The sequence below is a fragment of the Rahnella sp. BIGb0236 genome, assembly GCF_004364755.1.
In the GTDB taxonomy this organism is placed as follows: domain Bacteria; phylum Pseudomonadota; class Gammaproteobacteria; order Enterobacterales; family Enterobacteriaceae; genus Rahnella; species Rahnella victoriana.
In genome coordinates this window covers 1-55884 of sequence record NZ_SOAO01000006.1, presented here as the reverse complement: position 1 = coordinate 55884, position 55884 = coordinate 1, and the positions used below count along the sequence as shown (strand labels likewise).

Genomic DNA, 55884 nt, shown 5'->3' with positions numbered 1-55884 from the left:
GGCAAACTAACACTGCTATTACTGATTTTACTTGGCTGGCTACAGTATTCGCTGTGGCTGGGTAAGAATGGTATTCACGATTATGTACGTGTAAATGATGACGTTCAGGTGCAACAAGTTAATAACGGCAAACTGAAATCACGTAATGATCAACTTTTCGCAGAAATCGACGATTTAAATGGTGGTCAGGAAGCGATCGAAGAACGCGCGCGCAACGAACTGAGCATGATTAAACCCGGCGAGACTTTCTATCGTCTGGTGCCTGACAACAAACGTGCGCCGGGCAGCACCGTTTCGCAAAACAACCTGAATCAATAGCCATGAGTCATACCGCAGTTTCCCTTCCAGAGGTCATTGCCGTGTTACCGGCTGCCGGTATTGGCAGCCGTATGCAGGCAGAATGCCCCAAGCAGTACCTTTCTGTCGGCGGTAAAACGCTGATAGAACATTCCATTCTCGCTTTGCTGCAAAGCGGCAAAGTCAGTCAGGTTATCGTGGCATTAAGCCCGCATGACACGCACTTCCATCAGCTTCCCATTGCCGGTGATCCGCGTATCCGCGTGGTGACAGGCGGTGCGGAACGCGCTGAGTCGGTGATGGCCGGACTGGACGTCGCCGGAGACCACGGCTGGGTGCTGGTGCATGACGCCGCGCGGCCATGCCTGCACCCTGATGATCTCAATAATCTGCTGGCGATTGCGGCCACCAGTAAAGTGGGCGGCATCCTCGCCGCGCCGGTGCGTGACACCATGAAGCGGGGCGAACCGGGCATTGCAGCGATTGCCCATACGGTTGACCGTCAGGATCTCTGGCATGCGCTGACACCGCAATTTTTCCCGCTCGAATTACTGAAAACCTGCCTGCGCCGTGCACTCAATGAAGGTGCGGTGATCACAGATGAAGCCTCGGCAATGGAATATTGCGGTTTTCATCCTATGCTGATCCCGGCACGGGCCGATAATATTAAAGTCACCCGACCAGAAGATCTGGCGCTGGCTGAATTCTATTTAACCCGCTTATCCCAGGAGGAGAACGCATAATGCGTATCGGTCACGGTTTTGATGTACATAAATTTGGCGGCGAAGGCCCGCTGGTGATCGGTGGTGTGCGTATCCCTTATCCGCAGGGTTTACTGGCGCATTCTGACGGTGACGTGGCGCTGCACGCGGCCACGGATGCACTGCTCGGCGCGGCTGCGCTGGGGGATATCGGCAAGCTTTTCCCGGATACCGATCCGGCCTTCAAAGGCGCTGACAGCCGTGAACTGCTGCGCGAAGCTTATCGCCGTATCCGTGCGAAGGGCTACAAGCTGGGCAATCTGGACATCACGATCATTGCCCAGGCACCGAAAATGGCGCCGCACATCCCGCAGATGCGTGTGTTTCTGGCCGAAGATTTGCAATGCCATATGGATGACGTCAACGTAAAAGCCACCACCACCGAACAGCTGGGTTTTACCGGCCGTGGCGAAGGTATCGCCTGCGAAGCCGTTGCCCTGCTGATTAAGGAATAATGTTGTGGAAGATTACCGCATGATAGATATGTCCCGACTCACCTGGTTACTGGGTGAGCCTGTTGCCACCGGCCAGCTGAAAGCCAATCCCGAAGACTTTATTGTCGAAGAGGATCTGGGTTTTGAGCCGGACGGCGAAGGTGAACATCTGTTGGTGCGGATCCGCAAGAATGGCTGTAACACGCAGTTTGTCGCAGAGCAGCTGGCGCGGTTTGCCAAAGTGCATCCGCGTGACGTCAGTTACGCCGGTCTCAAAGACCGCCATGCGGTCACCGAACAATGGTTTTGCCTGCATCTGCCGGGCAAGGCTGATCCGGATTTAAGTCAGTTTGACCTTGAAGGCTGCGAAGTGGTGCGTGCCTCACGCCATCGCAAAAAAATGCGTATCGGTACCCTGAAAGGTAATGCGTTTACGCTGGTGCTGCGTCAGGTCAGCGATATTGCGGATGTCGTAGCGCGTCTGGAAAAAATTACCCAACAGGGCGTACCGAACTATTTCGGCACACAGCGCTTTGGTCGTGGTGGCAACAATCTGGTGCAGGCGAAACGCTGGGCGACCAACGAAGCCCGTCCGAAAGAACGCGCCAAACGCAGTTTCTATCTTTCCGCCAGCCGCAGCGCGATGTTCAATATCGTCGCCAGTCAGCGTCTGGCCGACGGCACCGTGCGTCAGCCAATGCTGGGTGATGCCCTGCAACTGAGCGGGCGCGGCAGCTGGTTTGTGGCGAAAGCCGAAGAGTTTGCATCGCTGCAACCGCGCGTTGAAAGCGGTGAACTGCTGGTGACGGCACCTTTACCCGGTGACGGTCCGCTGGGCACGCTGGAAGACGCCGAAGCGTTCGAGCAAACCTGTCTCAGCGACCAGACGGATTTGCTGTCACTGCTGAAACGCGAGCGCGTCGAACCGGCACGTCGTGCCATCATGCTGCAACCTTTGCAGATGCAATGGCAGCGCTGGGATGACGTCACTCTGGAACTCAAATTCTGGTTACCGGCCGGCAGTTATGCCACCAGCGTGGTGCGTGAACTGATGAATCTGGATGAAGCTGATGCGGATATTACTGAGTAACGACGACGGCGTTCTGGCTCCCGGCATACAGGCGCTGGCGTCCGCGCTGCGTGAGTTTGCCGACGTGAAGCTGGTGGCCCCTGACCGTAACCGCAGCGGCGCATCGAATGCGCTGACGCTGGACGGTCCGTTGCGTATTCAGTCCTATCCCAACGGTGATACCGCCGTGATTAACGGCACACCGACTGATTGTGTCTATCTCGGCGTGAACACGCTGATGCGCCCGAAGCCGGATATCGTGGTGTCTGGCATTAATGCCGGACCGAACCTGGGCGACGATGTGATTTACTCCGGTACGGTCGCCGCCGCGATGGAAGGCCGTCATCTGGGCTTTCCGGCGCTGGCGGTTTCGCTGGACGGTCATCAGCATTACGACACGGCGGCGATCATCACTTGTCGTATTCTCAGGGCGCTGGCGCGTGAGCCTTTGCGTACTGGCAAAATTCTGAATATTAACGTCCCGGATCTGCCGCTTTCGCAGATTAAAGGGATCAAAGTGACGCGTTGTGGTAGCCGTCATCCGGCCGAGCAGGTATTTTGTCAGCAGGATCCGCGCGGTCAGGACTTGTACTGGATTGGCCCGCCGGGCGATAAGTTTGATGTCGCACCTGATACCGATTTTGCTGCCGTGGCGCAAGGTTACGTGTCAGTGACGCCACTGCAGGTGGATTTGACCGCTTATGCGGCTCAGGATGTCGTGGTCTCATGGTTGGAAAAGGCCGGGGTGAGCGCGAATGGTGAATAAGCCGATGTACAACCTGCTGGAACAACTGCGCCAGCAGGGCATTCATGATGAAAAACTGTTGCATGCCATTGAATCTGTGCCGCGTGAGCGTTTCGTGGACGAGGCATTTCAGCACAAAGCTTACGAAAACACCGCGTTGCCTATTGGCTCCGGCCAGACGATTTCCCAGCCTTATACGGTGGCGAGAATGACCGAACTGCTGCGCCTTGAGCCTTCTTCCCGCGTGCTGGAAATTGGCACCGGTTCAGGCTATCAGACCGCCATTCTGGCGCATCTGGTCGGGCATGTTTTCTCGGTTGAACGCATCAAAGGCTTGCAGTGGCAGGCGAAAAGACGTCTCAAGCAGCTTGATTTGCATAACGTTTCTACCCGTCATGGCGACGGCTGGCAGGGCTGGCCTTCACGCGGTCCGTTTGATGCCATTATTGTCACCGCCGCACCCCCTGAAATACCTCAAGATTTACTGCAACAACTCGATGATGGCGGGGTTTTGATCCTGCCCGTGGGTGAAGAAAACCAGACATTGCAACGGGTCACCCGGCGTGGTGATGAGTTTGTCGCAGAGACTATCGAAGCCGTTCGTTTTGTCCCGCTGGTCAAAGGCGAACTGGCCTGAACGGCAGCCCGCAGGACTAACCCCTTAAAATTTAAATACAACTGTTATATGGTGCTGTACTGGCGATGTTGATAGCATCCACTACAGTTTTTTATGGCACAGCGGCATTCGGGCGAAGACCTGAGTGAGCGTGTTGCCTGCCCGCACCGTGTCCGATGACACGTAAAGCGCCAGCTGGCGCGGTGTGCGAGGTTAAAGAGATATTCTGAGATTGCCGTAACGGGGGAAATATGAGCACGGGAAGCCCAATAAAAACACTAAGCCGCATTGCAGTGTGTACTTTTATCAGTGCCTGGATGGCGGGATGTACGAACAATTCAACCACGTCCGCACCTATCAGCAGCGTCAATGGCGGTGGTAGCAGCGGCAATAGTAGTCAGAATACTCCGAATTCCGCTCCGCAAATGGCACCTGCCGTGGGGCCTGGTGGACACATTGTCTACAACCGCAGCTACAACTCTATTCCTAAGGGAAGTTACAGCGGCAGCACCTATCAGGTGAAGCGTGGCGACACCCTGTTCTATATTGCCTGGATCACCGGCAATGACTTCCGTGACCTGGCCGCGCGCAATAATATCCCTGCGCCATACAGCCTGGAAGTGGGGCAAACCGTCCAGATAAATAACGTCTCTTCGGCGGCCAGTACGAGCAGCACGACGGCCGTCACAGATGCGACAAATGGCGGTGTTCCGAAAGTACCAACCGGGGGAATGCTCACAGGTTCTGTGGTTGCATCTCAACCAACTACCACGTATTCTGACTCTTCTGGTAAACAGAATGTAGGCAAGATGTTGCCTTCATCAGGTGCAGTTACCACCACAACACCTGTTGCTGTAGCCAGCACTCCCGTCGCCACTTCAACAAATAATGGCGGTCCGGTTTCCTCCTGGAAATGGCCGACTGACGGGAAAATTATCGATAATTTCTCAGCTTCTGAAGGGGGAAATAAGGGGATCGATATTGCTGGTTCGCGTGGACAATCTGTCGTAGCCACTGCCTCGGGGCGTGTGGTTTATGCAGGTAATGCTCTGCGCGGTTACGGTAATCTTATCATCATCAAACACAATGATGATTACCTGAGCGCCTATGCACATAACGATACAATGCTGGTCCGGGAACAACAAGAAGTGCAGGCGGGACAAAAAATAGCGACTATAGGTAGCACCGGAACCAGTTCAGTAAGATTGCATTTTGAAATTCGTTACAAGGGGAAATCCGTAAACCCGCTGCGTTATCTTCCGCAGCGATAAATCGGGGCAGAGCATTGATTCTGCCCTCGGGACCACGGGTAGGAGCAGCTTATGAGTCAGAATACGCTGAAAGTTAACGAGTTACATGATGATGTAGATTTCGACGAGAACAGCGCTGAAGCCTTTGACGAGAAAGCAATAGTCGAAGAGACTGCCGACAACGATGCTGAAGAAGAATTGTTGTCGCAGGCTGTAAGCCAACGAGTGCTGGATGCCACTCAACTGTATCTCGGTGAAATCGGTTATTCCCCTCTGCTTACCGCAGAAGAGGAAGTTTATTTCGCACGACGCGCGCTGCGGGGAGATGTGCCTTCCCGCCGCCGTATGATTGAAAGTAACCTGCGTTTGGTGGTTAAGATTGCCCGCCGCTACAGTAACCGCGGTCTGGCACTGCTGGATTTGATCGAGGAAGGTAACCTGGGTCTGATCCGTGCGGTTGAAAAATTCGACCCTGAGCGCGGTTTCCGTTTCTCTACCTATGCAACATGGTGGATCCGTCAGACAATCGAACGGGCGATCATGAATCAAACCCGTACTATTCGTCTGCCAATTCACATCGTTAAAGAACTGAACGTTTACCTGCGTACCGCACGTGAACTTGCACATAAACTGGACCATGAACCGAGCGCGGAAGAGATTGCAGAGCAACTCGACAAGCCGGTACATGACGTCAGCCGTATGTTGCGCCTGAATGAACGCATCACTTCTGTAGATACCCCGTTGGGTGGTGACTCAGAGAAAGCGTTGTTAGATATTCTGGCGGATGAAAAAGACAACGGCCCGGAAGACACCACACAAGACGACGATATGAAACAGAGTATCGTGAAGTGGTTATTCGAGTTGAATGCAAAACAGCGTGAAGTGCTGGCGCGTCGTTTCGGCCTGCTGGGCTATGAAGCGGCAACGCTGGAAGATGTGGGCCGCGAAATTGGCCTGACACGTGAACGTGTTCGTCAGATTCAGGTAGAAGGTTTGCGTCGCCTGCGTGAAATCCTGCAGGGACAAGGGCTGAGCATTGAAGCGCTGTTCCGCGAGTAACTGACGCGTAAAACAGTCGCTGCATCATGCATGATCAGTAAGAACGAAAATAAAAACGGTGAGTTAATACTCACCGTTTTTTATGCGCGCTAATCAGGCCAGCGCAGACTTACACCATGTCTTTCAGACGATAGATCCATTCCAGCGCCTGACGTGGCGACAGGGAATCGGCATCCAGTGCTTCCAGCGCTTCGACCGCCGGAGACACCTCTTCCGTCAGCAGGGCCAGCTGCGGACCATCCACTTTGCTGGCTGCCGCATTATTCGATAACGTTTCCAGCTCTTTCAGTTTCTGACGCGCACGCTTAATCACATCGCGCGGCACACCGGCCAGTGCGGCCACGGCCAGACCGTAACTTTTGCTGGCGGCGCCGTCCTGAACACTGTGCATAAAGGCGATGGTGTCACCGTGTTCGATAGCATCCAGATGCACGTTGACCGTGCCTTCCATTTTCTCCGGCAGCGTGGTCAGTTCGAAGTAATGGGTGGCAAACAGCGTCATGGCCTTGATACGGCTGGCGAGATTTTCCGCGCAGGCCCATGCCAGCGATAAACCATCGTAGGTGGAGGTTCCGCGCCCGATCTCATCCATCAGCACCAGACTGTTTTCAGTGGCGTTATGCAGGATATTGGCGGTCTCGGTCATTTCCACCATGAAGGTCGAACGTCCGGATGCCAGGTCGTCTGCCGCCCCGACGCGGGTGAAGATACGATCGACCGGGCCGATGACGGCGGCTTCTGCCGGTACATAGCTGCCGATATGCGCCATCAGAACAATCAGTGCCGCCTGACGCATATAGGTACTTTTACCGCCCATGTTCGGACCGGTGATGATCAGCATGCGTCGCGCCGGAGACATGTTCAGCGGGTTGGAGATAAACGGCTCACTCAGCACCTGTTCCACTACCGGATGGCGGCCGCCGGTGATGTTGATTCCCGGTTTTTCGCTCATGGTCGGACAGGCGTAATTCAGTGTGTATGCGCGTTCCGCCAGATTGCTCAGCACATCCAGTTCGGCCAGCGCGCTGGCGCTTTGCTGCAACGCAGACAGGTGCGGCATCAGCAGATCGAACAGCTCTTCATACAGCGCTTTTTCCAGAGACAGGGCTTTGCCTTTGGAGGTCAGCACTTTGTCTTCGTACTCTTTCAGCTCAGGAATAATGTAGCGTTCAGCATTTTTAAGCGTCTGGCGACGGACGTAATGAATCGGCACCAGATGGCTCTGACCCCGGCTGACCTGAATGTAATAACCGTGAACGCCGTTGAAACCGACTTTCAGCGTATCCAGCCCCAGCTTTTCACGTTCGCGGATCTCCAGACGATCAAGATAATCCGTCGCGCCGTCGGCCAGCGCGCGCCACTCATCCAGCTCGGCATTATAGCCCGGGGCGATCACGCCACCGTCACGCACCAGCACCGGTGGGCTTTCGATCACAGCGCGCTCAAGCAGTTCCACCAGTTCGGTAAAGTCACCGGTTTGCTCAACCAGCGTTTTGACATGTGCGGCTTCGGTTCCCTGCAAGATCTCACGGATTTCCGGCAGTTGCTGCATCGCATGGCGCATACGGGCCAGGTCACGCGGGCGGGCGCTGCGCAGGGCGAGACGTGCAAGAATACGTTCGAGATCGCCGATCTGGCGCAGCACCGGCTGTAAATCGGCGGTGATATCCTGCAATGCGCCGATGGCTTGCTGGCGGTGGGTCAGCAGTTTGATGTCGCGGCTGGGCATGTGGATCCAGCGTTTGAGCATACGGCTGCCCATCGGGGTGACGGCCTGATCCAGCACGGCGGCCAGTGTGTTCTCGACGCCACCGCCCAGATTTTGCGTCAGCTCCAGATTCCGGCGCGTGGCTGCATCCATAATAATGCCGTCCTGCTGGCGCTCCATGGTGACACCACGGATATGCGGCAGGGCGGTGCGTTGCGTATCTTTCACATATTGCAGCAGGCAACCGGCAGCGCGTAATGCCTGCGCAGCCTGTTCAACCCCAAAGCCGCTTAAATCGCGGGTACCAAATTGCAGGTTCAGCTGCTGTTTCGCGGTTTCCAGTTCGAATTCCCACATCGGGCGACGACGCAGGCCACGGCGGGAGGCAATCAGCGGCATGGCTTCAAAGCTTTCCGGATAGAGCAATTCCGCCGGATTGGTCCGTTGTAATTCCGCTGCCATGGTTTCAAGATCGTCAGGCTGTGCGACGCGGAAACGGCCGGAACTGATATCCAGCGTGGCGTAACCAAAACCACGGCCATCTTGCCAGATTGCGGCCAGCAAATTGTCATGACGCTCACTCAGCAGAGCTTCATCACTGACCGTCCCCGGCGTGACAATACGCACAACCTTACGCTCAACCGGCCCCTTGCTCAGCGCCGGATCACCAATCTGTTCCGCAATCGCGACAGATTCACCGAGTTGCACCAGTTTCGCCAGATAGCCTTCTACCGCATGATAAGGCACGCCCGCCATCGGGATCGGCTCACCGGCAGATGCGCCACGTTTGGTCAGGGAGATGTCCATCAGCTGCGATGCGCGTTTCGCATCGTCATAAAACAGTTCGTAGAAGTCGCCCATGCGATAGAACAGCAGAACCTCCGGGTTCTCTGCTTTGAGACGCAGATACTGCTGCATCATCGGCGTGTGGGCATCCAGGTTTACATTATTTGTCATAGACTTAATCTTTTTAATCCATTTTTCGACGCGATGGGTTTAAGGATTTTTTCTGTTGCGTATCTTAGCCCAGCGGGCAAGAAGCTGTCACAACTAAAACTGGAAAGCATCGCGCAAAGCTGACATGTAACATGCCCCTCATTTGCAGAGCGTAGCGTTTTGTGAATTTGAGCATGTCGATATGGCGTATTAATACCTTTTTTATTTTTTATGAGAATAATAATAACAGGCATGATAATCATAAAATTGTGCCGTTATATTAATGCGATTGTTGTCAGGTGATATTAATAATAACAACTGCATAAAATGAATTAAGTGTTTCGATGAATGTTTTACTCCTCTGCTAGGGTGATGGCTGTTCCCGGATGACCTTATTAATACGGGATTTTTCACACTGTTTACCCATCTTTGCGGAGAAGTATTATGCAATTGCAATTCAAATTAAACATGACCAACGATGCGTGGTATCCCACTCTCGATTTGAATGAAATTAAATCAACGTCAGGCAGCGCGGTTGATATTAAAGAAAAATTAGTGATCGTATTTTCAGCACCGGGAAAAATCACTGCCGGTGATATTAACGTCGAAACTAATCCGTGGAAACCACTCGGTATTAAGGTGGAATCAACAGACGTAGGCGGCGGAATTTTCGATGTCAAAGTGATCGTCGAACCGACTGACGGTCAGCCTGTCGGCGACGCTATTCAGAAAATCCATATGGGGCTGAACGTCTCTTCTGCCGATTCGCCTGCCTGGTCTGATTTCCGTGAAACCTTTGCGCTGGCCGCAGACGAAGAGCCGGGTGTGACCGGTGAGCTGTCAGTCAGTTGCCCGCCGCTGCCCGCCGGATTAAAAAATACCGCAGTCGAACTGCGTCTGGTACGCGGCGACAAGACTCTGCGTGTTTTGCCGGGGTTTGGTCACGTGTCTACTTTCTCCGTCAACGCCGGGAATTACACTGTCATTGCGACAGATTTAAGCACGGATGACGGCACGATCCGTGTTCCTGTTAATATTGGTCAGGCAGAAATCACCATTGATAAAGGCCGCACCACGTCGCTGGCCATCACCTTCGGCGCAGTGGACCGCAGTACGACCATTGATGTTGCCCTGAATTTCTCAGGTCTTGCCGGTTTACGCGATGAAGAACTGACGCTGATTTGCAGCGAGAATGGCACGGATAAACTGAGCCTGCCGGTGCGTTCCGGCCAGCAATATCGTCTGGAACATTTACCTGTTTCAGGCCGGTTTGAAATCCGCCTCGCCGATTTACGTCTGAACAATGTTCATTATCTGTTTGATGATTACGACGGTCAGTTCGACGGTCAGTATCACAGCATTAATTACACCCAGGCACAGGTCAGCCAGCGTGGCGATTCACAGTCCAATGCGGCGAAGCTGACGGTCAGTGTGAAGGCAGACGCTGCGGTCAGTAAATCCCTGACACTGCGACTGACGGACAATTCCGTTCCGCCACGTCAGTACCGCTTTGATGCGATTGCTGCGCAAAATGGCAGCATTGAGCAGGCGGTTCTGGTTGCGCCGGGTACATATACCGTGGTTTCCGGCACCTTTATTCTCGATGGCGTCGTGCATTACGTGGATGTCAGCCCTCAGCCTTTACTGGTCAGCGCGAATGCACCGGCACAGCTGAATGTGGCGGTAGTGAAAGGGGCGAATCTGCGCGTGAAAGGTTTCCCTGAGTACCTCACCTTTGGTGCCTGCGCCAATATGGTACCGACTAACGTGGATGATTTTGCCGCGGCGCGCGTCTCTTCAATTTTCAAATATTCCGGTGATGACGGCATGGGCGATGCGGGCGATTATCTGTCACCGTCTAAAGAACCGACGCTGCAAATTATTAAAATGGCGCGGGACGTTTCCGCCAAACTGAATGAACCCGTGCTGCCGCTGATGGTGTCTTATACCTGTAACTTATCACTGGGCGATGTCACGAATATTATTGCCGATCCGGTTCGCCATAAATTCAGCTTCGCCAACTTTATTCAGTCGCTGCAAATGTCGCAGTCCCAGAAGGATGCCGAACATCCGGTGCCAGCCGGGTATATTGTCAATCCGGATTATCTCGGCGAATGCCAGAAATACGGTTTCCTGCCGACGTATGAAATTCCGGTGCGTCAGCCTCTGACCGAAGCACTGGCCCATCACAACGTCAATGTGCAGGTTCCTGCGGGCATTACCAATACCCTTAAAGGTTATATCCGTGCGGTGAACTGGCTGACGCGCGTGGTTGCGCCGGATGTGGTGCTCGGCTGGCAGGTCAACCTGTGGGGCGTCGCCGGTTCGCAGTGGGTTTACAAAGATTTCGTCTATGACGATGTGTTTGATGCCGCTGACCTGCAACATAAAAAAATGACGGTTGATCCGTTCACTGCGGGCAGACTGACGGCGCAATATGCCTTGCTGGTCGGCGTGTTTGATGACATCGAGTATATCCGTGCAGACGGTTCGCCTGATGTGGCGAAGGGCGCTGATTTTATGGCGGCAGACCGTTACGAAGCCGATGACTTCACCATCCGTTCGTATGCCAATGGTTATTGTTATTCTCCATACGAATGGGAACGCACTTTTGATTTCTGCGCTTCATTAAGTCGTCACCTGCGTCAACCGGTTCTGCCATGGCAGATCCCGGCCAGCCATCTGCCGACTTCTGCTGATGAGGTGAATGCTGATTTCAATACGCAGAACTGGGGCAGCGGCGGCAGCTACCTGATGGGGCATGCTGAAATCGGGACCTCGGTGGATGCGATCCATGAACGCCTGCTGGCGCTGAAATTCGATGCGGCTTATGCATCAATGATGGGTAACGACACCCGTGAACTGTTCTCACGTCATTCATGGGATCTGTCCACGCCGAAGTATCTGGATTTCCCGTCACGCGGTATTTTCCATGTCCACTTAGGTGGCGGTGCGACGACCGGTGTGATCAGCGGCGTGGGCGATGCCAGCAGCTGGATGCGCAACAAACTGAAAGCCTATCGTGATAATCCGGTGAAATTTGAGGAAAGCAGTGCGCTGAAATCAGGCAGCCAGTGGCGTGCTAAGTCGCCAGTGACGAAGTAATCTGACGGCGTTTTTACCGCAGGCGGGTCCGGTACAGCGGGCCCGCCCCCCGGAATCATTGTTCCTTGTAAAGACGGTGATTTTCAGTTTTTTCGGCTCTGATAATGCTCTACCATATCCGTACCTCTTTTATTGCATGGTTACGGATATCCGATGCGCCACCTGGCAGTCATTCTTCCCCTGGTTCTTACACTTTCTGCCTGTAGCAGTCACAAGCCCGCGCCACAGCCTGAAGGCCCGCGCAACCCTTTCTCCGATGGAAGAAATGCCAGCGCGAATACGGTTCCTGACGGCGGTTTTCTGCTGCAACCTGAGCATACCGGCGCGGTTCAGACCGGTGATTTCGCCTATGATCCGGCCATGAATCAGTTCGTCGACAAAATGGTGCGCGAGCACGGATTTGATCGTCAGCAACTGCATGATGTCCTTTCGCAGACCAAACGTCTGGCCTTTGTATTAAGGCTGATGGATCAGCAGGCCCCTTCCGGCCCGCCATCGACGGTGCCCAATGGCGCGTGGAACCGCTATCGCAGCAAGTTCATTACGCCGGATAACGTCCAGAACGGTGTGGTGTTCTGGAATCAGTATCAGGATGCGTTGCAGCGCGCCGAGCAGGTTTACGGCGTGCCGCCGGAAATCATTGTCGGCATTATCGGCGTGGAAACCCGCTGGGGACGCGTGATGGGCAAAACTCGTATTATCGATGCGCTGGCGACCCTGTCCTTTGCTTATCCGCGCCGGGCGGAGTACTTCTCCGGCGAGCTGGAAACCTTCCTGCTGATGTCACGGCGTGAAGGCGATGATCCGCTGAGCCTGCGCGGTTCCTTTGCGGGTGCAATGGGGTATGGTCAGTTTATGCCATCCTCTTATAAAGATTATGCCGTCGACTTCAACGGTGACGGTCATGCCAACCTGTGGGATCCGATTGATGCCATCGGCAGCGTCGCCAATTATTTCAAGGCGCACGGCTGGACGAAAGGCGCGCCAATCGCAGTACCGGCGGCAGGGCAGGCACCTCTGCTTGAGAATGGCTTCAAAACCAAATATCCGTTGTATACGCTGAAAGCGGCGGGACTGAGCCCGCTCGGTTCGCTGGGTAATTATCAGGAAGCCAGCCTGCTGCGCCTTGATATGGGCACTAATTACCAGTACTGGTACGGGCTGCCGAACTTCTACACCATCACCCGTTATAACCACAGCGTGCATTATGCGATGGCCGTGTGGCAGTTGGGCGAAGCAGTCAAAGCCGCACGCTAATCCCGGTTGCGTTGATGTCTGAAGGGCCGCAGCGAGTGGCCCTTCTTTTTTCATGCCAATTCTGAATACATCGCGCAAAACGCTTCGCCGGGACTCACAGACCGGAAGAGAAATGCTAACATCGGGTCTGGTTCAGATGACCCCTCAGGAGGGGATATGAGCGAAAAACGTTTACATGAACTGAGTGTGGAAATCGGCGTCGCGCTGAAAGCGAAAGGGGAGTGGATCACCTGTGCAGAATCCTGTACCGGCGGTCTGATTGCCAAAGCCATCACCGATATTGCGGGCAGTTCTGCGTGGTTTGATCGCGGATTTGTCACCTACAGCAATGCCGCCAAACATGAACTGCTGGGTGTTTCCGAAAGCACACTGGAGCAATATGGCGCGGTGAGCGAGCAGGTGGTGCATGAAATGGCGCAGGGCGTCCTGCATGCAGCGGGCGCGGATATTGCGGTGTCGGTCAGCGGTATCGCCGGCCCTGACGGCGGTTCAGCAGAAAAACCTGTCGGCACCGTCTGGTTCGGATTTGCCGGAAAAGACGGCCGGGTTCTGACGGCAAAACAGCAGTTTTCCGGCGATCGCGAAGCAGTGCGTTTGCAAGCTGCTGTTTTTTCGCTACAAACTGCATTGCATGAGTTTATTAAAAATTAGGCTTGATACTGTATGAGCATACAGTATAATTACTGCCAATTACCTGTACATAAATTATATTCAGTGATGCAGGCGGGATGTTCCCCTGTATCAGACGAGGAGTAAAAATGGCTATTGATGAGAACAAGCAAAAAGCGTTAGCTGCAGCACTGGGCCAGATTGAAAAGCAATTCGGTAAAGGCTCCATCATGCGTCTGGGTGAAGATCGCTCCATGGACGTTGAAACGATCTCTACCGGCTCTTTGTCTCTGGATATCGCGTTAGGTGCCGGCGGTTTGCCAATGGGCCGTATCGTTGAGATCTATGGCCCGGAATCTTCCGGTAAAACAACGCTGACCTTGCAAGTTATCGCGGCTGCACAGCGTGAAGGCAAAACCTGTGCGTTCATCGATGCAGAACACGCCCTGGACCCGATCTACGCTAAAAAACTGGGCGTGGATATCGATAACCTGCTGTGTTCTCAGCCAGATACCGGCGAACAGGCTCTGGAAATTTGTGACGCGCTGACCCGTTCAGGCGCTGTTGACGTGATCATCGTTGACTCCGTTGCCGCACTGACACCGAAAGCGGAAATCGAAGGCGAAATTGGTGACTCTCACATGGGCCTCGCGGCACGTATGATGAGCCAGGCGATGCGTAAGCTGGCCGGTAACCTGAAAAACGCCAACACCTTGCTGATCTTCATCAACCAGATCCGTATGAAAATTGGTGTGATGTTCGGTAACCCGGAAACCACCACCGGCGGTAACGCCCTGAAATTCTACGCTTCTGTGCGTCTGGATATCCGCCGTATCGGCGCGATCAAAGAAGGCGATGTGGTTGTCGGTAGCGAAACGCGTGTGAAAGTGGTGAAGAACAAAATCGCTGCGCCATTTAAACAAGCTGAATTCCAGATCATGTACGGCGAAGGCATCAATATCAACGGCGAGCTGATTGATCTCGGCGTGAAGCACAAGCTGATCGAAAAAGCCGGTGCATGGTATAGCTACAACGGTGAGAAGATTGGTCAGGGTAAAGCGAACTCCTGCAACTTCCTGAAAGAAAACCCGAAAGTGGCTGCCGAGCTGGATAAAAAACTGCGTGATATGCTGTTGAGCGGTACCGGTGAACTGAGTGCTGCGACCACGGCTGAAGATGCTGACGACAACATGGAAACCAGCGAAGAGTTTTAATTTCGCGGTTGTCTGACAAAGACATTTGAAGGGCAGGGGACTTTGTCCGTAACTTTCAAACGTCGCTAAAATGCCAGTCTGGTTCCCAGACTGGCATTTTGCATATAAGGGGAAAACCTTATGTCCGATGAAAACTTACCTGATAAAAAAATCATCGACCTGAAAAGGCTGCTGGAAGAAGTGGCGCAAAACAGCGAGTCCACACTGTTTGAGCCACAGAAAAAGGACGGCGCTGCCGCGAAAATCAACACGCTGATTAACCGCGCCATGCGTTTGCTGTCTCAGCGTGACCACGGCGAAGCCGAATTGCGCCGCAAATTACTCATTCCGCCAATGCCGTTCGTCAAACCTCAAAATAAGAAAAGCAGCTGGTCTTCGCGTAAAAAACCGGAACACAATGAGTTTGCCGACGAAGAGACGGTGCGCGCTAAACCGGCGCCGCGGCCGGTGCCGGAAGAGATCCCGGAAGAACATGTGCAGACCGTCATCGATTATTGTTATCAGCATCACTGGCTTGATGATGCCAAATTTGCCAGCCGCTATATTTCTGGCCGAAGCCATAAAGGTTACGGGGCGCAGCGCATCCGTTCGGAATTACTGCAAAAAGGTGTCGATAAAGAAACCATCCAGGTGGCGCTGGAAAATACGGAAGTCGACTGGTGTGTTCTGGCGAGGGATCTGGCGGTCAGAAAATTTGGTGAAAATTTGCCGACTGACTGGAAAGAAAAATCAAAAGTTCTGCGTTATTTGCTCTATCGGGGCTTCTTTCAGGAAGAAATACAGTCTATTTATCGCGATTTTGACGATTGACCGCATACGGTATTTTACTTCCCCGCGCAGAAATTTTATCTTATCCGCACTTTTTCGTTCGTGAGCTGTACAGATTGCTGCCATATGCAGCGTTATCCGGCTCAAGAGCCGTTCTTCCAGCATGATTCCGGGATATTTATGAGCAAGAGCACCGCTGAGATCCGTCAAGCGTTTCTCGATTTCTTCCATAGTAAGGGACACAACATTGTTTCAAGCAGTTCGCTTGTCCCGACAAACGATCCGACACTGTTGTTTACCAATGCCGGGATGAACCAATTTAAAGACGTTTTCCTCGGTCTGGATAAGCGCGATTACAACCGCGCTACCACGTCTCAGCGTTGTGTCCGCGCAGGCGGTAAACACAATGACCTCGAAAACGTCGGTTATACCGCACGTCACCACACCTTCTTCGAAATGCTGGGTAACTTCAGCTTTGGCGATTACTTCAAGCACGATGCCATCAACTACGCCTGGGAATTACTGACCGGCGAAAACTGGTTCAATCTGCCGAAAGAGAAGCTGTGGGTTACCGTCTACGAGACCGATGACGAAGCTTTTGAAATCTGGGAAAAAGAAGTCGGCGTTCCTAAAGAACGTATTATCCGCATCGGCGATAATAAAGGCGGCGCCTTCGCCTCTGACAACTTCTGGCAGATGGGTGATACCGGTCCTTGCGGCCCTTGTACCGAGATTTTCTACGATCATGGCGATCACATCTGGGGCGGCCCTCCGGGTTCTGCTGAAGAAGATGGCGACCGTTATATCGAGATCTGGAACCTGGTCTTCATGCAGTTCAACCGTCAGGCTGACGGTACCATGCTGCCGCTGCCAAAACCGTCCGTTGATACCGGGATGGGGCTTGAGCGCATCACCGCGGTGATGCAGCACGTGAACTCAAACTACGACATCGATCTGTTCCAGAAACTGATCGCGGCTGTCGCGGAAGTTACCGGTGCGACCGATCTGACCAGCAAATCCCTGCGCGTTATCGCTGACCATATCCGTTCCTGTGCGTTCCTGATTGCCGATGGCGTGATCCCATCCAATGAAAACCGTGGCTATGTGCTGCGTCGTATCATTCGTCGTGCGATCCGTCACGGCAACATGCTGGGTGCGCAAGACACGTTCTTCTACAAACTGGTTGCTCCGCTGATTGAGGTGATGGGCCCGGCGGCGACAGAACTGAAAGAACAGCAGGCGATGGTTGAGCAACTGCTGAAAACCGAAGAAGAGCAGTTTGCCCGTACTCTGGAACGCGGCCTGGCGTTGCTGGACGAAGAATTGTCCGCTCTGAAAGGCGATACGCTGGACGGCGAAATTGCTTTCCGTCTGTACGACACCTTCGGTTTCCCGCTGGATCTGACCGCGGATGTTTGCCGCGAGCGCAATCTGAAAGTTGACGAAGCCGGTTTCGAGAGAGCGATGGACGTTCAGCGTCGTCGTGCTCGTGAGTCCAGCGGCTTCAGCGCAGATTATAACAGCATGGTTCGCGTGGATGGCGTCACTCAGTTCTCCGGTTACGAACATCTGCAACGCCATTCCAAAGTGATCGCGCTGTTTGTTGATGGTCAGCCAGTGAATGAGATTGAGGCTGGCGTTAACGCGATTGTCGTGCTGGATGACACGCCGTTCTACGGTGAATCCGGTGGTCAGGTGGGCGATAAAGGCATCCTGAAAATGGCATCAGGCATTTTCTCCGTCTCGGATACGCAGAAATACGGCAAAGCGATTGGCCACCAGGGTTCCCTGAACGCCGGTAAACTGAGCATCGGCGACAGCGTCGAGGCGGAAGTTGACGCCGCGCGCCGTGACCGTATTCGTCTGAATCACTCTGCGACCCACTTGCTGCACGCCGCGTTGCGTCAGGTTCTGGGCAAACATGTGGCTCAGAAAGGTTCTCTGGTTAATGACAACTATCTGCGTTTCGACTTCTCGCATTTTGAAGCCATGAAACCTGAAGAGATCCGCCAGGTCGAAGATCTGGTGAATGCCCAGATCCGCCGCAATTTGCCTATTCAGACCACCATCATGGATCTGGAAGAAGCGAAAGAGAAAGGCGCCATGGCGCTGTTCGGTGAGAAATACGAAGACAGCGTTCGTGTGCTGAGCATGGGTGATTTCTCTACCGAACTCTGTGGTGGCACGCACGCCAGCCGTACCGGTGATATCGGTCTGTTCCGTATTCAGAGCGAATCCGGTACCGCAGCAGGTGTTCGCCGCATTGAAGGGATTACCGGTGAAAATGCCATCAATGCCCTGCATCAGCAAAGCGATTTGCTGCAGGATGTGGCACATCTGGTAAAAGGCGATGTGAACAGCATTACCGATAAAATCCGTACCCTGATTGAACGTTCACGTGTGCTGGAAAAAGAACTTCAGCAGGTGAAAGGTCAGCAAGCCGCGCAGGAAAGTGCATCACTGTCCAGCCAGGCGAAAGAAGTGAAAGGCGTTAAGCTGTTGGTTCGTCAGCTGGATAACGTAGAGCCTAAGATTCTGCGTACGATGGTTGATGATCTGAAAAATCAGTTAGGTTCAGTGATTATTGTTCTGGCGACCATTGCGGATGACAAAGTCAGCCTGATTGCCGGTGTCACGAAAGATCTGATCGATCGCGTTAAAGCAGGCGAGCTGATTGCCTCCGTTGCCCAGCAGGTGGGCGGCAAAGGCGGTGGTCGTCCTGATATGGCGCAGGCTGGTGGTAGTGATGTGCAGGCGTTACCTGCTGCTCTGGCAACGGTAGAAGCCTGGGTTGAATCTAAGCTGTCATAAGAAATAAATCGCTCACCCGGAAAACGCCATAATCTGTTGTGCTGTATGGCGTTTTCAGTCTTAATGGCAGGGTGGGCTTCGCGATTAAAGTCGCGACAATGATGATATCGGCTAAACTTAAAGTACTCATGGCTGAAGTTGCAGGCTGCTTACATTTTATGTAGGGGTCATGGCTTACGTTTTACCCGCTTATGATCGATAATGGCCGGGAAACTGAGAGACCCGACTCTTTTAATTATTCAAGGAGCAAAGAATGCTTATTCTAACTCGCCGAGTTGGTGAAACCCTCATGATTGGCGATGAGGTTACTGTTACCGTTTTAGGTGTTAAAGGTAATCAGGTGCGCATTGGTGTGAATGCGCCAAAAGAGGTCTCTGTTCACCGTGAAGAGATTTACCAGCGTATCCAGGCTGAAAAGTCTCAGCAGACGAGTTACTGATTTACGAGGCGTCTCGTCAATGGCGAGGCGCTGATCCTCTTTTGTGCGCGTTATTGATTTTCCTTTCCCTGTTTTCCTGCTTTTTTCGTTTTTTCATTTCCCTCCGTGATGTGTTCCTGATCTGCCATTCCTGAAAATGAAGACGTTTTTTCTGCGTTTACGCCCTGTTTTTGTCTTCAAACTGCGCAGGTTGCGCGTGAAATGTCCAAACGGGTGATTGTTAGGAAAAAAGGGTTTGACTTATAAGGGCCAGAAAGTAATATGTGCGCCACGCAGTGCCGATGAGCTTGAACAAAGTTAGTCAGCACACTCGCAAGAGGCGTATGGTGAGGTGGCCGAGAGGCTGAAGGCGCTCCCCTGCTAAGGGAGTATGCGGTCAAAAGCTGCATCCGGGGTTCGAATCCCCGCCTCACCGCCATTTAAAATGCACCCATAGCTCAGCTGGATAGAGTACTCGGCTACGAACCGAGCGGTCGGAAGTTCGAATCTTCCTGGGTGCACCATACTTTCCTGAACGTATGTTGATTTGCAATCAAATGAGCGTGACGGGCAAAAGCGAAAGCGGATGCAGTACGGAAAAATGGTCAGGTAAATCTGCAGTAAGAATCAAAATGCACCCATAGCTCAGCTGGATAGAGTACTCGGCTACGAACCGAGCGGTCGGAAGTTCGAATCTTCCTGGGTGCACCATTCTTTCTCTTAGTATTTCCCGAAAAACTCAGCACGACCCCAATGCACCCATAGCTCAGCTGGATAGAGTACTCGGCTACGAACCGAGCGGTCGGAAGTTCGAATCTTCCTGGGTGCACCATATTCTGAACATGTTTGAGCGACGACTTTCGTATAAGGTCCTCCGGCATGAAGGTAGCACGAATGAAGATAACGTTGCTTTAGCAACGGCCCGCAGGGCGAGGCCCCGCCGAGTCATCTTCCTGGGTGCATCCTATTCTGTGTATGTTGAAGATGTATTTGTCGTTCAGCATGAGAAAAACCCGCTTCGGCGGGTTTTTTGCTTTCTGCATTTTGCCTCCTGATTTTACCTCTTCCTTTTCATTTCCCTGATGTTTCCTACGTGTTCGGATGTGCTGTAGGTGTGGACAAAATGCGACTTTCGAAAGACTTTGCGCTAAAGTAGTTTTCCTGTTTTTTCGTGATCATGGAGCTTTCGATGTACGATCGATACGAAGGGCTAATATTTGATATGGATGGCACCATATTGGATACCGAACCTACGCACCGTAAGGCATGGCATCAGGTATTGACCAAATACAGCATGCAGTTTGATGTCGAATCCATGGTTGCTCTGAATGGTTCTCCGACCTGGCGCATCGCCAAGTTTGTTATCGACAGCAATAATGTCGATATGGATCCCCATCTGCTGGCCGCAGAGAAGACCGCTGCCGTGCAGGAAATGCTGCTCGATACCGTCCGGCCTCTGCCTTTGGTGGATGTCGTCAAAGCCTATCATGGCCGCCGGCCGATGGCAGTCGGGACGGGCAGTGAGCACTGGATGGCGGATGCCCTGTTACGGCATTTAGGGCTGCGTGATTGCTTTGACGCCATTGTGGGCGCGAATGACGTGCAGAACCACAAACCTGCGCCGGATACCTTTTTGCGTTGCGCTGAGCTCATCGGCGTGCCTCCTGAAAAATGCGTCGTCTTTGAAGATGCAGATTTCGGTATTGAGGCGGCGAAACGCGCCAATATGGATTTTGTGGACGTGCGTACGCTGTGAGTAGCGCCGTGGCGCTGGCTTCTTTATTTGGCAGCAGTTTTTTAAGCGCCACATTATTGCCCGGGAATTCAGAAGTCTTATTAGTGGCTTTATTGTCAGCTGGCAGCGCAATGCCAGCGGCACTGGTTTTGTCTGCATCTGTTGGCAATACCTTAGGTGGCATAACCAACGTCATCATCGGACGCTTTCTGCCGCAGCTTAAGCCTCAGCGTGGATTACACGTTGCACAGGGCTGGCTGAAGCGCTTTGGACCTGCCGCGTTATTGCTGAGCTGGTTACCGGTGATAGGCGATGTGTTGTGTGTGTTAGCAGGTTGGCTGCGAATGCCGTGGGGGCCTGTGGTCTTTTTCATGTTTATCGGAAAGGCCGTGCGTTACGTCCTTTTGACGGTTGTTACGCTGGAGGGGCTCTCATGGTTCAGTTAGATTGGCATCAGCTATCAATTATGGTCACATCTATGCAGACTCAGTATGCTTGCAAATTAATGGTTTCACCGAGCGGGAGGTCAATTTGATCCCGGATGTATCTCAGGCGCTTTCCTGGCTGGAAGCCCACCCTCAGGCATTAAAAGGTATTCGTCGCGGTATTGAGCGTGAAACACTGCGGGTTAATCCCGATGGTTCATTAGCGACAACCGGACACCCGGAATCTTTAGGTGCGGCACTGACGCATCGCTGGATCACCACCGATTTTGCTGAAGCCTTATTAGAATTCATTACGCCCGTCGATGACAATATTGAGCATCTGATGGCGTTTCTGCGTGACATTCACCGTCACGTAGCCCGTGAGCTTGGCGACGAGCGTATGTGGCCGTTCAGCATGCCGTGCTTTATCGAATCCGGACAGGATATCGAACTGGCACAATATGGTTCGTCGAACGCAGGACGTTTCAAAACGCTTTACCGCGAAGGTCTGAAGAACCGCTACGGCGCGCTGATGCAGGTCATTTCCGGCATCCACTATAATTTCTCTTTGCCACTGACTTTCTGGCAGGAGCGGTTAGGTGTGACCGATGTTGAAAGCGGCAAAGAGGCCATCTCTGCTGGCTATTTCAAACTCATCCGTAACTATTACCGTTTCGGCTGGGTGATCCCGTATCTGTTCGGGGCGTCGCCTGCGATTTGTTCTTCATTCCTGAAAGGGCGTGAAACAGATTTGCCATTCGAATATACCGAAGGCGGATTGTGTTATCTGCCTTATGCCACCTCGTTGCGTCTGAGTGATTTGGGGTATACCAATAAATCACAGAGCAATCTGGGCATCACCTTTAACGACCTTACGACGTATGTGAAGGGCGTGAAAAAGGCTATCCGCACGCCATCGGCGGAGTATGCGGAAATGGGCGTGAAAAAGGACGGGAAATATCTTCAGCTGAACACCAATGTGTTACAGATTGAGAACGAACTTTATGCGCCAATCCGTCCTAAACGTGTCACCAAATCGGGTGAAACGCCTTCTGATGCGCTGATGCGCAGCGGGATCGAATACATTGAAGTCCGCTCGCTGGATGTCAATCCGTTCTCTCCTGTGGGCATTGATGCAACCCAGGCACGTTTCCTGGATCTGTTTTTGGTATGGTGTGCATTAGCGGATGCGCCGGAAATGAGCAGTGATGAACTGCTTTGTACGCGCAAAAACTGGAACCGGGTGATCCTTGAAGGTCGTAAACCGGGACAGACGATTGGTATCGGCTGTCATGATGAACGTCAGCCATTAGCCAGCGTCGGTAATGCTTTGTTTGCCGATCTGAGCCGTGTTGCCCAGGTCATGGATAAACAAAACGGCGATAATCAGTATCAGGATGTTTGCAAAGAGCTGGTCGCGGCGTTTGATGATCCGGAACTGACGTATTCGGCCCGTATCCTCAGGGATCTGAAACAGCAAGGCGTGGGGAATCTCGGGCTGGAACTGGCGGAGAAATACCGTCAGATGCTGGTGAGTGAACCGCTGGAAGTGTTGGATGAGAGTGCTTTAATGGCTGAGCAGGACGGTTCCTGGCAGCGTCAGCGCGCACTGGAAGCCGGCGATAAGCTAAGCTTTGAAGAATACCTGGCTGCGAATGCAGGCAGTAGCGTTGAGTAGAAAAGAAAAAGGCCACAATTAATGTGGCCAAATAAACATCTCTGTTTACAGGGATGATGATAACAAATGCGCGTCTTTCACTAATTAAGACCCGCGTGCTGGGAAAAGGTTTCCTGAGTTCGTAAAAAAAATTAATTTATTTAGGAGAGGTGACGATATGCCACTGTTGGATAGCTTTACCGTAGACCATACCCGTATGGCAGCACCTGCTGTTCGCGTCGCAAAAACCATGCATACCCCGCACGGTGACACCATTACCGTGTTCGATCTGCGCTTCTGCCGCCCGAACATTGAAGTAATGCCTGAACGTGGTATTCATACCCTTGAGCACCTGTTTGCAGGGTTCATGCGTAACCACCTGAATGGCAGCGGTGTTGAGATCATCGATATTTCTCCGATGGGCTGCCGTACGGGTTTCTACATGAGCCTGATTGGTGTGCCGGAAGAGCAACGCGTGGCGGATGCCTGGAAAGCCGCGATGGCGGACGTTCTGAAAGTGAAAGAACAGCGTCAGATCCCCGAGCTGAATGAATATCAGTGCGGTACTTACGAAATGCATTCCCTGAAAGAAGCACAGGAAATCGCGCAACACATCATCGATCATGATGTTGTCGTAAACCGTAACGATGATCTGGCTCTGCCAAAAGAGAAACTGTCCGAACTGCACATCTAGTCGTTTTTGGTTGGTGCTGAAGACAAAAAAGACGCGAAATTCGCGTCTTTTTTATGTCTGAAATTCAGAGGCTCAGCGCTGGTTTACGCTGCTTTGCAACGGTTGTAAGGGGCGAACCTGCACCTGTTTGATCATGTTGTCCTGCACATCGAGAATTTCCACTTCATAATCTTCAATACGCAGGCTGGTGCCGATGGTCGGAATATCCTCCAGCACTTCCAGCAGCATACCGTTGATGGTTCTCGCTTCCTCTGCGGGCAGATGCCAGTTAAACGCTTTGTTCAGCTCACGGACGTTCGCACTGCCTTCAATCAGCACGGACCCGTCGCTTTGCGGCGTGACTTCTTCAGCAAGCGTCGGTGACATCGACGTCGTGAAATCGCCGACGATTTCTTCAAGGATATCCTCAACCGTTACCAGCCCCTGAATATCACCGTATTCATCCACCACGATGCCCACTTTCTTTTTATTCCGCTGGAATTTTACCAGCTGAATATTCAGCGGCGTACCTTCCGGAATGTAGTAAATCTCGTCGGCGGCGCGCAGCAGGTTTTCTTTGGTGAACTCTTTTTTCTCGGTCATCAGACGGTAAGCTTCACGCAGGCGCAGCATACCGATCGCATCATCGAGGGAGTCGCGGTAAAGCACAATGCGGCCATGCGGCGAGTGGGTGAGCTGGCGAATTATCGACTTCCAGTCGTCATTGATATCAATGCCGACGATTTCATTGCGCGGCACCATGATGTCATCAACTGACACTTTTTCCAGATCCAGCACGGAAAGCAGCATGTCCTGATTACGGCGTGAGATATTCGAGCGTGACTCGTTCACGATGGTACGCAGTTCTTCTTTGCTGACGGCATCGCTGAGGCTGGCAGTGGTCTTGATGCCGAACATTCTCATCAGCAGGCGCGAGAGACTGTTCAGGATCCACACCAATGGCATCATGATTTTTTGCAGCGGACGCAACAAAATGCTGCTCGGAAACGCGATGCGCTCAGGATTCAGTGCGGCAAAGGTTTTTGGCAGGACTTCTGCAAACAGCAGCACAACAAAGGTCAGCACACCGGTAGCAATCGCCACGCCGGCATCGCCATACAGACGGATGCCCACAATCGTTGCCAGAGCGGAAGCAAGAATGTTGACCAGGTTGTTGCCGATAAGCACCAGACTGATCAGTTGATCCGGGCGTTTTAACAGCTTTTCGACGCGACGCGCCGCGCGGTTACCCTGTTTGGCCAGGTGACGTAACCGGTAACGGTTGAGTGTCATCATACCGGTTTCGGAGGCTGAAAAATAAGCCGAAACCACCACCATGATGATCAATGTGATGATCAGGGTTGTTGTTGAGACGTGCTCCAACGGGTATTCCTTTTAATTAATGAACCATGATTTGCTGGATCAGGCGACTGCCAAAATAGGCAAGAGTCAGGAGGATGGCGCCCGCCATGCTGAACCATACCACGCGGCGGCCACGCCAGCCTTCGTGATAATGGCCCCATAACAGGACGATATAAACGAACCATGCCAGTATCGATAAGACGGCCTTGTCGATATTCTCCGGGCTGAACAGGTTGTTCAGATACAGTAATCCGGTGCACAGCGTCAGCGTCAGTAAAATGACACCAATCTGGGTGATGTGAAAAAGTTTGCGCTCGATGCTCATCAGCGGCGGCATGTCAGCCGTAAACGTCAGGCGCTTATTCTTCAGCTGATAATCGAGCCACGCCAGTTGCAGCGCGTAAAGTGCGGCGATCATCAGTGTGGCATACGAGAATAATGCCAGACCAATGTGAACCAGCAGGCCTTTGCTTTCTTCAAGATGAGTGATGAACTCGCCCGGAAGAAAGGTCACGAACGCCAGATTAATCAGCGAGAAACTGTAAACAATCGGCAGGACAAACCAGCCACGATTGCGCGAGGCGACGATGGTCATCACCGTGCCAATGATTAAACTGACGACCGATCCAATGTTCACCAGACTGAGGTTCTGGCCGGTGCTGACATCGAAAATACGTTGTTGCAATGCTACGGCGTGGCAGATCAGGGCCACCACCACGGAAATCAGTGCTAAACGCCGGTATGCGCTGTTCTTCCGGATGATGCTCGGAATTATCAGTGCAAGGCTGAGCAGATAGGCCAACATGGCGACGAGAGCAAAAACTGACATAGCGTTTCGGTAGCATCGAAAAGTGAATGAGAACCGCAGTATAACGTTACCCGCGTCACGCTCCAACCTATCTGAGATGCCAAAGCAGAGATCGTCCGCGCTTCGTGTTATAATCCCGCAATTACGTCGCAAAAGCGGCCTGTCATTACGTTGAGCAAGAGACGATGTTTGAGAATTTAAGCGATCGATTGTCGCGCACACTGCGCAATATCAGCGGCCGCGGGCGGCTGACCGAAGAAAATATCAAAGAGACATTACGTGAAGTGCGTATGGCGTTACTGGAAGCGGACGTTGCGCTGCCGGTCGTGCGTGACTTCATCAACCGGGTGAAAGAAAGCGCTGTTGGCGTTGAGGTCAATAAGAGCCTCACCCCGGGTCAGGAATTCGTCAAAATTGTCCAGAAAGAGCTGGAAACCGCGATGGGCGAGGCTAACACCGAGCTTAACTTAGCGGCGCAGCCTCCGGCTGTGGTTCTGATGGCAGGTTTACAAGGTGCCGGTAAAACGACCAGCGTCGGTAAACTGGCGAAATTCCTGAAAGAAAAGAAAAAGAAAAAAGTGCTGGTGGTGTCCGCCGACGTTTATCGCCCTGCGGCGATCAAACAGCTGGAAACCCTGGCGCAGCAAGTTGAAGTGGATTTCTTTGCGTCCGATGCGCAGGAAAAACCGGTGGATATCGTCAGCCGCGCACTTCAGCAAGCCAAACTGAAATTCTACGACGTTCTGATTGTCGATACCGCCGGCCGTTTACACGTCGACGAAGCGATGATGGACGAAATCAAACAGGTTCATGCCGCGATTAATCCGGTCGAAACCCTGTTTGTTGTCGATGCCATGACGGGTCAGGATGCCGCGAATACCGCGAAAGCGTTTAATGAAGCGCTGCCGCTGACCGGCGTGATCCTGACTAAAGTCGACGGTGATGCCCGTGGCGGTGCTGCGCTGTCGATTCGTCATATCACCGGCAAACCGATTAAATTCCTGGGTATGGGTGAAAAAACCGATGCGCTGGAGCCCTTCCATCCGGATCGTATTGCCTCCCGTATTCTGGGTATGGGCGACGTTCTCTCGCTTATCGAAGATATTGAGAGCAAAGTTGACCGCGCACAGGCTGAAAAGCTGGCGAGCAAACTCAAGAAAGGCGACGGCTTTGACCTGACCGACTTCCTCGAGCAGCTCAAGCAAATGCGTAATATGGGCGGCATGGCGAGTATGATGAGCAAACTGCCGGGTGTGGGTCAGCTGCCGGATAACGTCAAATCCCAGATGGATGATAAAGTGCTGGTGCGGATGGAAGCGATCATCAACTCGATGACGCTGAAAGAGCGCGCCAAACCGGAAATTATTAAAGGTTCCCGTAAGCGTCGTATCGCGATGGGTTCCGGCATGCAGGTGCAGGACGTCAACCGCTTACTTAAGCAGTTCGATGATATGCAGCGCATGATGAAGAAAATGAAGAGTGGCGGCATGGCGAAAATGATGCGTGGCATGAAAGGTATGATGCCACCGGGTTTCCCTGGCCGTTAATCGACGTCACTGCCTATATATCAGCCATATAGGCGGCTCATGCAAAATGGTGGCTAAGGTTTCTACGCTTTAGATTGCTTTTTGCGCCAAAATGAGTAAAATTTTCGGGCTTTTTATATTGCAACCAGACCCCGTTCCCCGATGGGGTCTGGTTGTTTTATTAACTAAAGAGGATGTTATGGTAACAATTCGTTTAGCACGTGGCGGCGCAAAAAAGCGTCCGTTTTATCAAGTAGTAGTGACCGACAGCCGCAACGCTCGTGACGGTCGTTTCATCGAACGCGTAGGTTTCTTCAACCCATTGGCTTCTGGCCAGGCTGAAGCACTGCGTATGGATCTGGACCGTGTTGCCCATTGGGTTGGTCTGGGTGCTACCGTTTCTGATCGCGTTTCTGCGCTGATCAAAGACGCTAAGAAAGCAGCTTAATCTGTCGCGGTGGTGGCAATGAGCAAGCAATCCAATCCAGTGGTACCCGCTGAGCCGTTAGTACTCGGCAAAATGGGTTCAACATACGGCATTCGTGGTTGGCTCAGAGTGTTTTCATCCACCGAAGACGCTGAAAGCATCTTCGATTACCAGCCCTGGTTTATCCAGCGTGCCGGTAAGTGGCAAGTTGTCGAGCTGGAAGGCTGGAAACGCCACACTCAGGATCTGATTATCAAAGTCAAAGGCGTTGATGATCGGGATGCTGCGAATCTTCTGACCAATTGCGAAATTGTCGTCGATTCAAAGCAGCTGCCTCCACTGGAAGACGGTGACTACTACTGGAAAGACCTTTTTGGTTGCCAGGTAGTGACAACTTCCGGTTACGAACTGGGCAAAATCATCGATATGATGGAAACCGGTTCTAACGATGTGATGGTAGTGAAAGCCAACCTGAAAGATGCCTTCGGACTCAAGGAGCGGTTGATTCCGTTCCTCGATGGGCAGGTTATCAAGAAAGTCGATCTCGCTACTCGCACTGTTGAAGTAGATTGGGATCCTGGTTTTTGACCTCCGTAGTGTTTATTCATGTAAAACATGTAAACAAGGTCTGGTTGAGCGGTCAAACATTTGGAAGGGGTAGGCTATGTGGATCGGTATAATTAGCCTGTTTCCTGAAATGTTCCGCGCAATCACGGATTACGGGGTAACTGGCCGGGCAGTTAAGAATGGCCTGTTGAGCGTAAATTGCTGGAGTCCTCGTGACTTCGCATACGATCGACATCGTACCGTGGACGAACGCCCTTACGGCGGGGGTCCCGGAATGCTGATGATGGTGCAACCTTTACGGGAAGCGATTCATGCAGCAAAAGCAGCGGCAGGCGAAGGTGTGAAAGTGATTTATCTTTCACCTCAGGGTCGCAAACTGGATCAAACCGGTGTTTGCGAGCTGGCGGCGCATCAGAAAATTATTCTGGTTTGTGGCCGTTATGAAGGGATCGATGAGCGCATAATCAAAACCGAAATTGATGAAGAATGGTCAATTGGCGATTATGTTCTTAGCGGTGGAGAGTTGCCGGCAATGACTCTGATTGATTCAGTCTCCCGCTTTATACCGGGCGTTTTGGGTCGTCAGGCTTCAGCAGAGGAAGATTCTTTTGCTGACGGATTGTTGGATTGTCCCCATTATACCCGCCCTGAAGTGTTGGAAGGCATGGAGGTACCGTCAGTTTTACTGTCGGGAAACCACGCTGATATACGTCGCTGGCGCCTGAAACAGTCGCTGGGTCGAACCTGGCTTAGAAGACCTGAACTTCTGGAAAACCTAGCTCTGACTGACGAGCAAGAGGTGTTGCTGAGAGAGTTCCAAAAGGAACATCGGCTCAGTCAACAAAACTATGAAGGGAACGCCGAAGCGTAACGCTTAGCCGTCCCGATATATCAGTTTACCTAGGGTAAGAGACATATTATGAGCAATATCATTAAACAAATCGAACAAGAGCAGATGAAGCAAGACGTACCTGCATTCCGTCCAGGTGATTCCCTGGAAATTAAGGTATGGGTCGTTGAAGGTTCTAAAAAGCGTCTGCAGGCATTCGAGGGCGTGGTTATCGCTATTCGTAACCGCGGTCTGCACTCTGCATTCACTGTTCGCAAAATTTCTAACGGCGAAGGTGTTGAGCGTGTATTCCAGACTCACTCCCCAGTAATCGACAGCATTACTGTTAAACGTCGTGGTGCCGTTCGTAAAGCTAAACTGTACTACCTGCGTGAGCGTACTGGTAAGTCTGCTCGTATCAAAGAGCGTCTGGGCTAAGGTATCGCTAACGCGACATCTACTAGTTAATATAGAACAAGGGGTTAGCCATCGGCTAACCCCTTTTTTTTGCATCAATGAACACATATTGACTACGCAGCGGCAGGCTGGCCACCCGGTTTTGAGATAACCCGGGCGACAGATTCGTGTGTTGCGAAGGTACAGCTGCACTCGATGTTCTGACACTGGTGATAGCGTTCTTTCGTGGATTCACTCAGGTAACGGCTTGAACGTGTATGGGCAACCTTTCCACAAAGCGGACAATGCATCATAAAAACCTCCGGCATGACAAGTAAGCGATAAGGTGATTATGAAACTCATAACTCGCAAAAGCAAGTTTAAATTATGTTATTGAGGATTCGTAAGTGATATCTGCAATGTAAATCTTCAGATTCAACGTGGTAGTAAAGCCTTTCTCATTAACATTATGCACTGCGGACTCAATCACCCAGCGTTGACTGTCGATCTCATCTTTAAAACCCTGGACGTTTACCGGCGATTGCGCACTGAGATCGGCGCGTCCCATGGCAAGTTTGATGCTGAAGGACGACGAATCAGTTTGTATCTGACTAAACACGGAGTCTGCAGCCCGTTTTGCCGTTTCCTCGTCAGGAAAGATTTTGGCGAGCTGCAGGATATTTTCTGCCGTTCCGGCGGTATAACTCTTATCAGCGGTGCGGTTAAGCGCAATATTACTGCTCGTCGCCGTTTTAACATCGTGCCATTGTGCCTTCACGCCGCTATAGGCCCGGGTATCTGTCAGCTTATAGGTATAATTATCTCCGTCACTGCGGATCAGGGTCTTCCAGGGAAGCGCCTGGCCCGACGCGGTGCGACCTGTTCCCCCTTTAAAAAATAAGATTGAGCCATTTTTCACCGTGACCTGAGCGCCGTAATTTTGCGCCAGACGGCTCAGGAAATAGGCATCTGTTTCAGTCGTCTGATCGATATGCGGTATCTTAATGCTGTCGAGTTCCTGCGGGATCACCGGCAACGATAAGGCATTCCGCCCAGAAATAATCCGCACAATTGCACCCAGTGTGTAATCGTCATAGGACTGGCTGCGCCTGGTAGCAAAAGAGCCACGAAAATCTGCGCTGCGGGCGGTCACGTCAATTTTATCGGGGGAGCCGGAGTAGACGACTGTATCGACCGTAAAATAGCCGCAATCGTATAAAGCTTGTTTTGACCACCCGAGATGCAGGTGCAAGATGGCCCCCCTGACAGGCATCTGCAACAGACCATCACTGTCGTCGAATGTCAGGCTTAGCATGTCCGCCTCAAAACCGCTTTTATCTGTTACCGACAATTTAATAATACGGTCGGAGATATTTTCCTCGAGGACCTTATTTTTAATCGCCAGTGTAAATACCGGCGCAATCCTTGCCCCGGCAGGTATTTGCAAATCGGTCAGCATAGTCAGACTCCCGCAACGAAGTTGCTGATTGCAGAACTGGCCTTGTTATATAAACCTTCGGCCTGGGTGAGTAAATCGCCGAACATCGCCGCCTGAGATTCATCGACACGTCTTAACACCAGGCCAAAACTGATACTGCGTGCCTGACCGATGGAGTTAAGTTCCGTGTTGGTATTGTTCATACTTTCAATAATATACATGCCGTAGATTGTTCCGTTGCCTTCAATCAGCGGCCATGCCCGTCCGGAATCCGCCATCCCCTGAAGTGTCTGAAGATAGCTGACTCCCCCGGTGACTTCGGGCAGCAACTGTCCTGACAATGTGATGGTTTCTTTTCCCAGCCCGAGAAATTGCGAAACAGGGCGTTGCCCGAAGCGGGGGTTATCTCCCCAGCTGTAATTCGTCTGTCTGGCAAGCGTCTGATAGGGAAGGGTATTTAATTTAAAAACGAATAAACCCAGCGACATCATCATGAGTAGATCCCTCCGTTAGCAAACCGGTTGTAGGAATTATTGGTGGCATTCCATTCACGTTCATTGAAGACATCGTTGACCAATGATTGGATCTGCTGCTTATCGGTGTCGGGTGTGGCTGTAAAGCTGACATTGACCGTCGTTGCACGGTTATCGGTCAGATTATTGGCCACGCTGGTTTTGGCAGGCTGATACAGGTTCAGTGCTCCGCCGGTGGGGGAAATGCTGTCAACCGGCGGTGTCGTCATATCCGCGCCTGCATCAGAACTGTCATTGCCAAAAATGGAGTCCCATCCTTTTTTCGCCCAGATAAAGAGTTCTCCGATTTGCGAGACAGCTTTATTGAGCGTGACAAAAACCTCTGCGATCGCTTCCCCGACCTCTTTGCCTATATTGCTGAAACCGCTCAGTTGATCCTGACTGAATTTAATCGGTTCAAATAAGTCGGTGATCCAGCCCAGCGCCGTGCTGAACGGGGCAAACGCCTCACTGACCGGCCCCATCACCGACGTAAATCCTTCGATCACGCCCCCGACAAAGGCACTGATCGGCTCCCAAAGTTTGACCACTGCCACTCCGATCCCGGCAATCAATGCGATGACCGGCAGAAGCGGTAGCCCGATGGCGGTAAACGCCGCGGCAATCATGCCGCCGGTGCCGGTGAACAGCGTGCCCAGCAAACCGGCGCCAGCCATCAGCATATTGATCCCGCTGAGCACCGGCACTATGACTGTGCCGAGAGAGCCCAGCCCGCCGATAATGCCGGTGATGCCTAATGCCAGGCCGAGCAGTGTATTCACCAGCAGCGGATTATCAGTGATCCAGGTGTTCAGCGTACCCAGCCAGCTTGTTGCGGTTTGCGTGAGTTCGCGCAGGGCGGAACTTTGCCCGGCAAACAGATTGATGCGCAGGGTGTCCCAGGTCGCAAACAGTTTGCTGATGTCGCCATCCAGATTATCGCCTTTGACGGTAACGGCCATTTGCGCAGCGGGTGTCGCGCCGTTCAGTGCCGCAGATGTCTGGGTCAGCACCTGACCGGCATCCATTCCTGTATTGGCCAATGCCTGCTGTCTGGCGACAACGTCGGCGGGAGAATGGCCTGACGCGGCCATCGACAGGCTTTGCTGGCGCAATGCGGCCAGCTGCGGATCATCATTTTTCAGCCTGAGCGTCGCCTGAACTTCAGAAAGCCCGGCTTCGAGATCAGACGCCGGTTTGAGGAAGTTTTTCGCCAGCTCTAATTTCGGTTGTGCGAAGGCGACAAGTGAAGTACTGGAATTTTTTAGCCGGTCAATTTTCTCTCTACGCTGCTGGTATCGTTGTCCTGCTTCCCGTCCTTTTTGTTCCAGAACCTGCGGGCGCGATGGCTGAATGCTTTCCGAATAGGACGTCCTGATTGTTTCTGTCATCTCGTCATAAGCCTGTTTTTCAGCCGGGGTAAAAAGAGACCCGCGCAGCCGTAACGAGGCGTCAGTCATGTCTTCCGACATCCCGGTGAAAACATTCTTTTTGGGTACTGTCGTAAATTGTTGCCAGATATTGGCCGTCGCCTTACGCAGCGGCCCCAGCTGTTGGTTCATTTTCTCAAGCGTGGTGGGTAACTGTTCGAGATTACTCATCTGTTTTTACTCCGCTGCGTTGCAGTGCCTTATGACGCCAGTTCAACAGATCGGTAAGTGACATGCCGTCCATCTCGGACGGCGGCCAGTGAAAGATCACCGCGATATCTGCCATCAGATCATCGACAGTGAGGCGGGGCGCAATGTTTACGCCTCCGGTTTCGGCGATAAAAAACCGATCACCTTGCCTGCCAGCGCAATCAGGTCAGGCAGTTCCAGACGTGAGCACTCTTCTTTGGTCAGGTTCGGCGTGGTGATGCGAGGCAAAATGGTGATCAGTGCATCGACATCGGCGTTTGCCAGCGCGGCAAGACCGATACCCCGCAGGCTGCCTGCGGTCGGTTTGGTGACCAGGATTTCCGTGATGCTCGTATCGCCGCGTTTTAACGGCACATCCAGGATCACGGTGTTGTTGTTTTCAGTCTGGCTCATGTGTTTTCCTGCTTAAATCTGGAATGAAGCCGGCAGAAACACTGCCGGCTCAGGGAAGGGAATTACAGGCCGAGCGCAGTGCGATGCTCAGCCAGACGGTCAACGCCATTGACCACTTCGACCATATTGACGGTGTCGATCTCAATCAGCTCTTTGCCATCGATGGTGAGTTTGAAATAGGTACATTGGGTGGTGACTTTGGTTTCTGTGTCTTCGCCCTGTTTGTACTCACCGAAATCAAACTCTTTATGACGGCCGCGCATCATGACTTCTACCGCAGAGACATCACCGGTGTCGTCACGTTGCAGGGAACCGGCAAAGCGCAGCGGAATATCCGATGTGCTGCCCCATTGCTGCAACACCAGCTCATCCAGGCCGCCGATGGACCATTCAAGGGTCAGCGCGTCGTCATCCAGACCGAAATCCACGGCGACGGAACCGCTCATGCCACCGCCGCGATAGTTTTCCAGCTTGCGGGTCAGTTTTGGCAGAGTCAGGGAAGAGACCAGACCGAGGTAGCTGTTCCCGTCATTGAACAGGTTCAGGTATTTTAATTTCTTAGGAAGTGCCATGAGTTCTCGTCTCCTTAGCTGTTAATGGACGCGGCAAAGTTCACCAGATAGGAGTCGGTGATACGCTGGCGCAGGGTCAGATCTTCCAGTGGAGGAACCGGGGTATAGTCATAATCGATATACAACTTACCGGCTTTCAGGGTTTCCGCCGTGTTAGCGTTTTCGTCGTACCAGCAGTCGCCATCAATGATGTAACCCGCTGATTTCATTTCACGCATTTTGGCTTTGATGCCGTCGATCATGTCGCGCACCAGGGACGGCGTCATTGGTTTATCGACGGCCCACATGTGGGCTTCGGCCATGGTGTCAGCCAGAACCTGCGCAGTACGGGTGTAGTTCTCGAACAGGAATAACGTGTCATCGCTGCAGGTACGGTTACCCCAGAAACGGAAACCGTCTTTACGCACCAGCGTGGTCACGCAGGCTTCATTCAGCAAATCGGCATCAGTGCCGGTGGCCTGCAGATCCCAGAAAACGCTGGCAGAAAGGCCGGTGACGCCGTTAACGCCGACATTCGACAGTGTTTTATGCCAGCCGGTTTCCTGGTCGATTTTGGCGCGCAGGCCCAGCGCACGGGCGGTGGCATAAGCGATATCAGACTGGCTGGTGGCGGTATTCCAGTTCACAAAGTCCGGCCAGATCAGCATCAGTTCGCGCTGGCTGAAGTTTTCGCGGTAGGCGATTGCATCGGAAATGGTTTTTGCGCCATATACGCCGACATAACCGAAAGCGCGCAACTGCTGACAAACGCCAGCCAGCGCGGTAGCGACTGCCAGATTATCCAGCCCCGGAACGCCCAGAATGCGTGGCTTAACGCCCAGCTCCGCCTGTGCAGACAGCAACGCTTTCATGCCGGTGTAGCGGCCATTGGCATCCGAACCGCCAATAATATTGCTGGTGGTCGCATCTTCATCTTCGCCGGTGGCAACACGTACCACGACGGTGACGGGTTTGCACTGATCAGCAATCGCCAGCAGCGCGGCACGTAAAGTCCCGCTGGTGCCCGCTTTGCCGCTGGCCGCGAGAACATCGGTGATCAGCACCGGTGTGTTAAGGGGGAACGTGGCCGCATCTGCATCTTCTGCAGTACAAACCATGCCGACAATAGCGGTGGAAACGGTAGAAATAACGCGGGTGCCATCGTTGATTTCAACGACACGTACGCCGTGATGATAATCAGCCATCAGGGTGACTCTCTCTGTTGTGGGTGGTGAAGCAAGGATGCCGGTTCACAGCAGTAAGCGCATTCGATCAGGGGCGTGGGGGCGTTGGCACAACAGCGGGGGGAAAGAGAATAATAAAAAAGCTCCCGAAGGAGCTTTTGATCAGGCCGGAATGTCGGGCCAGGTAATGTCGGGGGCCGTGGACAAATCCAGCCGGTTTAAGGCGACACGGTAAGTCTTCCAGGCTTTGAGTCGGTTGAGTTCATCATCAGTTGCGGCATTAATATCCACGGCATCTTGCAAGGGTATAATTGCTTCGTTTGCTCCTGCCATGAGTGAGTTACGCTTTTTCTTAGCCTGTATAAACAATTCGTTATGAGAATATGTTTTGGGAATGACGTTTTTACCATCAAAAATCCATTCGCCATTAATACTTAAGTCTTCAGGTATCTCTGAAGCTGATATTTCCGCAACCGAATTTCCTTCTGGCCATAATGCTGATACGTCGTAACTCATAGATATGATGATGCCAGATGGGTTAAACACTATTTTCATCGTCGAGTCTTGAAATGATTTTTGTGCTTCATACCAATCAGTACCATCATCTGATTTTAAATATCTGGCCCCGGTAACAATGGGTTTTTTTGGGGAGTATTGTGTGAGGTTATTTATTAATTTCATTATACGCTCGCTATTGTGTACCAGTTTCCATTAATGCATTGTTGTACGGCTGAATAGTCTCCATAGCCGTTATCTGCACCGAAATCACCTATCATGACAAACACACATCCCGACGGGGCGTTGTTATCTCCGCCGGTTGAAATTCGTGTCCGTCCAGATAATCTGACACCCGTAACAACAGCCGTCTTTAAACCATAACGGGCATCAAAGTTTGCATAACTTGTTGGTGCTATTTGCCCACCGACTTTAAGAACGTAAGATTTCCCATCCCAATGAATCAGGCTCGTCCCTGATGTAGAGTCTTGGTCAATACGAAAGCCTCGGGCATCCGCGACAATAAAGTATTTTTTACCTGTATCAGATTCTGAGAGTTGAATTATAGGTGCGGCAGTTGCTATCTCTAAATTACCGGTTATTTTTAGGGGGGCCGTAATAGTAGCCGTAGCAGCCAATTGCAATGATGTATTATCTTTGTAATTAATCAGTTGTACAGTGTTGCTATTAACAGCTGCTTTACCCAACGACCAGATATTTCCTCCTGTACTGTTTCGAGCCATAATAATGAGCGCATTATTATCTGTTTTCTGCTGTAAAACTAATGGCGCATAATCGCCCTGCAGTGTACCGCCATTTTTATCAATGACAGGGAGCCATTCACCACCCCATGCGCCGTTTATTTTAGAACGATGGTACATCGGGCCATTCAGAGTTCCGGTTCGCCAGGCTATCTGATGTGCGGCATTTGCGTCATATTGGCATTGAATTATTTCGGCTGGAGCTTCATAGACAGGGCCATGTATACCACTACTTCCGATTCGGAAAAAACCGCTCGTATTAATCGCACTCGCATCAGTAAAGACAGGCGCTGCAGTCGCGCCAAGGCCAAATGCTCCGACCTGCATTACATTCCCATCAACAGTACCCACATCTCTTGTAGCGGCTGTACCCAAACCCGTGATATTTGTGACGCCTAAATTAATATCCGCCGTTCCATCAAACGGCACACCCGCAATTTTGCGTGCTGTCGCCAGCCGGGTTGCCGCAACGGCTGTGCCGGCAGAAGGCAGGCGTCCGTTGGCATTATCATTGGCTGATTTTGCCAAATCATTTGCTACCTTCACCGCTTTCGGCGTCGCCGCCAGAACTTCACTGGTGCTGTCAACGGCGTTGCTCAGTTGCACAAAACCTTTGGCGGTTAGCGTACCGTCCGGGTGACGGCGTGAGGCTTCGTGATCGGCCAGCAGGTCGTTGACGTACTCTTCGGTGGCGACAATCAGGGAATCATCAATGGTCAGGCTGACGGCATCGGTGTTGGTGACGACGATCACCATCCGCAATGTCTGGGTGCGGCCGGAGCCTTCCTCGAGCGTCGGTTTATAAGTATCGGCCATATTGCTGACGGCAATCAGCGTGCCGTCGGCGGCGTAAAGCCCCATTTCACGCATCCAGAAACCGCCGACGCTGGCAGGAATGATCGCCTCGGCGATGATCCAGTTCGCGTGTTTGCTGTCCGTTTTCAGGGAGTTCAGTTTGATGCGGTAGGTTTCTTTCACCAGTTTGGTCTGGGTGGAAACCGGGACTGTGGCGCTGCCACCGCCATCACCGACGGCCATCTGAGTGATGTTAATGTCCTGACCGCTCTGGATGGCGGCGGCGATGCGCGCCTGTCCCAGGTCAGTGACGACAGATTTGAATGTGCTCATGGTGTTCCTTATCAGCCAGGATAAATAGTGAGGGTGTCGGCGTCATAAGCCGCTGCACCAAGGAAGACTCTTCCGGGAATAGTCTGGGTAATCGTCAGCCCGGTCAGGTGCCGGCTGGCGGGTTTGGCATCGTTGATTAAACGCTCCATTTCGTTGTACATCGCCTCGTCAATTCCCGTCTCCAGCACGCCGATGTCCAGACGGAACGTGCCGGGCACATCGCCGGTTTCCCACCACTCGTTCACGTTGATGACGTAACCCAGCGGCTCAACCACACGACGGATCGCGCTGATGGTGCCTTTATGCTGATGGATGAACCAGGCGGTTTGAATCACGTTTCTTTTCGTCGCAACGGGCCATTCGCTGTCCCAGCTGTCGACCGAAAATGCCCAGGCCAGATAGGGCAGAAAAACGGCCGGGCAGGTAAGGGGATTCCATAACGTGCGCAGCGGAACCGGGACGCGCTCAAGTAACGCACAGGCTTGCGCGGCAGCGACTTCCAGATCTGTCGAGCCTGAAGGCAGCAGCCGGTCACTCATCAGAACCTCCGATGACGATGGAATAACGCGTGCACAGCGATGCCTGCGTTTTATCTAACACCAGATCGGCGGCGGGCTTCGTCAGTTCCACACGCTGAACGCCTTCGACATGTAACGCGGCGTAAATCGCGGAGAGACGAATGTCGCGCCCCAGACGATGCTGATCGGAAATGTAGGTTTGCAGCTGCGCTTCTGCCGCCTGCTGGATAGGCTCGGACTCCGGTCCCGGGTAAAGGAACAGGGCCGCGTCGATTTCATAGGGGACAATGCTGGCGGATTGCACGACCACGCGGTCAGCCACAGGACGGACTTCTTCGTCATTCAGCGCGGCCAGAATGTTGGCGATAAGGTCGGCGCTGGCAATCCCGTCGTTATCGTGAGAAAGCAACGTCACCAGAACATTCGCCGGTGAAGGGCTGGTCACCGAGACATCGGCGAGCCGCCCGTCAGCGGAACGCGCATGATATTCATACGCGCCAGTCGGACCCGCGACGCTCAAGCCTTCGAACGCCTGCGGAATGCGCATGCGCAGATCCGTATCAGACTCCAGAACGGCCGCCGTTGGCGGGATGGTGGTGCTGTCCGCCGCATGCAATACCAGACGCTCAACATTGAAATTCGCCGCCAGCTGATCCAGATCGCTGCCCGTGGCATAGGCAACCATCACCGCGCGCGCCGCTTCGTTCACCCGCTGGCGCAGGATCAGTTCGCGGTAGGCATTCTCCTGTAACAGTTTGACCAGGGGTTCGGATTCAAACGTCAGTGTGCGGCTGATGGCTTCCCGCTGGTCGGCGGGATAGAGGGAAATCAGCGCCGTCTTACGCTCTTCAAACAGACTTTCATAATCCAGTTCTTCGACCACATCGGGGGCCGGTAACTGGCTCAAATCGATCGTTGCCATAGTGTCAGCTCACAGGAATATTCAGGGAAAAATCCGTCGCCGTATCGCTACGGTTTCCGGTCAGTTCAACCACCATCTTGCCGGTGTAATCCGTGCTGAAAGTGATTGCGGTCAGTGAGACGCGTGGCTCCCACTGCAACAGGGCGGTGTAGCAGACAGCCATCATCTGCAGCCGCAGCGCTCCGTTCTGCGGCTGGTCGATCAGCTCAGACAGTAATGAACCGTAATCGCGGCGCATCACTCTGGAGCCGACCGGCGTGTTCAGAATGTCGCTGACGGACTGGCGGATATGGTCGAGATCTTCGATGGCCATCCCGCTGTTTCTGTCCATACCTGCGTACTTTGCATTGCTCATTGCGGGCCTCCGGTCTGACCGTTACCAGATTGCACACCGCTGTGACGATGGAGATGCACAATGATGCCGTTAGAGATCAGGCTGCCGCCGCTGTGGGTGATATTCCCGGTCAGCGTGCCGCCCTGTTTGACTTCAAGGGAACCGGTGGTGAGCTTGCCGGTACACACCACTTCCGGCGTATCCAGCGTGATGCGGGTGCTGGCCGTGCAGCGGACTTCAGGCGCCGTCACGTCCACTTTTTGTGAGGCGTTTATCACCGCGGTTTTAATGCCGGTGACCTTCAGCGCGCTGGTCTTCGGTTCGTATTCAAAAATGGCGCCGTCCGGGAAGGCCAGATGAATGGCATCCGCCGAAGCAGAAGGCGCAGGTGAGGCATCGGAAAATACGGCCGGTAAAACGAATGCCGTATTCAGTTCGCCGCCCATTGAGAGCAGCAAAACCTGTTCACCGACAGACGGGGCCCACCAGCTGCGCGTACGGCCAGCACGGTGGGTTATCCACGGCAGCCACGCGGTCACATTGTCGCCGGTACTGACGCGACAGCGCGCATTGGCCAGATCCAGTTCTGAGACTTTGCCGATGCGCACCAGGTTGTTGACCAGCCGCATCATGTCGTTAAGTTGAAGTGTCGTATTCATGGGATAAAGGATGCCGTTTCACAGGGTTAGGCGACAACCGGTGGCCGTTCGCCAGCGGATGGCACAACAAACGTCAGCGGGTTATACCGTCCAGCTGCTGATCAATACCCCATTGAGGTAGACCTCACGGGGAAGCGCCACATTGGCGGGTAAGGGCGGTTCAGGCAGATGGGTGATGGTGCGTATGTTTTCCTGATCAGACACCTGAACGCGCTCGGTAAGCTGCAGGGTCAGCACCAGGTTTTTCTCCTGCTGGGTGAAGGTGAAATCACTCAGACGGTGGCTGGCATTTCCCAGGATTTCCGGCTGATTGACCTGCAGCCAGTCGAGGATGACGACCACCATCTGATCGACCAGAGCTTCGCTGACTGTCGTGTCGCCGCTGACGGTCAGGGTCAGCGGGTAGCGATATTCAAAAGAAAGCGAAGCGGCGGATGTCGCCACCACCTGTCCCGCGCCTGTGGCGATCACCAGTTGCCCGGGTGAGGCCGCCAGCAGCGGCACCTGTTCAATCAGCCGTTGTTGCAATTGCATCGGTTTTTGCATGTTGTGCCTCCTGACACTTTTTGATGGTTTCAATCTGTAAACCGCAGTTCAGCAGCGCCGACTCCAGTTGCAGAATGTCGGCACTCAACGCTTCGTTAGTGGCCGGATGACTGGCCGGTACCGGGCAGGAGCTGACTGCCGGACAACCAACGAAAATAATCGCTGGCGGAGCCGAAGGCCGGTCGCTCGTGCAGCCTGCTAATATCAGCAGGCAGCTGGCTGTCAGCCCACAGACGTGTTTGCGGATCATGGTGAAGGCTCCTCTCTCTTTGCTGTTCCCGCGATTGCATCACCTGGCGGGCACTGTTCAGATCTTCGCGTAATACCCGTTCAGCCTCTTCACGCAGACGCATTTGCTGGTTCAGTTCGGCGATCAGCCGCTGCCGTTGTTGCAGCTGATTGTGCAGGGCGTCTTGTTGCTGACGGGCGCTGTTGAGGTCGTGCTGTAACGAGCGGTTGGAGAGCAACAGGACGGCAATCAGCAGGGCCATTGCCGTCATCGCTGCCGGTAACAGGCGCATTCAGGCTCCTTTCAGGCAGACGCTGCGTTCGGCGTTTCGTCTGCGTTCCAGCCCGCGGTTGCGTTCGCCGTTGACGAAAACCCAGCGCGACAGTTGCTCGCAGGCGTTGCGCCATTGCTGCCGGTTAATGAAAAACGCCAGGGTGGACTGACAGGCAGCACCGGTGCCGACGTTAAAGGCGAAGGACACCACGGCATCGAAAACCGGTTGCGGCATGTCGACCGGCATACATTTTTTGATGCGGCGTTCTGTTTGCTGAATATCCAGCAGCAGGTTTTCCGCAGCCTGATGTTCGGTAATGGCCTGCGCGGGTTTCACTCCTGCGGTATGACCAATGCCGCTGGTCCATACTCCGGCGCTGCACTGATAGGGTTGCAGCTGACAGCCTTCAAAATCGGTGATCAGTTTTAACCCCTCTTCAGAGACCTGCAGGGAGAGATAGCCGGGCAGGGCGGCCATCAGCCCGAGAACCACGGCGGCGCTGCAACGTTTAAGAGTTGAGGTTTTCATAGGTCTCTTTGCTCAGGCCGCTGCGTGACAGCAACTGATAGCTTTTGCGCCGGTAATACCAGTTGATCAGGAAGGTGCCGATCCCGACGGCGGAACCGACCAGAAAGGCCACATCCTGCGAGGTCAGGCCTGCCAGCCAGGTCAGCGACGTGGCAATGAAATAAGCGCAGGCTGAGCTGATGCGTTCGGTATTCAGTCCCATAATTTGAGGGTTTCCTGAACCGGTTGTTCTGCAATGTCAGGCATCTCGACCGCCGTACCGTGCGGTAACAGTGGTCCTAAATCAGCAATGCCTTTATTGGCGGCATAGACCTTTTCGACAACAACGGCTGTGCGGTTGTAATAACGCCAGCACAATGAATCAAGGGTATCACCCTGTTCTGCATAGACTTTCATGGGTTTTCTCCGCATGTGGATGAGATCGTCAGGAGGTGAGATCAGTCTGCGGAAGGGGACGCGAAGCGGCAATCTGAGAGGGATGTGAAACGACTGGCACAACAAGCAGTAAGGGGAATTAGCGGGGCGCTTAGTCCGGAGGAAACCGGTCGGGCAAGCGCCAGTTGTGTTGAGTATTACCGCCGCAGGATCGGGTGATCAATGGGGATCGTCAGTACTCCCGTTGCCATACAATGCGTCCTGTGATTCATCGGTCAGCGCCTGGCCGGCCAGTTCTGAGATCAGGGACATCATGACCAGAAACTCTTTGGGATTGCATTGCGCTGTCTGTGAAATGTCTGCGATCAGTTGTATCCTGGACAACGTTAGCTGTTGTTTAGTCAGGTTTTCCATTTTCTCCCCTCGCCAGATACTGTGTTTATATACAGTATTCTTTAATTGAGCTAATACGTCAACACATAACGCTTTTTAAATAAGATAATTCATTGAATTAATACGTTAATTTTCATTCTCTTTGATTTTGTAGGGTTTATCTCTTTTTCCGATATCGGCGGCGATCCACAGTTATTGACAGAACTCCAAGGCGAGCGGATCTGCGGGTTTTTCGCCAAAGCGGGGCGATGACGGATAATCCGCCATTGTTCGGTATGGGTGAGGAAAATGAGTGAGGCTCCCAGATGCGGGGCGTAAATGCCGACAACTTTGTGACGCCGCTCGTCATAGGCATTTTTTTCTTCGCTGAGCTGGCGGGCGACGCGAACGGTTTGTTCCTTTCGGGGAATATGGATCCCGCCCTGCGCCTGAATATAACCCGCAAAATCGCCCTGATCGGCGGCCGCGCGGACGTCTTCCACCCGGCTGTCAAACCGGCTGCTCAGACTCTGGTGCCTGATGCGGCGGCATTCGCGCCATGCGCCGACGGAAGGAATGCCAATGGCGTGAAACTGCGGGATGCGCCATGTCGATGCCCAGGCGGTGACGGCGGTGGCTACATCGGTCAGCAGGCGTCCGGAGTCAAAATCGGTTTCGCCATCGAGCGCGTAACCATCAATATTCTTGGCCACGTATTTCGCGATATATCCCGCCGCGCCGCCCCGGTTCAGCGGCTTGCAATTGAAACGTGACTCCGCCGCGCCGGGTTCATCCGGCTCGTCTTCCAGCGCGTAACGGCGCATGACTTCGGCCACTTTTTGTTGCTGCTCCGGCGGTGTGAACAACATCATATGCCAGTGCGGCGTGCCGTCGTGATGCGGTTCGACGACACGTACGCCATACACTTTAAGATTGCGGTCTTTAAAGGTGGTGCGGATTTTGGCCCAGACGGCCACCAGATAACGTTGTGCATCCTTGGGCGTAAAGGCGTGCTGATCCCATTTCCGGTTAAACAGGGGCGCTGAACCCCCGCAGTTCGTTTTCAGCGGGTGATATTTTGAGGGGGTGGTCAGGGTGATAAACAGTCCGCAGTCCCGCTGCTGATCCGCCACATCTTCCACACCGGCAATCAGCGTCATCAGTTCCATGCGGCGAAGTTTAGGGTTGGAGACGCTGGCCAGTACAGTGTCCAGCAAACTCAGCGTTTCCCCGGATTCAACATTTTCCAGCTGGCATTGCTTCAGGTAATTGATCGCGGATAAGCGGCGCGATACCACATCGCGAATGGCATTTTTGCTGGCATACGGCGACGTTGCGCGGCTCACATAGCCGCAGGCGATCATCAGCGCTTCCCGCCAGAGCCGCTGTTTTGTGCGCAGTTGTTTCTCCCACCAGTCACCGCTGACCAGACGTGACACCGCGGCGACCGCAGACTCTGCACTCATCCGGCCTTTTTGCCAGGCGCGCCAGAAGAGAGGCTGGACGCCGCAGGCGCGGGCCATCGTCGCAACATGCCCGTAAATCTCATGTTGTGTCGCGTCCTGCAGCAAAATATCGGATTGGTCAGGGCGGTTTTCCAGCCAACGTTCGCAGTGATATTCGTAAGCATCCAGCATGTTTACCGCGAGCCTGTTTGCCAGACGTTTCAGGGCATCGTCATTAAGATCGGGCAGGCGGTTAAACAGGTCTTCTTCGGTGAGTAGCTTTTGCGAGATCTGACGATTGACTCTGTGACGCGCATTCACCTGCTGAATACGTGGCCATAAACGCTGTGTAAAAACCGTCATCAGAAAATGCACCGCCGCGCGGACACCCTGCGTGTCCAGCAGCCAGGTATAGCGCTGATGCAAAGGAGTACGCAGACAGCTGGGCAGTGTCGCCAGCTGAGAAAGGGCGGTTTGCTGACGCTGGCAGATATCGCGGGTCAGCGGCTTGTCCAGCGGGGAACTGAGCGCCGGAAGGGGGGCGTTCCACCACCAGACGCCATCAAAAGGTTTCCGGCCTGTACGGTTAAAAGGCGGGGGCGGCGAAGGGGCAATCCTGCCTCTGTTATTATCTGGCATCAAGGTTATTTCCGACAAAGAGAATACCTTCCGGAAATAACGTTATTTCCAGTAAAAAGGCGACTTTATTGATTAAAATGGGAAAGTGTTATACCGGGCGATAATTCTTTCTTTTTATCTCATCTATTTCCTGACATTCAATACACCGTTGTACGCCGGGAATGATTTTCCGGCGTTGCTCAGGGATCGCGGCATCGCAATCCGTACAGTAAAAGGCGGAGGAAACAGGCTGTGCGCGGGTTGCCCGCAAAATCTGCGCCTCAAGTATCTTTAACTGATATTCCTGTGATTCATCTATCCAGTCTGCCATCAGTAAAATTTTCCTTTAAAAAACGCCGTGAAATGGCGGAGGGATAAAAGTGCCTGAACAATTTTTAATTGCTCCTCAGGTGTTAACCGGGAATAAGGCAACAGGGTATGACGGCGTTTAAGGCCAGCATGAAAACATAACGTGAATTTCCATTTTTCAGTGGCATGATCGAAAATAAGCTCAGCCGGATTTTTATGCTCAGTGAAATAGATTTCTTTCAGATGGGCTATCTGACGCAGCCCCGTCTGACGCTGTTGCTCTGTTCCTAAAAACATCGCGTCTCCTTATTTCTCCACGGCACCGTAAATTTGGTATCATGGTCATCTGACGGTACATTACATAATTAATCTAAACTTGCATTTGCAAGTTGTCAAGATGATATTTACAGATTCAGGGGTTTTCGCCAGATGCAATTAGATGAACTTGAAGGTGGAAAAGCCGTCCTGACGCGTATGCTTCAGGCTTACGGCTTTAGCATGCAGAAAGAACTGGGGGATCTGTACGGGTTGTCATCTGGCACGATAAGTACCTGGGTAAGAAGAAATTATTTTCCCGGTGACGTAGTGGTGGCCTGTGCGCTGGATACCGGCGTTTCCTTGCGCTGGCTGGCAACAGGCAAAGGCTCAATGCAGGATGCGAACCCTTCTGCGTCCGCCGTGCCAGGAGATGTCCGCCAGCTTAAAAAATTGAGATTGCGCGGCGGAGCACTGGAAGAAGAAGGCGTCTGGGCGGTCGACTCTTCACTGCTGGATGACTCGCTGACCCTGCCTGCGTATGTCGTGAAAGGCAATCATTCATGGATTGTCGATCTGGGCAGCACGCATCCGGGCAATGGCCGCTGGCTGCTGGATATCGACGGTGATCTGGATGTTTACGATGTGGCCCGTATTCCCGGCAACCGCCTGAGCGTGACGCGTCAGGAAAGTCATTTCGAATGTGGTGTCGATGAAGTGACAGCGTCAGGACAGGTGTTTATTACCCTCGATCGTAACCTTTAATTTCGTTTCCTCAGCAGCGTCCTGTTGCTGAGGGCATTTCTGACGTTGTGCCCCCTCCGCACTATCCTGAAACTCCCTTTTCGCAGCTGATAAACCGTATGTAATATTTACGGTACACACCTTTTGGCTCAGAAGGTCTTTATGTAAATTTAACTTTCCAGTTATCGGGTTTAAAGGTGGCATTGGTAATGTTAAGTTTACAACTAAGGCTTGCTAAGTTTACGTGCTGTGTTAATGTTGTCCGCAGATGCCTCCGTGGCAGCCCATTTTCCTTATAGCGGAACACGACCATGCAAAAAGACGCCCTGAATAATGTTCATATCACTGCTGAACAAATCCTGATTACTCCTGAAGAGCTGAAAAACCGTTTTCCTTTAAGTGTCAGCGACGAAAACAGCATTTCCGACGCACGTAAAACCATCGCCGATATCGTACATGGTCGCGATCCTCGTCTTCTGGTGGTGTGTGGTCCTTGTTCCATTCATGACGTTGATGCGGCGCTGGATTACGCGCGTCACCTGAAAACGCTGGCCGCCGAACTGAGCGATCGTTTGTACATCGTGATGCGGGTTTACTTTGAAAAACCGCGGACTACGGTGGGCTGGAAAGGGTTAATTAACGATCCGCACATGGACGGCACGTTTGATGTGGAAGCGGGGCTGCACATTGCCCGTGATTTGCTGCTGCAACTGGTCGGAATGGGTTTGCCGCTGGCGACAGAAGCACTGGATCCTAACAGTCCGCAATACTTAGGCGATCTGTTCAGCTGGTCAGCAATCGGTGCGCGTACTACTGAATCTCAGACTCACCGCGAAATGGCGTCTGGCCTTTCCATGCCGGTGGGCTTCAAGAACGGCACTGACGGCAGCCTGGGCACGGCAATTAACGCCATGCGTGCGGCGGAGATGGCTCACCGTTTTGTGGGCATCAATCAGGCCGGTCAGGTGTGTCTGTTACAGACTCAGGGCAACCCGGACGGGCATGTGATTTTGCGCGGCGGCAAAACGCCAAACTACAGCGAGCAGGATGTTCAGGCCTGTGAAAAACAGATGACCGGCGCGGGACTCCGTCCTTCCTTGATGATAGATTGCAGTCACGGTAACTCAAACAAAGACTATCGTCGCCAGCCTGTTGTGGCTCAGTCCGTCATCGATCAGATTAAAGCCGGTAACCGCTCTATCACCGGGCTGATGCTGGAAAGTCATCTGAACGAAGGCAGCCAGTCTTCTGAACAACCGCGTTCAGACATGAAATACGGTGTGTCTGTTACGGATGCCTGCATTAACTGGGAAACGACTGAAGACCTGTTGCGTAAGATGCATCAGGAACTGGGCGATGCGCTGGCGGCACGAATCGCAGGAGAGTAAGTTTTTATGGTGGCAGAACTTAACGCATTGCGCGATCAGATCGACGACGTCGATAAAGCGTTGTTGGATCTCTTATCACGGCGTCTGGCGCTGGTGGCAGAAGTCGGGGAAGTCAAAAGCCGTTATGGTTTGCCGATTTATGTGCCTGAACGGGAAGCCGCCATGCTGGCTTCACGCCGTCAGGAAGCGCAGAACCTCGGTGTTCCGCCGGATCTGATTGAAGATGTTTTGCGCCGCGTGATGCGTGAGTCTTACTCAAGCGAAAACGATAAAGGCTTCAAAACGCTGCATCCGGAACTGCGTCCGGTGGTGATCATCGGCGGGAACGGTCAGATGGGGCGTTTGTTCACCCGTTTGCTGGAGCTTTCCGGTTATCAGGTGAAAGTGCTGGAGCAGGAAGACTGGCCGCAGGCAGAAACATTGCTGGCGGATGCCGGTATGGTGATCGTCAGTGTGCCAATCCACCTGACCGAAGACGTGATTGCCCGCCTGCCGAAACTGCCTGATGACTGTATTCTGGTGGATCTGGCGTCGGTGAAAAACCGTCCGTTACAGGCGATGCTGGCAGTGCATGAAGGGCCGGTGCTGGGTCTGCATCCGATGTTTGGGCCGGATGTCAGCAGTCTGGCAAAACAGGTCGTGGTGTACTGCGATGGCCGGGAACCACAGGCTTATCAGTGGTTGCTGGAGCAGTTGCAGGTCTGGGGTGCACGGTTGCATAAAATCAGCGCCGTCGAGCACGATCAGAATATGGCGTTCATTCAGGCATTACGCCATTTCGCGACCTTTGCGTATGGCATGCATTTGTCGGAAGAAAACGTGGAAATCGAGCAGTTGCTGGCGCTCTCTTCACCGATTTATCGCCTCGAACTGGCGATGGTCGGGCGCCTGTTTGCACAGGATCCTCAGCTTTACGCGGACATTATTATGTCGTCAGAAAGTAATCTGGCACTGATCAAACGTTACTATCAGCGTTTCGGCGATGCCCTTGCTCTGCTGGAAACCGGTGATAAACAGGCGTTTATCGATAAGTTCAGGCAGGTTGAGCACTGGTTCGGCGATTATGCGCCGCGTTTCCTGAAAGAAAGCGGTGCGTTACTGAGACAAGCTAACGACAACCGTAAGTAAGTTGTCCGGAAATGAAAAAGGGCGCTGCCATTGTGTGCAGCGCCCTTTTTGTTTGCCTGAAATTACAGGTCTACGGAAACGACGTTTTCGCCTGGATAACAGCCGAGAACTTTCAGCGAGCGGGTAATAGGAGCCAGATCCTTCAGCGCCTTTTTCATCTCTTCTGAACGCAGATTGGCCTGCACATCGATATAAAACATCTCTTCCCACGGGTTGCCGTTAATCGGGCGTGATTCCAGCTTGGTCATGATGATGCCCTGATCGCGCAGCACCAGAAGCGCATTCACTAGCGCACCCGCCTGCTGACCGGTGGCCATGATCAGCGTGGTTTTGGCCGGCACCTGATCGGTCACTTCAATCGCTTTGCGCGCCAGAATAATGAAGCGGGTGATGTTTTCCTGCTGGTTCGCCAGATTATGTTCAAGCACCTGCAGTTTATACAACGCGCCACCGGCTTCGCTGCCCAGCGCCGCCACGTGTGGAGAATTCGCAGCAGCCACTTTTTCCATCGCTGCGGCCGTGCTTTCGCAATACTCAATTTTCCAGTGCGGGAAACGGTTAATGAACTGACTGCATTGCTGGAAAGGTTGCGGATGGCTGTAGACCGTCTGGATCTGCGACAAATCAGTGTCCGTCGCCACCAGCACGCAATGGTTGATAGGGTTCGTCAGCTCGCCAACAATCGACAGGCTGGTGTGTTGCAGCAGGTCATAAACATCATTGATTGAGCCGGAACTGGTGTTTTCAATCGGCAACACGGCATAGTCGGCCTGGCCCGTTTCTACCTGCGAGAAGATGTCCTGGAATTTCTGGCAGCCACATTCAATGAACTGATCGAAATGGCGGGCGGCAAACTGACGGGCGGCGAGATGTGAATAGGAACCTTTCGGGCCGAGGAACGCGATGCGGGCGGAGTCTGAAGGGGTGTTATTCAGATGTTGTTGCAAAAGCGCCTGTTGCGTGAGGACTGAATCCTCAATGATCAGCTGATAGACGCGGGTAATGTAATGGCCGTCCAGGCCCTGCTTTTTCCCTTCCTGAATCAGCGTATTAATCAGTTCTGCTTCGCGTTCTTTGTCGCGGATAGGGCGGTGAGAGTGCATCTTGGATTGCGCGACTTCAATCGCCATTGTGCGTCGTTCTGCCAGCAGGGCCAGCAGTTTCAGGTCTAACGCGCTGATGCGTTCGCGCAGTGCCAGTAAGGAGTTCTCGGTCATGTTATTACCCTTTTAGATGTTCTTTCTTTCAGCAAAATGTGTAAAACGCAGGCATAAAAAAAGCCCCCTTTTCAGGAGGCTTTGTTGTTCGTCTTCGCATTCATTCTTTCGCGACGAAACGCCTCCCAATCAGGGGAAGGTAAAAAAGAATGCGAAGAAAAACAGACGGGTGTTCATGTGTGCGTGGTTTCCATATGTTTACGTTGAGTCTTAAAGTAACCGCTGGGTTTTCCCTGTGTCAATAACATTTCCTTCAGGCACAAAAAACGCGCCCCTCAGAGCGCGTCGTTAATGGCATATCGGATAACCCGGTTATTCCTCTTCCTGCACCGGTTCCAGATTGAGTTCTTTAACGCCGGATTCTGCACGGCGCGCTTCACCCTTGTGCTGCGCTTTGTTGAGCTGACGCTCAAGCTTGGTGGTCATTTCGTTAATCGCAGCGTACATGTCATCGTGTGTGGCACTGGCAACCAGTTTTCCGTTCGGGGTACTGATGGTCGCATCGGCAACAAAACCCTGAGGTTCTTTCGACAGGATGATGTGTGGGTTAATGAGCTGAGTTTGCCATTTATCCAGTTTTTTCAGACGGCCTTCGATGTGTTCACGAATAGCAGCAGTGATGTCCATTTGTTTACTGGTAATGTTGACTGTCATATAACTTACCTCTCTTCTTTCCGTCTCCGATGAATCCAACATACCAGCCTTTTTTATGAAAAGCGTGCTGAAACGCGTGGTTTTTTGTCACTTTTTGTCAACGTTGAAGTTTCTGTGACTCAGGGTAATTTCTGGCCGGAAAGGCCTTGAGAGTTATGCTGCGAGCAGGCATGATTGATGGGATCAGTATGTGATTCATTCCTCTGTTTCTGCGTTTTCCCCCTGCAAAAGCCCAAAAAAAAACGGCAGCCTGAGCTACCGTTTGTGTACGGACATGTAAAATTACGCAGCGCTGTTGGCAGCAATAATTTTTGCGACTTTATCAGCCTGAGTATCCAGCTGCAGTTCGCGGTAGGCATTTTCCATCAACGGCAGCGCGTCATGCGTGGCCTTCGTATCCGGATAATCTTTCAGCATTTGCTCAACACGGTTAACGACAGCGACGTAAGCACCGCGTTTAGTGTAGTATTGCACCACTGACAGCTCGTATTTCGCTAAACGATCTTTCAGGAATACCAAACGTTTAGTCGCATCAGTGGCGTACTGGCTGTTTGGATACGTGTGGATCAGCTGGCTGAAATCACGGAATGCCGCACGGGCATGCTGTGGATCACGGTCAGAACGATCAACACCGAAGAATCCTTGCAATGCACTGTCGTCCAACGCCATATCGGTTAAACCACGCATATACATGACGTAGTCGATATTCGGATGGGTTGGGTTCAGACGCATAAAGCGATCAATAGAAGCCTGAGCCATAGGCAAGTCAGCAGACTTGTAATAGGCATAAATCAGATCTAACTGAACTTGCTGCGAGTAAGGCCCAAACGGATAGCGGTTATCCAGCGCTTCTAATTGCGCAATAGCGCCTTTAAAGTTACCGTCCTGCAGCTTTTGCTGGGCAGTGGCATAAAGGACGTTAGGCGGGTTATCGGGAACCGTTTCTTTGGAACTGGAGCAACCGACCAGCGCCAGGCTCAACGTGGCTGCTGCCACCAGATATTTCACACGCGTCATGACGTTTTGATTATCCTCAGGTGTTATTCTGGGAGACTGTCCGTTAAGCTCCCGACAAAGACCAGCTACAATAGCACATTATTTTAAACGGCATCGCCGTGAAAACCCAACGTTAACCAAGAAGCTGCATATGGCACAACAAGTACAACTCACCGCAACGGTGGCCGAATCTCAACTCGGTCAACGGTTAGATCAGGCTTTGGCCGAATTGTTCCCTGATTATTCAAGATCTCGCATAAAAGATTGGATCCTTGAAGACAGGGTGACGGTCAATGGCAAAAAAGTGACCAAACCAAAAGAAAAAGTGTTGGGTGGCGAGGCTATCGCAATCGATGCGCAAATTGAAGAAGAAGCGCGTTGGCTGCCACAAGATATCGCTTTAGATATCGTGTATGAAGATACTGATATTTTGGTCATCAATAAACCCCGCGATCTGGTTGTTCATCCGGGCGCAGGGAATCCCGACGGTACGGTACTGAATGCGTTGCTGCATTATTATCCGGCAATCATTGATGTTCCGCGTTGCGGCATCGTGCACCGTCTGGATAAAGACACCACCGGTCTGATGGTGGTCGCCAAGTCGGTGCCCGCTCAAACCCATCTGGTGACCGCACTTCAGGCCCGCGAAATTACCCGCGAATATGAAGCGGTGGCGATTGGTACAATGACGGCAGGCGGCACAGTGAATGAGCCGATTGCGCGCCATTCCACCAAGCGTACGCACATGGCGGTTCACCCGACGGGTAAACCGGCGACCACGCACTATCGCATTATGGAGCATTTCCGTGCCCATACCCGTCTGCGTCTGCGTCTTGAATCCGGTCGTACGCACCAGATCCGTGTGCATATGGCGCACATTAACCATCCGCTGTTAGGCGATCAGCTGTATGGCGGCCGTCCGCGTCTGCCAAAAGGCGCGTCCGAATCGTTCATTAACATGCTGCGCGGATTCGATCGTCAGGCTCTTCATGCGACTATGCTGCGTCTTTACCATCCGGTCACCGGGATTCAGATGGAATGGCATGCGCCAATTCCTCAGGATATGGTTGATCTGATTAATGCGCTCAAAGCAGATACTGAAGAGTTCAAGGATCAGATGAACTGGTAATGAGCGCGCTTATCCAGCCTCAGTGGCCGCAACCGGCATCGGTGCGGTCATGTGCAACAACCCGTGAAGGAGGCGTCAGTTTGCCTCCTTACGGGTCGCTCAACCTCGGCAGCCATGTCGGGGATTCTCCTGAAAATGTCGCTGCGAACCGCCAGCGTTTAATCGAACTTGGCGGTCTGCCTGCTGCGCCACACTGGCTGGAGCAGGTGCATGGCACCGATGTTATTCGTTTAACGACCGAAACGCCCCCTGTCTCATTACTGATTGCCGATGCGGCGTATACCCGCGAGCGCGGCGTTGTCTGTGCGGCAATGACGGCAGATTGCTTACCGGTGTTGTTCTGCAGTAAAAACGGCGATGAAGTGGCGGCGGCCCATGCGGGCTGGCGTGGCTTGTGTGCGGGAATATTGGAAAATACGGTTGCCTGTTTTGAGGCTGCTCCCGCAGACATCATGGCGTGGATGGGACCGGCAATCGGCCCTGCGCATTTTGAAGTCGGCGGAGAAGTGCGTGACGCTTTTATGGCTGAGAACAGTAATGCATCCGTTGCTTTTACCCCTGCGGGCACCAAATTTATGGCCGACATTTACCTGTTAGCCAGATTGCGTTTACAGTCCGCCGGTCTCACCGCTATTTATGGCGGCGAGTATTGCACTGTGACCGACCGCACCCAATTTTACTCTTACCGGCGCGACGGAATTACCGGACGGCTGGCAAGTTTAATTTGGCTGATATAACCTATCGAATCAAGACGATCCATTACGCATAGCAGCAGTCCTCCGAATATACTGCCAAGATAACCTTGAAAACGTGAGGGTTGACCTCATCTAATCTCCAGTAGCAATTTTGTTCAGTATTGGAGGTGTTATGCGTCTGGATCGTCTTACCAGCAAATTCCAGCTTGCCCTCGCGGATGCCCAGTCACTCGCGCTCGGGCGCGACAATCAATTTATCGAACCTGTTCACCTGATGAGTGCATTACTCACTCAGGAAGGCGGCACCGTGCGCCCGTTATTAACCGCTGCTGGGGTTGATACCCAGAAACTGCGCACGGACGTTGATCAGGCTTTGGGGCGTTTGCCGCAAGTTGAAGGTACCGGCGGTGATGTTCAACCATCCCATGAACTGGTACGTGTTTTAAATCTTTGTGACAAATTGGCACAGCAACGTGCTGATACTTTTATTTCTTCCGAACTGTTTGTTCTGGCCGTGATGAAAGACCGTGGTTCTTTAACTGATGTGTTAAAAGCCTGCGGTGCAACGGCCGAGAAAATCACAGCGGCTATCGATCAAATGCGTGGAGGTGAGAAAGTGGATGACCAGAATGCCGAAGACCAGCGTCAGGCATTGAAAAAATTCACTATCGATCTGACCGAACGTGCCGAGCAGGGCAAACTGGATCCGGTCATCGGTCGTGATGAAGAAATTCGACGGACCATTCAGGTTCTGCAACGTCGTACCAAAAATAACCCGGTGCTGATCGGTGAACCAGGCGTCGGTAAAACTGCGATTGCAGAAGGTCTGGCACAGCGCATCATTAATGGTGAAGTGCCGGAAGGTCTGAAAAATAAACGCGTGCTTTCTTTAGATATGGGCGCACTGGTGGCCGGTGCTAAATACCGTGGGGAATTTGAAGAGCGACTGAAAGGCGTTCTCAGTGATTTGTCTAAACAGGAAGGCAGCGTCATTCTGTTTATCGATGAATTGCACACCATGGTGGGTGCCGGTAAAGCCGATGGTGCCATGGACGCAGGAAACATGCTGAAACCTGCACTGGCGCGAGGTGAGCTTCACTGCGTGGGCGCGACGACATTAAATGAATATCGTCAGTTTATTGAAAAGGATGCGGCGTTAGAACGTCGTTTCCAGAAAGTGTTTGTCGCTGAGCCTTCTGTTGAAGACACCATCGCTATTTTGCGTGGTCTGAAAGAACGCTATGAACTGCATCACCATGTGCAGATTACTGACCCGGCAATCGTTGCGGCGGCCACATTGTCGCATCGCTATATTTCCGATCGTCAGTTACCGGATAAAGCGATCGACCTTATAGATGAAGCGGCATCGAGCATTCGTATGCAGATGGATTCCAAACCAGAATCTCTGGATCGTCTCGAACGCCGTATTATTCAGCTGAAACTGGAACAGCAGGCCCTGAAGAAAGAGTCTGATGATGCCAGTGTGAAACGTCTGGAGATGCTGGAAACTGAGTTGAGCCAGAAAGAGCGTGAATATTCTGAGCTGGAAGAAGAGTGGAAAGCCGAGAAAGCTTCCCTCACCGGCACGCAGAATATTAAAGCTGAACTGGAACAGGCTAAGATCACGCTTGAACAGGCGCGCCGTGTGGGCGATCTGGGGCGCATGTCAGAATTACAGTACGGGAAAATCCCTGAACTGGAAAAACAACTGGCAGCGGCGACGCAGGCTGAAGGCAAAACCATGAAGCTGCTACGCAACCGCGTCACAGATGTGGAAATTGCCGACGTGCTGGCGCGCTGGACCGGTATTCCGGTTGCCCGGATGCTGGAAAGCGAGCGTGAAAAACTGTTGCGTATGGAAGAAGAGCTGCATAACCGTGTGATAGGCCAGAATGAAGCGGTGGAAGCGGTATCAAATGCGATCCGTCGTAGTCGCGCAGGGTTGTCAGATCCAAACCGTCCGATCGGGTCATTCCTGTTCCTCGGTCCGACCGGTGTGGGTAAAACGGAGCTGTGTAAAGCGCTGGCGACATTCCTGTTTAACAGTGATGACGCAATGGTCCGCATCGATATGTCCGAGTTTATGGAGAAACACTCCGTTTCGCGTCTTGTAGGTGCGCCTCCAGGTTATGTCGGTTATGAGGAAGGCGGTTATCTGACAGAAGCTGTCCGTCGTCGTCCTTACTCTGTCATCTTGTTAGATGAAGTTGAGAAAGCGCATCCGGATGTCTTCAACATCTTATTGCAGGTGTTGGATGACGGTCGCTTAACTGACGGGCAGGGCAGAACGGTCGACTTCCGTAACACGGTTGTCATCATGACCTCTAACCTGGGCTCTGACATTATCCAGCAGCACTTTGGTGAGGCCAGCTATGCGCAGATGAAAGAATCGGTAATGGAAGTGGTCACACACAGCTTCCGTCCGGAATTCATCAACCGTATAGATGAAGTGGTCGTGTTCCATCCATTGGGTCATGCGCATATTAAAAATATCGCCAAGATCCAGCTGGAACGTTTGTACAAACGTCTGGAAGAACATGGCTACACAGCCACCCTGACCGATGCGGCTCTGGAATTGCTGGGGAATACCGGATTTGACCCGGTTTATGGTGCGCGTCCGTTGAAACGTGCCATCCAGCAGGAGATTGAGAACCCGCTGGCGCAGCAAATCTTGTCAGGTAAGCTGATTCCAGGTAAGCCGATTACTGTCGATGTGGAAAATGACCACATCATCGCAAGACAGTAATGAGGTCATCAGGAAGCTAAAACGGGCTCCGGAGTCATCCGGAGCCCGTTTTTTATGCATTACTTGTTCGTTATTAATTCATTTGATGAATTTATGAACGCTTGGTAAGAAAAGTGAAATTAGCTCTTGCGGCCTGCTGAGAACTCCCTATAATGCCGCTCCATCGACAGGGAACAACGTGAACAACATCACGAAGTAACCGGGTCGGAAAGATTAAAAACAGTGATGACCGGATGAAA

The 55884-nt window shown here is 52.7% G+C and carries 60 protein-coding genes, 4 tRNA genes and 1 other annotated feature (1 of these 65 only partly in view); of the genes, 34 read left to right on the top strand and 30 right to left on the bottom strand.

Annotated features, from left to right (window positions below):
• From ftsB to rpoS, 8 genes are all read left to right on the top strand, one after another.
• Window positions 1–318, top strand: partial view of a cell division protein FtsB gene (gene ftsB / locus EDF78_RS13835; RefSeq protein ID WP_095923516.1) — the 3' portion only. Its footprint begins 3 nt before the window's first position; the window shows 318 of its 321 coding nt (coding positions 4–321); its start codon lies beyond the left edge, outside the window; it ends in the stop codon at window positions 316–318.
• 2 nt (window positions 319–320) lie between these two features.
• A complete protein-coding gene (gene ispD, locus EDF78_RS13830; protein WP_095923515.1) occupies window positions 321–1040 on the top strand; it encodes a 2-C-methyl-D-erythritol 4-phosphate cytidylyltransferase in 720 nt (239 codons plus the stop codon).
• Window positions 1040–1513 (top strand): 2-C-methyl-D-erythritol 2,4-cyclodiphosphate synthase, encoded by a 474-nt coding sequence (gene ispF / locus EDF78_RS13825; RefSeq protein ID WP_015695903.1) that lies wholly within the window; start codon window positions 1040–1042, stop codon window positions 1511–1513. Before ispD ends, ispF begins: the two co-directional genes overlap by 1 nt.
• Before the next feature lie 22 nt (window positions 1514–1535).
• Window positions 1536–2582 (top strand): tRNA pseudouridine(13) synthase TruD, encoded by a 1047-nt coding sequence (gene truD, locus EDF78_RS13820; RefSeq protein ID WP_162928589.1) that lies wholly within the window; start codon window positions 1536–1538, stop codon window positions 2580–2582.
• The gene (gene surE, locus EDF78_RS13815) at window positions 2563–3327 is read left to right on the top strand and encodes a 5'/3'-nucleotidase SurE (RefSeq protein WP_166654458.1); all 765 of its coding nucleotides are present in this window, start codon (window positions 2563–2565) and stop codon (window positions 3325–3327) included. The genes truD and surE overlap by 20 nt, the downstream gene beginning before the upstream one ends.
• Window positions 3317–3943, top strand: coding sequence for a protein-L-isoaspartate(D-aspartate) O-methyltransferase (locus tag EDF78_RS13810; RefSeq protein WP_095923514.1), 627 nt, complete (start codon window positions 3317–3319; stop codon window positions 3941–3943). The genes surE and EDF78_RS13810 overlap by 11 nt, the downstream gene beginning before the upstream one ends.
• A gap of 230 nt (window positions 3944–4173) precedes the next feature.
• Entirely contained in the window at window positions 4174–5193 is a 1020-nt protein-coding gene (gene nlpD, locus EDF78_RS13805) for a murein hydrolase activator NlpD (protein ID WP_133823313.1), read from the top strand.
• A gap of 51 nt (window positions 5194–5244) precedes the next feature.
• Complete coding sequence (gene rpoS / locus EDF78_RS13800; protein WP_095923512.1) at window positions 5245–6231, top strand: RNA polymerase sigma factor RpoS; 987 nt, start codon at window positions 5245–5247, stop codon at window positions 6229–6231.
• Between the two features lie 109 nt (window positions 6232–6340).
• Here rpoS and mutS read toward each other — a convergent pair whose 3' ends face one another.
• On the bottom strand, window positions 6341–8896 hold the full coding sequence (gene mutS / locus EDF78_RS13795) for a DNA mismatch repair protein MutS (RefSeq protein WP_133823312.1): 2556 nt from the start codon (window positions 8894–8896) through the stop codon (window positions 6341–6343).
• Between the two features lie 423 nt (window positions 8897–9319).
• Between mutS and EDF78_RS13790 the strand changes: the two genes are divergently transcribed.
• From EDF78_RS13790 to luxS, 15 genes are all read left to right on the top strand, one after another.
• Window positions 9320–11980, top strand: coding sequence for a hypothetical protein (locus EDF78_RS13790; RefSeq protein ID WP_133823311.1), 2661 nt, complete (start codon window positions 9320–9322; stop codon window positions 11978–11980).
• A gap of 153 nt (window positions 11981–12133) precedes the next feature.
• Window positions 12134–13237, top strand: coding sequence for a lytic murein transglycosylase B (gene mltB / locus EDF78_RS13785; protein ID WP_119823249.1), 1104 nt, complete (start codon window positions 12134–12136; stop codon window positions 13235–13237).
• Window positions 13238–13393: 156 nt separating this feature from the next.
• On the top strand, window positions 13394–13888 hold the full coding sequence (gene pncC, locus EDF78_RS13780) for a nicotinamide-nucleotide amidase (protein WP_133823310.1): 495 nt from the start codon (window positions 13394–13396) through the stop codon (window positions 13886–13888).
• A gap of 107 nt (window positions 13889–13995) precedes the next feature.
• Complete coding sequence (gene recA, locus EDF78_RS13775) at window positions 13996–15060, top strand: recombinase RecA (RefSeq protein WP_133823309.1); 1065 nt, start codon at window positions 13996–13998, stop codon at window positions 15058–15060.
• A gap of 243 nt (window positions 15061–15303) precedes the next feature.
• Entirely contained in the window at window positions 15304–15870 is a 567-nt protein-coding gene (gene recX, locus EDF78_RS13770) for a recombination regulator RecX (RefSeq protein ID WP_208294477.1), read from the top strand.
• Between the two features lie 138 nt (window positions 15871–16008).
• Window positions 16009–18639, top strand: a complete 2631-nt coding sequence (gene alaS / locus EDF78_RS13760) for an alanine--tRNA ligase (protein WP_133823307.1) — start codon at window positions 16009–16011, stop codon at window positions 18637–18639.
• Window positions 18640–18892: 253 nt separating this feature from the next.
• Complete coding sequence (gene csrA, locus EDF78_RS13755; RefSeq protein WP_013574027.1) at window positions 18893–19078, top strand: carbon storage regulator CsrA; 186 nt, start codon at window positions 18893–18895, stop codon at window positions 19076–19078.
• A gap of 325 nt (window positions 19079–19403) precedes the next feature.
• A tRNA-Ser gene (locus EDF78_RS13750) sits at window positions 19404–19496 on the top strand.
• A gap of 8 nt (window positions 19497–19504) precedes the next feature.
• Window positions 19505–19581, top strand: a tRNA-Arg gene (locus tag EDF78_RS13745).
• A gap of 110 nt (window positions 19582–19691) precedes the next feature.
• Window positions 19692–19768: transfer RNA gene (locus tag EDF78_RS13740), tRNA-Arg, on the top strand.
• 44 nt (window positions 19769–19812) lie between these two features.
• Window positions 19813–19889: transfer RNA gene (locus EDF78_RS13735), tRNA-Arg, on the top strand.
• 357 nt (window positions 19890–20246) lie between these two features.
• Window positions 20247–20813, top strand: coding sequence for a fructose-1-phosphate/6-phosphogluconate phosphatase (gene yqaB / locus EDF78_RS13730; RefSeq protein ID WP_095923505.1), 567 nt, complete (start codon window positions 20247–20249; stop codon window positions 20811–20813).
• Window positions 20810–21238, top strand: a complete 429-nt coding sequence (locus tag EDF78_RS13725) for a YqaA family protein (RefSeq protein WP_095923504.1) — start codon at window positions 20810–20812, stop codon at window positions 21236–21238. The genes yqaB and EDF78_RS13725 overlap by 4 nt, the downstream gene beginning before the upstream one ends.
• A gap of 85 nt (window positions 21239–21323) precedes the next feature.
• On the top strand, window positions 21324–22895 hold the full coding sequence (gene gshA / locus EDF78_RS13720) for a glutamate--cysteine ligase (RefSeq protein WP_119823239.1): 1572 nt from the start codon (window positions 21324–21326) through the stop codon (window positions 22893–22895).
• Between the two features lie 157 nt (window positions 22896–23052).
• Window positions 23053–23568 carry an S-ribosylhomocysteine lyase gene (luxS, locus tag EDF78_RS13715; protein WP_095923503.1) on the top strand — a complete coding sequence of 172 codons (516 nt, stop codon included), beginning with the start codon at window positions 23053–23055 and terminating at the stop codon, window positions 23566–23568.
• Window positions 23569–23640: 72 nt separating this feature from the next.
• Here luxS and EDF78_RS13710 read toward each other — a convergent pair whose 3' ends face one another.
• Complete coding sequence (locus tag EDF78_RS13710) at window positions 23641–24930, bottom strand: HlyC/CorC family transporter (protein ID WP_095923502.1); 1290 nt, start codon at window positions 24928–24930, stop codon at window positions 23641–23643.
• Window positions 24931–24946: 16 nt separating this feature from the next.
• Window positions 24947–25738 (bottom strand): inner membrane protein YpjD, encoded by a 792-nt coding sequence (locus EDF78_RS13705; protein WP_095923501.1) that lies wholly within the window; start codon window positions 25736–25738, stop codon window positions 24947–24949.
• 164 nt (window positions 25739–25902) lie between these two features.
• Between EDF78_RS13705 and ffh the strand changes: the two genes are divergently transcribed.
• The 5 genes from ffh to rplS all read left to right on the top strand — a co-directional run bounded on the left by ffh (window position 25903) and on the right by rplS (window position 29504).
• On the top strand, window positions 25903–27264 hold the full coding sequence (gene ffh, locus EDF78_RS13700) for a signal recognition particle protein (protein ID WP_095923500.1): 1362 nt from the start codon (window positions 25903–25905) through the stop codon (window positions 27262–27264).
• Window positions 27265–27442: 178 nt separating this feature from the next.
• Window positions 27443–27691 carry a 30S ribosomal protein S16 gene (gene rpsP, locus EDF78_RS13695; protein ID WP_015689395.1) on the top strand — a complete coding sequence of 83 codons (249 nt, stop codon included), beginning with the start codon at window positions 27443–27445 and terminating at the stop codon, window positions 27689–27691.
• An 18-nt stretch (window positions 27692–27709) separates the two neighbouring features.
• Window positions 27710–28258, top strand: a complete 549-nt coding sequence (gene rimM / locus EDF78_RS13690; RefSeq protein ID WP_013574036.1) for a ribosome maturation factor RimM — start codon at window positions 27710–27712, stop codon at window positions 28256–28258.
• Between the two features lie 76 nt (window positions 28259–28334).
• Entirely contained in the window at window positions 28335–29108 is a 774-nt protein-coding gene (gene trmD, locus EDF78_RS13685) for a tRNA (guanosine(37)-N1)-methyltransferase TrmD (RefSeq protein WP_131693250.1), read from the top strand.
• A 48-nt stretch (window positions 29109–29156) separates the two neighbouring features.
• A complete protein-coding gene (gene rplS / locus EDF78_RS13680) occupies window positions 29157–29504 on the top strand; it encodes a 50S ribosomal protein L19 (RefSeq protein ID WP_095923499.1) in 348 nt (115 codons plus the stop codon).
• Window positions 29505–29596: 92 nt separating this feature from the next.
• Here rplS and EDF78_RS13675 read toward each other — a convergent pair whose 3' ends face one another.
• The 24 genes from EDF78_RS13675 to EDF78_RS13565 all read right to left on the bottom strand — a co-directional run bounded on the left by EDF78_RS13675 (window position 29597) and on the right by EDF78_RS13565 (window position 44990).
• A complete protein-coding gene (locus EDF78_RS13675; RefSeq protein WP_015695930.1) occupies window positions 29597–29776 on the bottom strand; it encodes an ogr/Delta-like zinc finger family protein in 180 nt (59 codons plus the stop codon).
• Window positions 29777–29847: 71 nt separating this feature from the next.
• Window positions 29848–30921, bottom strand: coding sequence for a contractile injection system protein, VgrG/Pvc8 family (locus EDF78_RS13670; protein ID WP_131693249.1), 1074 nt, complete (start codon window positions 30919–30921; stop codon window positions 29848–29850).
• A 2-nt stretch (window positions 30922–30923) separates the two neighbouring features.
• Window positions 30924–31394 (bottom strand): phage tail protein, encoded by a 471-nt coding sequence (locus tag EDF78_RS13665; RefSeq protein ID WP_095923497.1) that lies wholly within the window; start codon window positions 31392–31394, stop codon window positions 30924–30926.
• Entirely contained in the window at window positions 31391–33013 is a 1623-nt protein-coding gene (locus EDF78_RS13660) for a phage tail tape measure protein (protein ID WP_133823306.1), read from the bottom strand. The genes EDF78_RS13665 and EDF78_RS13660 overlap by 4 nt, the downstream gene beginning before the upstream one ends.
• Window positions 33006–33128 (bottom strand): GpE family phage tail protein, encoded by a 123-nt coding sequence (locus EDF78_RS13655; protein ID WP_015689400.1) that lies wholly within the window; start codon window positions 33126–33128, stop codon window positions 33006–33008. Before EDF78_RS13655 ends, EDF78_RS13660 begins: the two co-directional genes overlap by 8 nt.
• A 32-nt stretch (window positions 33129–33160) precedes the next feature.
• Window positions 33161–33445: a phage tail assembly protein gene (locus EDF78_RS13650; RefSeq protein ID WP_133823305.1), complete on the bottom strand. Its 285-nt coding sequence runs from the start codon at window positions 33443–33445 to the stop codon at window positions 33161–33163.
• Between the two features lie 62 nt (window positions 33446–33507).
• Complete coding sequence (locus EDF78_RS13645) at window positions 33508–34017, bottom strand: phage major tail tube protein (protein WP_095923493.1); 510 nt, start codon at window positions 34015–34017, stop codon at window positions 33508–33510.
• 14 nt (window positions 34018–34031) lie between these two features.
• Complete coding sequence (locus tag EDF78_RS13640) at window positions 34032–35201, bottom strand: phage tail sheath protein (RefSeq protein ID WP_119823233.1); 1170 nt, start codon at window positions 35199–35201, stop codon at window positions 34032–34034.
• A gap of 141 nt (window positions 35202–35342) precedes the next feature.
• Window positions 35343–35861 carry a tail fiber assembly protein gene (locus EDF78_RS13635; RefSeq protein ID WP_133823304.1) on the bottom strand — a complete coding sequence of 173 codons (519 nt, stop codon included), beginning with the start codon at window positions 35859–35861 and terminating at the stop codon, window positions 35343–35345.
• Window positions 35861–37564: a phage tail protein gene (locus EDF78_RS13630; protein WP_133823303.1), complete on the bottom strand. Its 1704-nt coding sequence runs from the start codon at window positions 37562–37564 to the stop codon at window positions 35861–35863. Before EDF78_RS13630 ends, EDF78_RS13635 begins: the two co-directional genes overlap by 1 nt.
• Window positions 37565–37575: 11 nt before the next feature.
• Window positions 37576–38103 (bottom strand): phage tail protein I, encoded by a 528-nt coding sequence (locus EDF78_RS13625; RefSeq protein ID WP_119823228.1) that lies wholly within the window; start codon window positions 38101–38103, stop codon window positions 37576–37578.
• Window positions 38096–39004 (bottom strand): baseplate assembly protein, encoded by a 909-nt coding sequence (locus EDF78_RS13620; protein ID WP_133823302.1) that lies wholly within the window; start codon window positions 39002–39004, stop codon window positions 38096–38098. The genes EDF78_RS13625 and EDF78_RS13620 overlap by 8 nt, the downstream gene beginning before the upstream one ends.
• Window positions 39005–39008: 4 nt before the next feature.
• The gene (locus tag EDF78_RS13615; protein WP_095923479.1) at window positions 39009–39359 is read right to left on the bottom strand and encodes a GPW/gp25 family protein; all 351 of its coding nucleotides are present in this window, start codon (window positions 39357–39359) and stop codon (window positions 39009–39011) included.
• Window positions 39356–39997 (bottom strand): phage baseplate assembly protein V, encoded by a 642-nt coding sequence (locus EDF78_RS13610; protein WP_133823301.1) that lies wholly within the window; start codon window positions 39995–39997, stop codon window positions 39356–39358. Before EDF78_RS13610 ends, EDF78_RS13615 begins: the two co-directional genes overlap by 4 nt.
• Window positions 39998–40078: 81 nt before the next feature.
• Window positions 40079–40543 carry a phage tail protein gene (locus tag EDF78_RS13605; protein WP_095923475.1) on the bottom strand — a complete coding sequence of 155 codons (465 nt, stop codon included), beginning with the start codon at window positions 40541–40543 and terminating at the stop codon, window positions 40079–40081.
• Window positions 40506–40748, bottom strand: a complete 243-nt coding sequence (lysC, locus tag EDF78_RS25795; RefSeq protein WP_243839455.1) for an Rz1-like lysis system protein LysC — start codon at window positions 40746–40748, stop codon at window positions 40506–40508. The genes EDF78_RS13605 and lysC overlap by 38 nt, the downstream gene beginning before the upstream one ends.
• A complete protein-coding gene (locus EDF78_RS13600) occupies window positions 40639–41064 on the bottom strand; it encodes a transcriptional regulator (protein WP_133823300.1) in 426 nt (141 codons plus the stop codon). Before EDF78_RS13600 ends, lysC begins: the two co-directional genes overlap by 110 nt.
• Window positions 41065–41574, bottom strand: a complete 510-nt coding sequence (locus EDF78_RS13595) for a lysozyme (RefSeq protein ID WP_133823299.1) — start codon at window positions 41572–41574, stop codon at window positions 41065–41067.
• A complete protein-coding gene (locus EDF78_RS13590) occupies window positions 41555–41776 on the bottom strand; it encodes an HP1 family phage holin (RefSeq protein ID WP_095923470.1) in 222 nt (73 codons plus the stop codon). The genes EDF78_RS13595 and EDF78_RS13590 overlap by 20 nt, the downstream gene beginning before the upstream one ends.
• Window positions 41767–41970, bottom strand: coding sequence for a tail protein X (locus EDF78_RS13585; protein WP_095923468.1), 204 nt, complete (start codon window positions 41968–41970; stop codon window positions 41767–41769). The genes EDF78_RS13590 and EDF78_RS13585 overlap by 10 nt, the downstream gene beginning before the upstream one ends.
• 198 nt (window positions 41971–42168) lie before the next feature.
• Window positions 42169–42363, bottom strand: coding sequence for a hypothetical protein (locus EDF78_RS13580; protein ID WP_095923465.1), 195 nt, complete (start codon window positions 42361–42363; stop codon window positions 42169–42171).
• An 89-nt stretch (window positions 42364–42452) separates the two neighbouring features.
• Complete coding sequence (locus tag EDF78_RS13575) at window positions 42453–44405, bottom strand: replication endonuclease (RefSeq protein WP_133823298.1); 1953 nt, start codon at window positions 44403–44405, stop codon at window positions 42453–42455.
• Window positions 44406–44493: 88 nt separating this feature from the next.
• Window positions 44494–44715: a TraR/DksA C4-type zinc finger protein gene (locus EDF78_RS13570; protein ID WP_133823297.1), complete on the bottom strand. Its 222-nt coding sequence runs from the start codon at window positions 44713–44715 to the stop codon at window positions 44494–44496.
• Entirely contained in the window at window positions 44715–44990 is a 276-nt protein-coding gene (locus EDF78_RS13565) for a hypothetical protein (RefSeq protein WP_119823215.1), read from the bottom strand. The genes EDF78_RS13570 and EDF78_RS13565 overlap by 1 nt, the downstream gene beginning before the upstream one ends.
• A gap of 132 nt (window positions 44991–45122) precedes the next feature.
• Here EDF78_RS13565 and EDF78_RS13560 point away from each other — a divergent pair, with 132 nt between their 5' ends.
• The 3 genes from EDF78_RS13560 (at window position 45123) to tyrA (ending at window position 48208) form a co-directional block, all read left to right on the top strand.
• Window positions 45123–45713, top strand: coding sequence for a phage repressor protein CI (locus tag EDF78_RS13560; protein WP_131693241.1), 591 nt, complete (start codon window positions 45123–45125; stop codon window positions 45711–45713).
• Between the two features lie 290 nt (window positions 45714–46003).
• A complete protein-coding gene (locus EDF78_RS13555; protein WP_095923454.1) occupies window positions 46004–47080 on the top strand; it encodes a 3-deoxy-7-phosphoheptulonate synthase in 1077 nt (358 codons plus the stop codon).
• A 6-nt stretch (window positions 47081–47086) separates the two neighbouring features.
• Window positions 47087–48208 (top strand): bifunctional chorismate mutase/prephenate dehydrogenase, encoded by a 1122-nt coding sequence (tyrA, locus tag EDF78_RS13550; protein ID WP_133823296.1) that lies wholly within the window; start codon window positions 47087–47089, stop codon window positions 48206–48208.
• Between the two features lie 62 nt (window positions 48209–48270).
• On the opposite strand, the gene pheA is transcribed toward tyrA, so the two are convergent.
• The 3 genes from pheA to bamD all read right to left on the bottom strand — a co-directional run bounded on the left by pheA (window position 48271) and on the right by bamD (window position 51096).
• On the bottom strand, window positions 48271–49425 hold the full coding sequence (gene pheA, locus EDF78_RS13545) for a bifunctional chorismate mutase/prephenate dehydratase (RefSeq protein ID WP_095923450.1): 1155 nt from the start codon (window positions 49423–49425) through the stop codon (window positions 48271–48273).
• A 53-nt stretch (window positions 49426–49478) separates the two neighbouring features.
• Window positions 49479–49603 (bottom strand) — a sequence feature (Phe leader region).
• 134 nt (window positions 49604–49737) lie between these two features.
• Window positions 49738–50079 carry a ribosome-associated translation inhibitor RaiA gene (gene raiA, locus EDF78_RS13540; protein ID WP_095923447.1) on the bottom strand — a complete coding sequence of 114 codons (342 nt, stop codon included), beginning with the start codon at window positions 50077–50079 and terminating at the stop codon, window positions 49738–49740.
• A 282-nt stretch (window positions 50080–50361) separates the two neighbouring features.
• Window positions 50362–51096: an outer membrane protein assembly factor BamD gene (bamD, locus tag EDF78_RS13535; RefSeq protein ID WP_133823295.1), complete on the bottom strand. Its 735-nt coding sequence runs from the start codon at window positions 51094–51096 to the stop codon at window positions 50362–50364.
• Window positions 51097–51226: 130 nt separating this feature from the next.
• Here bamD and rluD point away from each other — a divergent pair, with 130 nt between their 5' ends.
• The 3 genes from rluD (at window position 51227) to clpB (ending at window position 55645) form a co-directional block, all read left to right on the top strand.
• The gene (gene rluD, locus EDF78_RS13525) at window positions 51227–52204 is read left to right on the top strand and encodes a 23S rRNA pseudouridine(1911/1915/1917) synthase RluD (protein ID WP_047612788.1); all 978 of its coding nucleotides are present in this window, start codon (window positions 51227–51229) and stop codon (window positions 52202–52204) included.
• Window positions 52204–52941: a purine nucleoside phosphorylase YfiH gene (gene yfiH / locus EDF78_RS13520; protein ID WP_095923445.1), complete on the top strand. Its 738-nt coding sequence runs from the start codon at window positions 52204–52206 to the stop codon at window positions 52939–52941. Before rluD ends, yfiH begins: the two co-directional genes overlap by 1 nt.
• Window positions 52942–53071: 130 nt before the next feature.
• Window positions 53072–55645 carry an ATP-dependent chaperone ClpB gene (clpB, locus tag EDF78_RS13515; protein WP_095923443.1) on the top strand — a complete coding sequence of 858 codons (2574 nt, stop codon included), beginning with the start codon at window positions 53072–53074 and terminating at the stop codon, window positions 55643–55645.
• Window positions 55646–55884 lie beyond the last annotated feature (239 nt).

Excerpts from the sequence above, each read along its gene's own strand:
- ispD (WP_095923515.1), top strand. The coding sequence starts at position 321 with ATGAGTCATACCGCAGTTTCCCTTCCAGAGGTCATTGCCGTGTTACCG.
- ispF (WP_015695903.1), top strand. The coding sequence starts at position 1,040 with ATGCGTATCGGTCACGGTTTTGATGTACATAAATTTGGCGGCGAAGGC.
- surE (WP_166654458.1), top strand. The coding sequence starts at position 2,563 with ATGCGGATATTACTGAGTAACGACGACGGCGTTCTGGCTCCCGGCATA.
- EDF78_RS13810 (WP_095923514.1), top strand. The coding sequence starts at position 3,317 with ATGGTGAATAAGCCGATGTACAACCTGCTGGAACAACTGCGCCAGCAG.
- nlpD (WP_133823313.1), top strand. The coding sequence starts at position 4,174 with ATGAGCACGGGAAGCCCAATAAAAACACTAAGCCGCATTGCAGTGTGT.
- rpoS (WP_095923512.1), top strand. The coding sequence starts at position 5,245 with ATGAGTCAGAATACGCTGAAAGTTAACGAGTTACATGATGATGTAGAT.
- mutS (WP_133823312.1), bottom strand. The coding sequence starts at position 8,896 with ATGACAAATAATGTAAACCTGGATGCCCACACGCCGATGATGCAGCAG.
- EDF78_RS13790 (WP_133823311.1), top strand. The coding sequence starts at position 9,320 with ATGCAATTGCAATTCAAATTAAACATGACCAACGATGCGTGGTATCCC.
- mltB (WP_119823249.1), top strand. The coding sequence starts at position 12,134 with ATGCGCCACCTGGCAGTCATTCTTCCCCTGGTTCTTACACTTTCTGCC.
- pncC (WP_133823310.1), top strand. The coding sequence starts at position 13,394 with ATGAGCGAAAAACGTTTACATGAACTGAGTGTGGAAATCGGCGTCGCG.
- recA (WP_133823309.1), top strand. The coding sequence starts at position 13,996 with ATGGCTATTGATGAGAACAAGCAAAAAGCGTTAGCTGCAGCACTGGGC.
- alaS (WP_133823307.1), top strand. The coding sequence starts at position 16,009 with ATGAGCAAGAGCACCGCTGAGATCCGTCAAGCGTTTCTCGATTTCTTC.
- csrA (WP_013574027.1), top strand. The coding sequence starts at position 18,893 with ATGCTTATTCTAACTCGCCGAGTTGGTGAAACCCTCATGATTGGCGAT.
- yqaB (WP_095923505.1), top strand. The coding sequence starts at position 20,247 with ATGTACGATCGATACGAAGGGCTAATATTTGATATGGATGGCACCATA.
- luxS (WP_095923503.1), top strand. The coding sequence starts at position 23,053 with ATGCCACTGTTGGATAGCTTTACCGTAGACCATACCCGTATGGCAGCA.
- EDF78_RS13705 (WP_095923501.1), bottom strand. The coding sequence starts at position 25,738 with ATGTCAGTTTTTGCTCTCGTCGCCATGTTGGCCTATCTGCTCAGCCTT.
- ffh (WP_095923500.1), top strand. The coding sequence starts at position 25,903 with ATGTTTGAGAATTTAAGCGATCGATTGTCGCGCACACTGCGCAATATC.
- rpsP (WP_015689395.1), top strand. The coding sequence starts at position 27,443 with ATGGTAACAATTCGTTTAGCACGTGGCGGCGCAAAAAAGCGTCCGTTT.
- rimM (WP_013574036.1), top strand. The coding sequence starts at position 27,710 with ATGAGCAAGCAATCCAATCCAGTGGTACCCGCTGAGCCGTTAGTACTC.
- trmD (WP_131693250.1), top strand. The coding sequence starts at position 28,335 with ATGTGGATCGGTATAATTAGCCTGTTTCCTGAAATGTTCCGCGCAATC.
- rplS (WP_095923499.1), top strand. The coding sequence starts at position 29,157 with ATGAGCAATATCATTAAACAAATCGAACAAGAGCAGATGAAGCAAGAC.
- EDF78_RS13675 (WP_015695930.1), bottom strand. The coding sequence starts at position 29,776 with ATGATGCATTGTCCGCTTTGTGGAAAGGTTGCCCATACACGTTCAAGC.
- EDF78_RS13670 (WP_131693249.1), bottom strand. The coding sequence starts at position 30,921 with ATGCTGACCGATTTGCAAATACCTGCCGGGGCAAGGATTGCGCCGGTA.
- EDF78_RS13665 (WP_095923497.1), bottom strand. The coding sequence starts at position 31,394 with ATGATGATGTCGCTGGGTTTATTCGTTTTTAAATTAAATACCCTTCCC.
- EDF78_RS13660 (WP_133823306.1), bottom strand. The coding sequence starts at position 33,013 with ATGAGTAATCTCGAACAGTTACCCACCACGCTTGAGAAAATGAACCAA.
- EDF78_RS13655 (WP_015689400.1), bottom strand. The coding sequence starts at position 33,128 with ATGGCAGATATCGCGGTGATCTTTCACTGGCCGCCGTCCGAGATGGAC.
- EDF78_RS13650 (WP_133823305.1), bottom strand. The coding sequence starts at position 33,445 with ATGAGCCAGACTGAAAACAACAACACCGTGATCCTGGATGTGCCGTTA.
- EDF78_RS13645 (WP_095923493.1), bottom strand. The coding sequence starts at position 34,017 with ATGGCACTTCCTAAGAAATTAAAATACCTGAACCTGTTCAATGACGGG.
- EDF78_RS13640 (WP_119823233.1), bottom strand. The coding sequence starts at position 35,201 with ATGGCTGATTATCATCACGGCGTACGTGTCGTTGAAATCAACGATGGC.
- EDF78_RS13635 (WP_133823304.1), bottom strand. The coding sequence starts at position 35,861 with ATGAAATTAATAAATAACCTCACACAATACTCCCCAAAAAAACCCATT.
- EDF78_RS13630 (WP_133823303.1), bottom strand. The coding sequence starts at position 37,564 with ATGAGCACATTCAAATCTGTCGTCACTGACCTGGGACAGGCGCGCATC.
- EDF78_RS13625 (WP_119823228.1), bottom strand. The coding sequence starts at position 38,103 with ATGAGTGACCGGCTGCTGCCTTCAGGCTCGACAGATCTGGAAGTCGCT.
- EDF78_RS13620 (WP_133823302.1), bottom strand. The coding sequence starts at position 39,004 with ATGGCAACGATCGATTTGAGCCAGTTACCGGCCCCCGATGTGGTCGAA.
- EDF78_RS13615 (WP_095923479.1), bottom strand. The coding sequence starts at position 39,359 with ATGAGCAATGCAAAGTACGCAGGTATGGACAGAAACAGCGGGATGGCC.
- EDF78_RS13610 (WP_133823301.1), bottom strand. The coding sequence starts at position 39,997 with ATGAATACGACACTTCAACTTAACGACATGATGCGGCTGGTCAACAAC.
- EDF78_RS13605 (WP_095923475.1), bottom strand. The coding sequence starts at position 40,543 with ATGCAAAAACCGATGCAATTGCAACAACGGCTGATTGAACAGGTGCCG.
- EDF78_RS13600 (WP_133823300.1), bottom strand. The coding sequence starts at position 41,064 with ATGCGCCTGTTACCGGCAGCGATGACGGCAATGGCCCTGCTGATTGCC.
- EDF78_RS13595 (WP_133823299.1), bottom strand. The coding sequence starts at position 41,574 with ATGAAAACCTCAACTCTTAAACGTTGCAGCGCCGCCGTGGTTCTCGGG.
- EDF78_RS13590 (WP_095923470.1), bottom strand. The coding sequence starts at position 41,776 with ATGGGACTGAATACCGAACGCATCAGCTCAGCCTGCGCTTATTTCATT.
- EDF78_RS13585 (WP_095923468.1), bottom strand. The coding sequence starts at position 41,970 with ATGAAAGTCTATGCAGAACAGGGTGATACCCTTGATTCATTGTGCTGG.
- EDF78_RS13580 (WP_095923465.1), bottom strand. The coding sequence starts at position 42,363 with ATGGAAAACCTGACTAAACAACAGCTAACGTTGTCCAGGATACAACTG.
- EDF78_RS13575 (WP_133823298.1), bottom strand. The coding sequence starts at position 44,405 with ATGCCAGATAATAACAGAGGCAGGATTGCCCCTTCGCCGCCCCCGCCT.
- EDF78_RS13570 (WP_133823297.1), bottom strand. The coding sequence starts at position 44,715 with ATGGCAGACTGGATAGATGAATCACAGGAATATCAGTTAAAGATACTT.
- EDF78_RS13565 (WP_119823215.1), bottom strand. The coding sequence starts at position 44,990 with ATGTTTTTAGGAACAGAGCAACAGCGTCAGACGGGGCTGCGTCAGATA.
- EDF78_RS13560 (WP_131693241.1), top strand. The coding sequence starts at position 45,123 with ATGCAATTAGATGAACTTGAAGGTGGAAAAGCCGTCCTGACGCGTATG.
- EDF78_RS13555 (WP_095923454.1), top strand. The coding sequence starts at position 46,004 with ATGCAAAAAGACGCCCTGAATAATGTTCATATCACTGCTGAACAAATC.
- tyrA (WP_133823296.1), top strand. The coding sequence starts at position 47,087 with ATGGTGGCAGAACTTAACGCATTGCGCGATCAGATCGACGACGTCGAT.
- pheA (WP_095923450.1), bottom strand. The coding sequence starts at position 49,425 with ATGACCGAGAACTCCTTACTGGCACTGCGCGAACGCATCAGCGCGTTA.
- raiA (WP_095923447.1), bottom strand. The coding sequence starts at position 50,079 with ATGACAGTCAACATTACCAGTAAACAAATGGACATCACTGCTGCTATT.
- bamD (WP_133823295.1), bottom strand. The coding sequence starts at position 51,096 with ATGACGCGTGTGAAATATCTGGTGGCAGCAGCCACGTTGAGCCTGGCG.
- rluD (WP_047612788.1), top strand. The coding sequence starts at position 51,227 with ATGGCACAACAAGTACAACTCACCGCAACGGTGGCCGAATCTCAACTC.
- yfiH (WP_095923445.1), top strand. The coding sequence starts at position 52,204 with ATGAGCGCGCTTATCCAGCCTCAGTGGCCGCAACCGGCATCGGTGCGG.
- clpB (WP_095923443.1), top strand. The coding sequence starts at position 53,072 with ATGCGTCTGGATCGTCTTACCAGCAAATTCCAGCTTGCCCTCGCGGAT.